This is a genomic window from Deferrivibrio sp. (assembly GCF_055117995.1).
Genome location: NZ_JBSQOT010000007.1, coordinates 1 through 57,671, shown reverse-complemented (window position 1 = coordinate 57,671; position 57,671 = coordinate 1). Strand labels below are relative to the sequence as shown.

Here is a 57,671-nt window from a genome sequence, read left to right as displayed (position 1 = left end):
CCGGGCATTGCACCAATATATGTTCGCCTGTGTCCTCTTATTTCTGCCTCGTCCCTTACTCCACCAAGAGAGATTCTCAAAAATTTTCTTCCCATAGCTCTTGCTATAGATTTCCCCAGGGAAGTTTTACCCACACCTGGAGGTCCTACAAAGCACAGAATAGGGCTTTTCATATCATTTTTAAGCTTTCTTACGGATAAAAAATCCAGGATTCTATCTTTTACCTCTTCAAGTCCATAATGATCCTCATCCAGTATGGCTTTGGCATTCTTTATATCCAGATTATCTTTTGAAGATTTTTTCCATGGCAGCTCAACAATCCATTCAAGATAAGACCTTACAACAGTAGCCTCTGCGGAATCAGAGTGCATTCTGGATAACCTTTTCAACTGCTTTAAAGCCTCTTCCTTAACATCCTTTGGCATTTTGAGCTTATTAATCTTTGTGTTCAGCTCTTCGATTTCACGGTTGAAGTCGTCATCTTCACCCAATTCCTTCCTTATGGCTTTTAATTGCTCTTTAAGAAAGTACTCTTTCTGACTTTTATCTATTTCACCTTTGGCTTCGCTTAGAATTTTCTGCTGAACTTCCAGTATAGAAATTTCCCTGTTCAAAAATTCGCTTACTTTTTTAAGTCTTTCAATTGTGTCAATAGTCTCCAGCACTTCCTGGGATTCGGTAATTTTAAGTCCAAGATTTGACACTATAAGGTCTGAAAGTTTTCCAGGCTCAGCAATTGAATCGATTATCGCAAGAAGGTCAGGAAGCATTGGTTTTCCAAGGCTTACAGCTTTATTAAGCTGATCTTTCACATGTCTTGTCAAAGCTTCGGTTTTTAATTCATCAGTTTCTTCTTTCTCTTCAATCTGCTCAACCTTTACTTTAAAATACGGCTCTTCCTGCAAAAATTCCTGGATTTTTCCTCTTTTAAGCCCCTGAACCAATATTTTTACTCTGCCATCAGGCAGTTTGAGCATCCTTAAAATAACCGCAATTGTCCCTACCGAATAAACTTCATCTTTACCGGGCTCCTCTTTCATGGGGTCCTTCTGTGAGGCAAGAAAAATCATCCTCTTATCAGCGAGGGAATCATCCACAGCCTTTATGCTGGACTCCCTCCCCACAAAAAGGGGAATTACCATGAATGGAAACACCACTACATCTCTTACAGGCAGTAACGGCAGTTCATCAGGTATTTTTATATCGTTTTCATTAAATTCCACAATCTCCTCCGATTACTAATAATTTTCATAGACATGTCTCTCAAGGCGAATGTGCAACACACCGTCCTTAAGCTTGGCAAAACCATTTTCGTAATTTACATCATAAGGCAACTCAATAATTTTCCTGAAAGGGAAAAACTCTCTTTCCATCAAAATATAATTTACCTTTTGATGATGTTTGTACATCTTTTTTACACCTTCAATAATAAGTTTTCTATCCACAAGGTAAACCTTAAAATCGTTTATGTCTACCCCTGGCATATCAGCATAAATGTCGATAAAATGCTTGTTTACAATAACATCCAGTTTTGGGCTAGCAGGAATTTCAAACTCCCTGTGCTTGTAAATCGAGTGTAAAATATCTTCAATCGCTTTATTCAGAGAACCATGAAGATAGTAGATACCTTTAAAATCTTTCATACTACTTTTTTATCTTCTCAATTATTTTTATAAAATCCTGTCTCAAGTCTTCTCTCTGCATTGTAAAATTAACAACAGCCTCAAGATAACCTATTTTGCTGCCACAGTCAAACCTTCTCCCTTCATATGCAAGTCCATATACTTCTTTTCTTTTTGCAACAGCATTTATTGCATCAGTAAGCTGTATCTCACCTAATGCTCCCCTTGAAGTTTTGTAAAGCTCATCAAGGATATCTCTTGTCAAAATATATCTTCCAACTATTGCAAAGTTCGAAGGAGGATTTTTTTTCGGCTTCTCAACCATACTTTTTAGCTTAAAAAGAGAACCACCCAAATCTCTTTCAATATCTACAACACCATATTTTGATGTATCCTCAATCGGTACTTCGTTAATAGCCAAAACCGGGCCATTGTTTTTTTCATATGCATCTTTTAATTGGGCAAGAACCGGTTTGGTGGCCAAAAAAAGGTCATCCGGCAAGATAACTGCAAATGGTTCGTCTCCTACCAAGTCTGCCGCACAATAAACTGCATGCCCAAGTCCAAGCTGCTCTTTTTGCCTCACGGAAACAATTCTACATTTACCAGCAAGACCTACAATTTCTTCAAGAGCATCTTTTTTCCCGGATTTTTCAAGGGCATTTTCCAGCTCAAAATATCTGTCATAGTAATCTTCAATGAGGTTTTTCGATTTGCTTGTAACAAGGATAATCTCTTCTATCCCTGCGCTGACTGCCTCATCTATGGCATAATCTATCGCTGGTCTGTCAACAAGTGTAATCATCTCTTTAGGCACAGCTTTGGTATATGGCAACATCCTTGTCCCAAAACCCGCCGCAGGTATAATAGCTTTTTTAATCATAAAAATTCCTCCTACCCAATTAATATCCCTGCATAACCTACCACTCTATTGTAATCACCGCTTCTTTTGGCACTTGTGGTATGTTCGATTAGTTTTGCAGATTTAAGTTCCATAAGTTTAGCAAGATAAAGCGCTATTGTCACGGGAAAAACACCACACATGGATATACGATTTTCAAAAACCGTATCATACAGCCCTTCAGGGTCAATATCCAGCACTTTATCTATAGCAAGCTTATCTTTTAAATTTGTGACATCCTCATTTTCAAAATGATTAAAATCAGTACTTACAACAACTGTTACATCTTCTTCAATAATCTTAAGCAAATCCCCGGCCACACTGAAACATTCGTGTTTGGTGAGATGCGATACTGTTATTGGAACTATGCTAATATCATGTCTGATTTTTTTTAAAATAGGTAAAATTACTTCTAAGCTATGTTCCTGTAAATGTGCCAAAACATCCCCCTTAAAAAGAGAGCTTGTATTAATCAGTATGTCCGCCTTTTGTTGATTAATATCAACATCTCCAAAGACTGTCTGCCAACTTCCCCCAGGGTAAACTGCCACTTTTTCTCCAAGCCCAGTATGGTTTGGACCAAGCAAAACAACTGTGCTTTTAATTTCTTCTATACTTTTAAGAGTCTTGATAGCTGTTTCACCTGAATAAATATATCCGGCATGAGGCACTATAGCTATTTTTGCATTATATTTTCCGGAGACACTGATACTGTCCAAAAATTCAGACACAGCTCCAGGAGAATCAGGATAAAAAGTCCCTTTAACTACAGCTTTCCTGTACATAAATACTGCCCCAGTCTTTCGTACCACTCATCAGGCATTTTAACAGAAATATTAAAGTAACTAAAATCGTTTAACAATATATATTTTTTTTCAAAATTTACAAGATAGCTGTTGTTATTAAAAAATAATGAATATTCATTTGTCTTTTTTTTTCCATTCTTCAGCAAAAAAGGCAGCCTGTTTTTAAACAAAATATTTGAATCTTTATCCCCCACCACATAAAGTTTGTTGCCACTTATAAACATTTCATACTTTAAGTCTTTTATAAAAAAAACAAAATAACTAAGCATCAAAGTCTTTAAAATATCTTCATCAAGTTCATAAATCTCAATATACTTTTTTGTAGCCTTTTTTATGCCAGAAATTGGGGTATAGGAAGTAATAACAATATCTTTGTCTGACAAATTTCCATTGAATTCAGCAATATTTGCAGGTTGCTCTGCTAAAATTTTCCCCTTGCCCAAAAGATAAAATTCTCTCAATCCACCTCTAAATGGCAGACTGCTTATATCAGAAGACTTTTCAAAAATCCACTTTTTGAATCTGTATGCCTGCCTGTCAGTAAATTCTTTTTCATTGCTACTTAAATCATAAAAAAAATATTTGCCGTCATAACATATTGATAATTTATTAGAATCTGAATTTATTCTTTCTTTGTTATAGCAAAGTAATACATTTCGGCCAAACTGGCTTACTTTTCTTGCCAAAATACTCATATTGGGGGAAGGGTTTAAAAAAATAAACCTATCAATATCTTTTAATTTCATTATAAAAAGCATCCCTTTGCACAGGATTAAAACCGGCAGACTTTATCATAAATACAAGTTCTTCAAGGGTCAGACCTTCCTTTGATTTTGCTCCAGCAGCATGGGTTATTTTTTCTTTTACAATAGTACCGTCAAGATCATCAGCTCCAAAGTTTAAGGCAACCTGGGCAGTCTTCTCCTCTAACATTACCCAGTAAGCCTTAATGTGAGGTACATTGTCCAAAACAATTCTACTTAAAGCAATCACCCTCAAATCTTCCACACCGGTAACAGGTAATCTATGAGACAAAAAAGTATTTTCAGGATGGAAAGACAATGGGATAAAGGCTGAAAATCCACCTGTCCTGCTCTGAAGCTTTTTTATTTTAATTAGATGTCCTAAAATATCCTCTTCTGTTTCAAGATGGCCATAAAGCATGGTAGCATTGGTTTTTAGTCCATTATTGTGAGCAGCCTCCATAATATAAATCCATCTTTCTGCATCAATCTTTTCAGGGCATATCTGATTTCTTATTTTTTCATCGAGAATTTCTGCTCCACCACCGGGCAGCATTTCAAGTCCTGCAAGCTTTAGTCTTTCCAAAACACTATCCACGCTTAAGCCGGAAATTTTTGAAAAATAGTCAATCTCAACAGCACTGAAAGCCTTGACTGTCAGCTCTGGATAGCTGCCTTTTATACACTTTATCATATCTTCATAAAACTCAAAAGGCTTTGAGGGGTGCAATCCGCCGACTATATGCACCTCAGAGCAATCTGAGGCTTTATCAGAAAGATACCTGGCAACATCTTCCACGCTCATTTCATATGAGCCTTCCTCACCCTCATCTTTTGCAAATGCACAAAATTTACAATGATTTACGCAAATGTTTGTGTAGTTTAGATGAACGTTTTTTACAAAAAAAACATCATCACCATAAAGACTTTTTTTTATATCAAAGGCCTCTTTGCCAAGCTCCAACAAATTTTTATCCAGTAACTTTTTCAATTTATCACCCTGAAACTATTTTAAAACTTTTTCATGGCGGACTTAAATGCCGCAACTATATCTTTGTCAAACTGAGTGCCTGTACATCTGTCAAGCTCCTCAAATGCGAGCTCTGGTTTCCTCCTTTGTCTGTAACTTCTGTCTGTCGTCATAGCATCATAGGAGTCTGCAACATGAAGTATTTTGGCTCCCAAAGGTATTTCATCAGCCACCAAACCATAAGGATAACCACTGCCATCAAGTTTTTCATGATGATAGAGAACATAATATGGCACATCCCCCAAAAATTCTATCGGAGATAATATGTCTTTTCCGTAAATCGGATGTTTCTTCATTTCTTCATACTCTTTATCATTTAGCCTGTCAGGCTTGATAATTATTTCGGTTGGAACACCAATTTTCCCGATATCATGCAAAAATCCGGCATAAACCATAGTCTCTTTGAACTCATCGCCAAGCCCCATCTCTTCAACAATCATCAGAGAATATTTTTTGACATTCTCAGAATGCCCCATGGTGTAGTGGTCTTTTGCATCAACTGCCTTTGAAAGCGCGGTAATTGTTTCAAGATAACCTTTGGACAAGTCCTCAAAACTATAGACGTTTAATAGGGCAAGAGAAAACTGGTCAACATATATACTGTGAACCTTGCAGTCAATGTCGCTGAAAGTATTTGAGCCATCCCTAAAAACACCCACTACCCCCCATAAACCTTCCCTGCTTGTCATGGGCAAAAGCAAAAGATTCACATCTTTACCATTTAACTTTAAGCAGCTTTCCAGATACTCAAGGTTTGAAAAGATAGTAAGACATTCCTTGTAATTAAAGTTGTCAAAAATATATCTTTTAGTCGTCTCATCAAGATTTACACTCTTAAAATATTCCCTTGTAAATATTCTAACGAAATACCCATTATCCTTGAGATTAATTTTTATAATATCATCCATTTTGTTAAACACTTCATCCACATGCAGAATGTTTGCGAAATATTTACTGGAATCATAAATGGAGATTATCTGATTTAACTCTACGACTTCCCTTTTAAGCTTTTTATTCTCAATAGCTTTTAACAGCTTATTTATAAGGTCATCCACCTTGAAGGGTTTGGTAATGTAGTCATAAGCACCAAACTTGACACTTTCCACCGCCGTATCAAGACTTGGAAAGCCTGTAATCAATATAACTTCAACAGGATAATTTTCTTTTATTTTTCTAAGAAGCGTCACACCGTCCATTTCAGGCATTTTTATATCTGTAAGTACCACATCAATATTGTTTTTCTGCAAGACTTCGAGAGCCTTAAATCCACTGTTTACCGAAAATACTTCAAAACCTTCTGTCCTTAAAATAATTTCGATACTCTCTCTAATGTAGTCTTCATCGTCAACTACAAGGACTTTGTAATTTTTCTCATTCATATCAGCTCTCCAAAGCATAGTTGCCAATAAGTTAAAAAGTTATAACATCAATTGTAAATTACAACAAGATAAAGAATAAAAAAAATAGAATATTTGGTCAACAATAAAAATTTTAGGTAAATGAAAAAGGGGCATTAAGCCCCTTTATTATCTCAATTTAGCATTGAATTTCTTTTCAATATCTTTGACAAGCTCTGCCAAAATGCTATTGGTCTCTTCATCTGTCAACGTTCTCTCTTTATGGGAAAAGTATATTCTAAATGCAAGACTAACCTTGCCTGCCCCTATTTTTTCGTCTTCAAAAAGATCGAAAACAAGACAGTTATCAATTAAGCTATTGTAAGAAAGGATATACTTTCTTATATCTTCGCTGAAGATGTTTTTATCCACAAGCAATGACAAATCTTTGTAAACAAAAGGATATACAGAAAAACTCCTGAATTTTGGAACCACATTGTTGGTCATATCGACAAGCTCGTCAAGCATTATTTCCGATATATATACGTTCTCGACAATATCAAGCTGCTCCATAATTTCAGGGTGAAGACAACCCACAAAACCTATCATCTTATCACCAAAATAAATGTCTGCAGATTTACCGGGGTGTAAAAAGCTCTTATTTGATCTTACAAAATTAACTTCTGCCCTGAAATAGTTAAAAATATTTTCAAGAATGCCTTTTAAACAGTAAAAAGTATCTGAAACTTTAATTTTGTCCCAATGAAGCCCAAAAAAATCACTGGTAACAGCCATTGCAAGATTAATTTTTTGCTCCGGCAAGTCATTTTCTTTTTCCACAAATGTGCTTGCAACTTCAAAGAATTTTAAAGACTTAAAACCCTGGTTCATATTGTTTTTAACATTCATTAGAAGTGATGGGAAAACAAATGTGCGCATTACTGCAAAATCTTCAGACAAAGGATTTAGTATTTTCACAAATTTGCCGTTGTTATCAAAAATTGAAAGGTATTTTTCCGGTACAAACGAATAATTTATTGCTTCAGTAAATCCCAATGCGGCAAGATTTTCTTTTATATTTCTCACAGCACTCAAAATAGGTTTTTTTACCCTTGAATCGGCAAGAATTTCCGGAGTTGATACAGGTATATTATTATAACCATACACCCTTGCTACTTCCTCCACTATATCCTGCCATATTTCAATATCAACCCTGTAAGATGGCGGAACAACAGTTATTTCATTACCACTGTCCGTTACAACAAAATTTAATCTATTTAATATATCAACCATCTCATTTTTGGATATCTCTATTCCAAGATAAGAATTTATCTTTTCCACATTAACAGTGAGCTGTCTTTCTTCATATTTTTTCGGATTATCGGACAAAGTATTTTTTAAAATTTTTCCACCAGAGAATTTAGCTATTAGGTATGCTGCATAATCAACCATTTTATAAGTATTTTTCATATCAATTCCTCTTTCATACCTGTAAGAGGAATCGGTCTGCATACCAAGTCTTCTGGCTGTAACCCTTATACTATCAGGCTTAAAGTAGGCACACTCAAGAAATACATCTGTCGTACTATCGTTTATCCCCGAGTATTCGCCACCCATCACACCTGCAACAGCTACCGCTTTCTTCTCATCTGCTATCACAAGCATTGACTCATCAAGTGTTTTCTCCTTGCCATCAAGGGTAACAATCCTTTCCCCTTTGAGTGCGTTTCTTACAATAATTCCGCCTTCAATCTCTTTCAAATCAAACGTATGCAGCGGCTGCCCATATTCAAGAAGTACATAGTTTGTTAAATCAACAATATTGTTGATAGGTCTGATGCCAGACTTTCTTAACCTATTCTGAATAAAAATGGGTGACTCTTTTACCGTAACACCTTTTATAATTCTTCCAAGATATACCGGGCAAATATCGCTGTTTATAACATTGACATATGAATACTTGTTAGCCTCTTCATCCGTTTCCTCAACATAAAATTCCCTATTTTTCAATGGGAGATTAAACAATGCCGCTATCTCCCTTGCAACACCTATTACACTTAAACAATCGGCTCTGTTTGGAGTAATAGATATTTCAAGAACATAATCTCCCAGCCCCAAAATCTTATTTGGATCGTCCCCTATATTGACTTCATCAGGAAGCACATAAATCCCATCGCTTTTTTCTTCAAGACCAAGCTCACTTAAAGATGCAATCATTCCAAAAGATTCCACACCCCTTATTTTTGCCTTTTTTATCTTGAAATCACCGGGGAGCACTGCGCCTATTTTGCAAAATACAACCTTTTGCCCTTTATCAACATTTTTTGCACCGCAAACGACCTGATACTCTTCTTTTCCGTCAGCAACCTTGCAAACGGATAATTTATCCGCATCAGGATGTTTTTGTTTTTCAATAACTTCTGCCACTACAATATGTTGGATTTCAGGGTAATATTCTACAGCTTCCACTTCAAGCCCGGACATAGTGAGTTTGTCTGCCACCTTGTAAGGGTCAAGACCGCTTGTATCTAAAAATTCATTTAGCCATTCAAAACTTACTTTCATATTTCACCCCTAAAACTGACCCAAAAACTTTACGTTATTTTCAAAAAACAATCTCAAATCGTTTATACCGTATTTAAGCATGGTTATCCTTTCAATCCCCATACCAAAAGCAAAACCTCTGTATTTTGTGAAGTCGTAATTTACAGACTTAAAAACATTGGGATGCACCATTCCACAACCAAGGATTTCAAGCCATCCTGTATTTTTACAAACTCTGCAGCCTTTGGAGCCACATATTACGCAACCCATATCTACTTCAGCGGATGGTTCAGTAAACGGGAAAAAGCTCGGTCTGAACCTAACAGGGACATCATCTCCGAAAAGCCTTTTTATAAAAAGTGTCAAAGTCCCTTTCAAATCTCCAAATGTAACCTTCTCATCTACAAGCAAACCTTCTACCTGATGAAACATAGGTGTATGAGTAACATCGTGATCGCACCTGTACACTTTACCGGGAGCGATAATTTTCACCGGAGGCTCTTGAGCAAGCATAGTTCTTATCTGTACCGGTGAAGTATGTGTCCTTAATAAAATTTCATCAGTTATATAAAATGTATCCTGCATATCTCTTGCAGGGTGAGCTTTTGGAATATTCAATGCCTCAAAATTATAAAAATCAGATTCTATCTCCGGGCCTGTTGCAACTTCAAACCCCATAGCCGTAAAAATGTCCACTATTTCGTTGTACACTCTTGTCAAAGGGTGTAAACTACCGAACTTAAAAGGGAAACCGGCTAAAGTTATATCTATGTTTTCAGAAGCAAGCTTCTGCTTTCTTCCCTCGTTTTTGAGAAAATTTTCTTTCTCTTCGTATTTTTCTTCAAACAACACTCTGAGCTCATGAATCTTCTTGCCAAATTCAACCCTTTTTTCCTGCTCTATATCCTTTAAGTTTTTGTTTAACTGTGAAATAATACCTTTTTTTCCCAAATATTTGACTTTCAGCTGATAAAGTTCATTCAAATTTGAAGCATTATCAATCTCAGCTATAATACTCTTAATATCCACTCCTAAATCCATAAAGCACCCCGAAATATTTTAAACAGAACGTTTATAGTATAAATTTAGATAAAAATAAAGGGGTGCGTTTGCACCCCACTAAGGTTTACGCAGAAACCTTTTTTACAAGTTGTTCAAATTCCTGTGGATTATTCACAGCCATTTCAGACAGTACCTTGCGGTCAATTTCAATATTTTTGTCTTTCAACAAACCTATGAATTTACTATAGCTCAATCCATACTGTCTAACAGCAGCATTGATTCTGATAATCCAGAGTCTTCTGAAATCTCTTTTCCTCTGTTTTCTACCTTTGTAGGATTCGGCTAACGCCCTTTCTCCTACCTCACGGCTTTTCTTGTAAACATTATTGGGAACTCCAACAAACCCCTTGCTTACCTCAAGCCATTTGTTCCTTCTTCTTCTGGTTTTAAAACCACCTTTTGCTCTTGGCACGTCTTCCTCCTTTTACCTGTTATGCATAGGGGAGCAGCTTCTTAACATTTGCTGCATCAGCCCCTGTCAGGATGTCAGGGCGGCGCAAAGCGCGCTTTCTTTTGGCGGATTTTGAGGTGAGGATATGCCTCAATCCGTTTCTCTTAAACTTGACTTTTCCACTGCCAGTCACTTTAAATCTTTTGGCAGCACCCCTGTGGGTTTTCACTTTAGGCATCTAAAACCTCCTAACTAATTAGCCTTTGGTCCCAAGACCATTGTCTGCTGACGACCCTGCATCTCTGGTTTTTTTTCTACAACACAGAGATCTTCTAAATCACTAACTAATTTATCAAGCAATTCAAGACCCTGGTCCATAAACATCATTTCCCGACCCCTATATCTGACCACGATCTTGACCTTGTTCCCTTCTTCCAAAAATCTCCTAATATGTTTCAATTTGACTCCGTAGTCATGCTCTTCGATTTTTGGTCTAAATTTAATTTCTTTTATATCAATCTGATGTTGCTTCTGTTTCTTCTTGGCTTCTTTCTCTTTTTTGCTTTTTTCAAATTTGAATTTGCTGTAATCCATTATTTTGCAGACAGGTGGCTTGGCCTGTGGAGCTATCTCCACCAAATCGTAACCTTCCTCTTCTGCAATTTCAAGCGCCTCTTTTAAAGAAACAATCCCCTTTTGACTACCATCCGGAAGGATTAACCTCACCTCCGATGCAGTAATTTCCTCGTTTACCCTTTCTTTATCAGTATCTTTAACTATAACTCACCTCCAAAGCACAGTCGCTTTCGAATTTTCAAGCTCCCTTAATACACTAATATAATCAGAAAAATCAAGATTATTTTTATTTTCTCCGTTTCTAAGTCTGACAGAAACAAGATTCTTTTCCATCTCCTCATTACCTATAATAATCATATGTGGCACCTTTTCAACCTGAGCTTCCCTTATTTTGTAACCAATTTTTTCATTTCTTAAGTCAAGTTCCACCCTGAATCCTTCTGCCCTCAACTTATCATGCAACTGTCTGCAATACTCATTTTGCGCATCACTTATGTTTAGTATTTTAATCTGCACTGGGGCAATCCAGAAAGGAAAAGCACCTGCATAATGCTCTATAAGGACGCCAAAAAACCTCTCCAGAGAGCCTAAAAGTGCCCTATGTACCATAAATGGTCTTTTGTGGCTACCATCCTTATCAACATATGACATATCAAAACGTTCTGGAAGGTTAAAATCAAACTGTATTGTAGTCATCTGCCACTCACGGCCAATTGCATCTTTTACCTTTAAATCTATCTTTGGGCCGTAAAACGCTCCACCACCCTCATCCACTTCAAATTCGATGCCGGATGTTTTGATTGCCTCCGTAAGTGAGTTAGTGGCAGTCTCCCACATACTTTCATCACCCACACTTTTTTCGGGGCGGGTTGCAATATATCCTTTTATATTCTCAAACCCAAAAGCCTTCCACATTTCAAGAGAAAATCTTAAAACTTCCCTAATTTCCGATTCAATCTGATCCTGAGCACAAACAATATGGGCGTCATCCTGAGTAAAACCCCTGACTCTCAAAAGTCCGTGAAGCACTCCTGAGCGCTCATATCGATAAACGGTACCAAGCTCTGCCCATCTTAAAGGCAAATCTCTGTATGACCTTGTTTTTGATTTATAAATCATTATATGAAAAGGGCAATTCATTGGCTTTATAAAGTAATCCTGACCTTCTATATCCATAGGCGAGTACATATTTTCATTATAAAAATCAAGATGTCCCGAAGTCTGCCATAGATTGGATTTACCAATATGTGGTGTATAAAGGAGTTCATATCCGTTTTCATAGTGTTTTTTGCGCCAGAAGTCCTCAATGGTAGCCCTCATCCTGCCACCTTTTGGCATCCAACATATAAGCCCTGAGCCTATTTCATCAAATGTTGAAAAAAGCTCAAGCTCTTTACCAAGCTTTCTGTGGTCTCTTTTTTTGGCTTCCTCCAATCGGTTCAAATAGTCTGCCAAATCTTCCTTTTTGAACCAGGATGTTCCGTAAATCCTCTGGAGCATTTTATTTTTTTCATCGCCTCTCCAATATGCTCCTGCCACATTCAACAGCTTGAAAAATTTTATTTTACCAGTACTTGAAAGGTGTGGCCCCCTGCAAAGATCTACAAAATCCCCTTGTTCGTAAAGGGAAACTTCATTTTCTTCCAGCTCTTTGATAATCTCTACTTTGTAATTTTCCCCCATTGACTCAAACAACTTGACAGCATCATCTTTACTTAATACTTTTCTCTTTATTTCAAGGTTTTCATTGCTTATCTTTTCCATCTCTTTTTCAATACTGGCCAAATCTTCAGGGGTAAATGGTCTGTCAATATCAAAATCGTAGTAAAAACCATCTTCAATATTAGGACCAATTGTCACCTTTGCTTGAGGAAACAATCTTTTGACAGCCTGTGCCATAAGGTGAGCCGTTGAATGTCTCAATATCCCAAGCGCCTCTTTATCTTTATTTGTAATTATTCTTACTTTTTCACCATCTTTGAGATTATAACTTAAATCTACCAGATTACCGTTCACTTCACCAGCCACAGCAATTTTGCCAAGATTTTTACTAATTTTTTCGGCAAGTTCAAGCACTGTTGCTTTATCACTAAGCTCAATAGAATTACCATCAGGTAAAAATATATTCATAAATACCTCGCTTTATCTTTAAGATATGGAGCCAAGGGGGATCGAACCCCTGACCTCATGAATGCCATTCATGCGCTCTCCCAGCTGAGCTATGGCCCCTAAAATGAATGTGTTTATATAACATTAAAAAAAATCAATCAACCTTTTTTTGAAAAATCTATGAAATATCAAACTTTAATTTGTTTACTTCCAGATTATGCAATATCTTTTTATACCTTATTGTTCTTTGAAGCAGTTCGTTTTGAATAAAATGTTCCAAAATAATATCCTGGACATTTTTTAACAGAAGGTTTCTATCAATATCTCTATCTGACAAATTAGATTCGTTGAATGTCCCCGTGTCAAGAAGATTAATCAAATTTACTTTGACAACTATATGGGGGCTACCGGCAACATTCTCCACATTACACTCAAGTCTGCTGTCATTATTAAACTTTCTGGCAACAGAATCAAAAATGGTATAGTAATCGTTATCAACAAATGGCTCAATATTTCCGTCCTCATCCACAAGCTTAAGCTGATAAAAGCTTTTATAAAAGACACCATCTATCTTTGAGTTTTTAAAAGCAGCAACCAATCTCATAGTTGACCCCTAAATTTTGTATTGACTACTCAAATAATAGTAATGTAAACTTTCAATAAATTCAATAAGAGGCTGCACATGTCTGAAGAAAATTTATTAAGGATTGAACTTTTCACTGAAACTTATGAAACTATTTGCAAAAAAGTGGAATCTATTTCTGAAAATGAAATTGACAAGTTAAACTACCTGGAAATAAAGAGCTTAGCAAATGAGCTTAAAAATTTTCATAAATTTTTCTGGAATCTTATGGAAACATATAACTTTCCTGATAAAGAAACCTATAGAACACTTACAGACAACTACCTGAAAGAGCTTGGAGAAATATGCTTTGAAGCAGAAATATATAATTTTAAAGACACTTTAAAACAAAAGGTAAAAGATATACTGACAAATTACCTGGACAACTGCCTTTTAAACATAGATAACACATTTTTGCCATTTTTAAACAATACTATTTTTTTAAAGAATTTGACCCTTGGTATAAAACTTCTCGATGCTCAGCATAGGTCATTATTTGTATTTATTGATAAATTTATTTCAAAAGTAATAGAAAATGCCACAAAAGATGATGTAGAAAAAGTAGTCCAGTATCTTGAGAAATATGCAGACAAACATTTCCATGATGAAGAAACTATTATGAAAAATTCAGGTTACAGTGAAGCGGAAAGTCATATCGCAGAACACAAAAAATTTAAAAACACTATCGCCCATATCAAATCACAAATAAATGGCAATAACAGTGAGTTAATTGAACAAATTTTCAAAGGGCTCAATGAATGGCTCATAAAACATATTCTGGGTTCAGATAAAAGTTTTGCTGCATTTTACCATGAAAAGTCAAAAAATTAAGTTTAACCATACTGTCAATTATAACGAAGTTGACCAGAACCTCACCCTCAGACTCGATTCGCTTTTTGGGTATCTTCAATTTGCTGCGGTAAATCATTCTGAGATGGTAGGAGCAGGAACGGAATTTCTAAAACAGTTAGGTTACACATGGGTGCTGGGGAAAATCCAGATAATTTTGGACCATATGCCAAGACTTGGTGATCCACTTGAAATCTTCACATGGTCTCTTGGAGCAAAAGGTTTTGTTGCCACCAGAGATTTTGAATTGTGCCATAACGGTTTAAAGTTTGCAAAAGCAACCTCGATATGGTACTTTATCGATATAAACAAGAGAAGACCATTAAAAGTGCCTGCTCACATCATCGAAAAATACAATTCCTTAAATTTGGAGCCAAATTTTCCTTTACTTCATAAGAAAAAGTTTGTATTTGATGGAAATGTTGATTTTCTCGACAATATATCATTAAGATACTCCGATTTTGACTCAAACCTTCACGTCAACAACACTGCCTACTTCAATTATCTTCAAACTGCGCTTTTTAATTTTAAAACAAAACTACCGTTTATTGAAACAATAGCCTGCCAGTTTATAAAAGAAATCCCAAACACATGTAAAAATGTTGAAGTGATAATTTCTGAAAACTCTGACTCTGGAAAATTCAAAATAAAGTCAGAAACCGACTTTTGTATAGGGGAATATAAATTCAGGGGCTTATAGTAAACCCCTTTTATTTTTTAAAGCCTTGAGAAGTCAAGTGTTGCAAAAAGGTCATCAAGAGTTTCTGCCCTTCTTATAAGTTCTACACTTTTATCCTCTTTAAGCAAAAGCTCCGCCGACCTTAATTTGCCGTTGTAGTTGAAACCCATAGCATGACCATGAGCACCTGTATCATGAATTACTATTATATCTCCTGGCTCTATCTTTGGAAGACTTCTATCTATAGCAAATTTATCGTTGTTCTCACATAGTGAACCAACTACATCATACACCATATCTTTTGGCAAGTCTTCTTTCCCCATTACTGTTATGTGGTGATATGCCCCATACATACCGGGTCTCATAAGATTTGCCATGCACGCATCCACACCTATATACTTCTTATAAATATCTTTTTTATGGATTGCCCTGGTCACAAGATATCCATAAGGCCCGGTTATCATCCTGCCATTTTCCATATAAAGCTTCAGCGGGTCAAGCTTTGTCCCTTTAACTTTTTTGTCAAACAAATCTTTTATTTTGCCCCCTACATACTCAAGGTCTACTGCATTCTGCTCTGGCCTGTAAGGAATGCCTATCCCTCCGCCCATATTTATAAATTCAAATTTTATCCCAACTTCATTGGATATTTCATGGGCTACATCAAGAAGCATATTTACTGTGTCAACAAAATATTCAGGGTCAAGCTCATTTGAAGCAACCATAGTATGAAGTCCAAATCTCTTCACACCTCTGGATTTACAAATTTTGTAACCTTCAAACAATTGCTCTTTTGTAAAACCGTATTTCGCCTCTTCAGGTTTACCAATAATTGCATTCCCCCCTTTCAGTGGGCCTGGATTATATCTAAAACATATCAATTCCGGCAGACCGCATGTTTTATCAAGAAACTCAATATGGGTAATATCATCAAGATTAATAATTGCTCCAAGCTCTTTTGCCTTCTTATACTCACATTCAGGAGTCTCGTTGGATGTAAACATTATATTTTCACCCACGATACCCACTTTTTCAGACAGCACAAGCTCGGCCATAGAGCTGCAGTCAGCACCAAACCCTTCTTCTTTTAACAATTTGAGAATATATGGATTAGGTGTGGCTTTTACAGCAAAATATTCCTTAAAGCCATCATTCCAGCTAAATGCCTTCTTTAACCTTCTTGCGTTTTCCCTTATACCTTTTTCATCATATATGTGAAAAGGGGTTGGATATTTTTCAATTATCCTTTCAATCTGCTCCTTTGTAAAAGGCAACTTTTTCTCTGCCATAAACCAATTTCCTCCTAAAAAATTTTGACTTTCTAACATATTTTTAAACTTTTTTCAACAGGGCTTTACCACCTACCCCAAAGCAACATCAAGGGTCATCATAACTGCAAAACCTACCATTGCACCTATTGTAGACAGGTCTATCTCATCACCAAATTGGGACTCAGGAATCAACTCTTCAACCACCACATATATCATTGCACCTGCTGCAAATGATAGTGCATAAGGCAAAATAGGCTTCATAAACACCACGGCCAAAGCTCCTATTACACCTGCAATAGGCTCCACAATCCCTGAAGCCTGCCCGTATATAAAACTTTTAAAGCGACTCAAACCCTCTCTTCTTAGAGGAACAGAAACAGCAGCTCCCTCAGGGAAATTCTGAATACCGATGCCGATTGCAAGTGCAATTGCTCCACCAATTGATGCCGAAGCAAGCCCATTTCCCACAGCACCAAAAGCTACACCTACTGCAAGCCCTTCAGGAATATTGTGAAGAGTTATTGCAAGCACAAGCAAAACGCTTCTCTGCCAAGAGGTCGATATCCCTTCACTTTCTTGGCTACTCATATGTAAATGCGGCAATAATTTATCCACAAGCCATAAAAATGCTCCTCCAGATAAAAATCCTATAACCGGAGGAATCCATATTATACCACCCTCTTCTTCCACCATGGCAATTGCAGGAGCAAGAAGTGACCAAAAACTTGCAGCAATCATAACACCGGAAGCAAAACCCAGCATCAAGTTTAATATTCTTTTATTGATAGTTTTAAAGAAAAAAACCATTGATGCCCCAAGAGCAGTTAAAAACCAGGTAAATAATGTGGCAATCAGAGCTTGCAATGTATGCGGCAAATTCAAAAAGTAATCAAACATAATTATTTATCACCCTCTTCTGGCACAATACAAATAAATTTTAGATTGCTTTTTTTATTTGCCATAAATTGATGGGCGGTATTATTTGGAATATAAGCAATGGAACCAGCCTCCACATCATACTCTTTACCGCTGAGATAAAGCGTCCCCTTACCCGCTACAACATAATTAATATGAGGCCAGGGGTGTGAATGCCTCGGAGTGTGTCCACCATTTTCTATCTCAAAGATTCTCATCACATATCCATCCCAGCCCTGCTTTGGTCCAACTAAAGACTGTTTTATAACAGACTTTATATTTTCGCCATCAAATCTAATCTTCTCTACATCCTTTTCATGGCCTACAAACATCGGTTCCTCCTTATTAATTATTGAAATAATAACTATTTTACCCTAACATTATATTATCTTTTTCAAAAAATAAAAGGGGGAAGTTATGAATTTCAAAGCAATGGTTGTCAGAGAAAATGATGGAAAATACGAAAGAAAAATCGAAGAGAGAAAAATTTCCGATTTGCCGGATAATGAAGTATTAATCAATGTAAAATACTCTTCTCTTAACTACAAAGACGCTTTATCTGCAATCGGAAATAAAGGGGTTACTAAAAATTATCCCCACACTCCGGGAATCGATGCCGCCGGAATAGTTTATAGTTCCAAATCAGATAAATTCAAAAAAGGTGATGAAGTTATAGTTACCGGCTATGACCTTGGAATGAACACCCCAGGCGGATTTGGAGAATATATCTCCGTGCCTTCTTCCTGGATTATCAAAAAACCTTCAACCTTATCTCTCAAGGACAGTATGGTTTTTGGCACAGCGGGTTTTACTGCTGCGCTTTCAATTCTTCAGCTTGAAAAATACGGGTTAAAGCCAGACATTGGTGAAGTCCTGGTAACAGGTGCTACCGGAGGGGTAGGCTCAATGGCAGTTTCTATGCTCGCCGAATCAGGATACAGAGTTGTTGCTGCCACAGGTAAACAGGAAAAAATCGACTTTTTGAAAAAATTAGGCGCATCAGAAGTCTTAAGCAGAAAAGAAGTTGATGATGAAAGTGGAAAACCTCTGCTCAAGCCAAGATGGTCAGGTGTGGTGGATACTGTTGGAGGCAATATTCTTACTACAGCCATAAAGTCATTGAAATACGGGTGTTCAGCAACTACATGCGGTCTCACAAAGTCTGCCGAATTAAATATGACTGTTTTTCCTTTTATTTTAAGGGGTGTAAACCTGTTAGGAATAGATTCCGTTGAACAACCGCTGGAAGTTAAGGAAAAAGTATGGAACAATATTGCAAACAGGTGGAATAAAGATTTCGTAAAAAATATATATGAAGAAGTTTCTCTTAACGAGTTATCAGAAAAAATAGACCTTATTTTGAAAGGTCAGATTTCCGGCAGAGTTGTTGTGAAAATTTAAAAAAGTAAAGGGGCTCTAAAGCCCCTTTTATTAAGCAGACTTAAGTGAATTTAATTTTTTTGCAAGTCTTGAAACCCTTCTTGCTGCCTGATTTTTATGGATAACACCTTTAGAAGAAATCTTTAATATTTCTTTAGAAACAGTTTTAAAACTTTCCTCAGCGACACTCAGGTCACCACTGTTTACAGCAGCTATAAACTTTTTTGTCAATGTTTTCATTTTTGATTTGTAAGCTTTGTTTCTGAGCCTTCTCTTCTCAGACTGTCTAATTCTTTTTTTAGCTGACAATGTATGTGCCATTTAACACCTCTTATTTTTATAAATTGAGCTGTATTTAATAACAAGCTTAAAAAATAAAGTCAAGATTTTTTTGAACTTCCTGCTTTTATGAAGTAAAAGGAAACCTTGACACTTCAACCCTATCTCTTAAAATAGAACAAAAACTATAGAAGGAGGATAGTATGGATGTAATCACCGCAATAAAGACAAGAAGGAGTATAAGAAGTTTTAAACCGACACCAGTTGAAAAAGAAAAGGTAAACGAGCTCTTAAAACTTGCCATGTGTGCTCCGTCCGCAGGTAACCAACAGCCATGGCACTTTATTGTTGTTGATGATACAGGTATAAAAAATAAAATCGCCGATATGCATCCTTACGCCAAAATGCTTTATGATGCACCATTGGGAATTATAGTACTTGCCGATACAACACTTGAAAAATACAAAGGATACTGGGTACAGGATTGCTCAGCTGCGATAATGAACATTTTAACAGGAGCACCTGCCTTAAATCTACAAACAGTGTGGTGTGGAATTTACCCAACAGAAGAAAGGGTCAAAGAATTTAAAGATTTTTTCGACCTTCCTGATAATATAATTCCACTTGGACTTGTAATTGTTGGGTATTCTGACAAAAAAGGGTTTGAGGTGGACAGATTCAAACCTGAAAGGATTCACTACAATAAATTCTAATAAAAAAGGGGCTTAAAGCCCCAGTATTTTATGTTGTAACTTGTCATGTTGTGCAGTGCGATAATATTTAACTGCAGAAAAACCAAAACCCATTAAATATCCTATTTTGTAACCAGGAGGTATTTGTAAAAAATCTTTTAATTCTGGCATTAAGTCAAAATAATATTTCCCTATTCCGCTCCAGACTGTCCCGATATTGAGACTGTGAGCGTATATTTCAAAATAACTAAGTGCGATAATTGTATCCACATAAGATATATTGTCCCCTTCAGGTATAGAAGTAATTATAATATGCGGAGCTCCTCTAAAGGTTATATCAATCCCTTTCTTTTTGTATTGATATAGCACATACTTTAAAAAACCGTATTTGCCCGGCAACCTGTTGTTTTCCAGATATTTTTCGAATCTGTCCATCATTAAATTAATCAGACTATCTGTTTCTTTTTTTGTGCCGGTAACAGTAAGCATTGTTTTTTTGCTGTTATGACCGCTTGGAGCATAACTGGTCACTTCGATTAACTTATTTATAGTCTCAAGGGGAAGTTCATCCTGTTTGAATTTTCTTATTGTTTTTCTGTATTTTATAAATTTTTCCAACTCATTTCCATCTATATTGATCTCCTGAGAGTTTATACTCTTCAGAGGATTTTTGCCAAATATCGACAATGCTCCTGTGGGGCAAACAGCAAGACAGTGCTGGCACATGAGACAGGCAGAATCATCTTTTACAAAAGGCAACCCATCAAATCCAATTATTTTTACAGGGCAATCTTCAACGCAGTTTTTACATGCAATACAAAGTTTTTCGTCAACTTTAAAATTTAGCTCCATATTTACACCATTGACTTCGGATCAAAAATTTTCTCAACCTCATCCTCAGGGAGAATATTCATACTTTTTACCACATCTTTTACTGTTTTTCTCTCATTGAATGCCTTATAAGCTATTTCAGCAGCCTTATCATAGCCCACTTTAGCAGCCAGAGGGGTAACAATTGCCATCGACCAATCTACCAATTCATTGCATCTCTCAATATTTGCCTTTATACCCTTTATGCAAAACTCACTTAAGTGACTGCAAATATTTGTCAGCAGTTTCAGAGAGTATATAAGATTATCTGCTATAAGGGGCATCATAACGTTCAAATCGAGCAAACTACTTGCCCCTGCTATTGTAATAGTCTGGCAATTTCCCATCACTTCAGCTGCTACCTGTATTGTGGCTTCAGGGATTACGGGATTAACCTTGCCTGGCATAATAGAGCTGCCAGGTTGCAAAGAAGGGAGAGTAATTTCAGCGATTCCGCACCTTGGCCCTGAACTTAATAGCCTCAAATCATTTGCTATTTTCATAAGACTGACTGAAAGGCAATTCATTGCACCTGCAAGGGAAACTACCCCATCCTTTGCTGCAATCCCTTCAAAAAGATTGTCAGCCTGTCTGAAATCGATTCCGGTATACTCTGATATCTCTTGAATGGCGTATTTTGCAAAATCTTTATGTGTATTTATACCTGTACCAAGTGCAGTACCACCCAAAGGTAATTCCAGTATCCATTTCTCCTGATCAAGAAATCTAATTACAGATTTTTCAATCTGAGAGGCATAACCTGAAAATTCCTGCCCCAGAGTCATTGGCACTGCATCCATTAGATGGGTCCTGCCTATTTTTATTACATTTTTAAACTCTTCAGCCTTTTCTTTAAGGGAATCTTTCAGTCCTTCAAGGGCAAATACAAGATTTTTCATCAACAGTGCCGCTGAAATATGTATTGCAGTGGGAATAACATCATTGCTTGACTGCCCCTTGTTGACATCGTCATTAGGATGACAAAGCCCTTTATCCCCAAGTTTGCCACCTAAAATCTCAATGGCCCTGTTAGCAATTACCTCGTTAACATTCATATTGGTGGATGTCCCTGAACCCGTCTGAAAAACATCAATGGGAAATTGTTCATCATGCTTGCCATCCACAATTTCAAGAGCAGCTTTTATAATTGCGTAAGCCTTCTCCTCATCTATTAGCTTTAATTTCAAATTTGCATTGGCTGCCGCCATCTTAATTATTGCAACAGCATTTATAAATTCTTTTGGCAATCTTTTTCCACTTATGTTGAAATTGGACATAGCCCTTGCAGTTTGTGCCCCCCAATATGCAGCTGCAGGCACTTTCATTTCTCCCATACTGTCTTTTTCTATTCTAAATTCTGACATCTTTACCCCCTTTCTTATTGCCTTTAAAATTTTTATAGCATATTATAACAGATATTAGCAAGCCCGGGGGTAAAAATGAGTGCAGAAAAATACTTCTCGATTTTAAAGACTGATCATAAATTTGTTGAACTTTCCCGAGAAGAGCTGACAGAGATACTATCATTTTGTGAAGTAGAAACCTATAAAAAAGGGGAAGATATTATAAGAGAAGGGGAACAAGGGGATAAACTCTATATAATTGTTGAAGGCGAAGTGGGTGTTTCGAAAATTATCTCCAACCAGGTGGTATTTTTTATCACAACACTAAAAACAGGTGAAGTCTTTGGTGAGATGGCAATCATCTCAGATTATCCAAGATCAGCAAACGCTTTTGCAAAAACTGACACAACACTCCTGTATTTATCAAAAGATGCGTTTAAAAAAATAAAGTCTGATAATCAGATGCTTTTCGGCAAACTCTCCTTCATCCTATCAAAAGTACTGGCTGAAAGACTTTATAAAATTGAAGAAAGGATTAAAAATATCCTAAAGGCAACTCTCACGCAGGAAATAATTTAACTTACTTACCACAAAGAGTTATTTCTACTGCATTATTTTCAACATAACTGTTAAACGCAGAAACAGCAATCTTGCAAATATCCTTTGAAGGGATTATGGCAAAATTTTCCACCACCTCAAAAAGCTTTCTTTTTTCATTCTCTTCAATAATATATACTATATACCCCGAAGCTCCGGTCACGCTGTCCCAGCTTACAATGTAATCACTTTCCCTTTTGATAACCTTGATATTTTTAATATCATCAAGTCTGAATTTTGAATAGGAGATGTAGTTTTTCCTGAAAATTGTACCCTTATTAAAATATTTGTCAAAAGGCACTATCTCTATTGAATTTGTATCTCTGTCCTCAAATACAATATCAACTGAATTTTGTTTTGATTTTTTAAGTAATTTTGAGTTTAAATAAATTTCATAGTAACCTATTTCATCGCTGAAATCGATTTCAAGGTGCAAATATTTTTCACTCATTATGCTTTCTTTTATATTTTTTACTCTCACCGGCTGGTTGTAAACAATTTTCTTTACAGCCTCTTTCGATGCTATTTCAAGATTTTCGTCAATATTATAAAGCTTATAGACATATCCCTCACCTTTTTTAACATTTGTATCATCAAATAAAGACTTCTGCTTTACAACAGCTACTCTTTTAAAATCCTGAACACAATCATCAACAATATCTGCTTTTTCTATTAAAAGGCTGTAATTACTATTGTTGTTAAATGTTACCCCTTTTTCTGTTAAACTTATAATGCTTTCAACTACCGGTACCGGGATTTTAAACGTATCAAGAGGTACAGGGTCAGTCTTTTTCCCGCAAGCTGATAACACAACAAAAAGTAGTGCAAAAAAAACAAGCCTAAATTTCACTTAAAAACTTTTCTCCCTGCTCAATCTGATATTCAACAGAAACCTTTGCAGTTCCACCGATAGCTTTTCTGCTGTTTACTGAAGCTTCAACGGTAATAAAGTTATATATATCATCATCTATCAAATCACAAAAGCCTTTTAATTCCTCAATCTTCAAATCTGATAAGTCAATTTTTTTATCAAGACAAAATGCAACTGCTTTGCCAACCACATGATGAGCATCTCTGAAAGGCAAACCTTTTCTTACAAGGTAATCAGCCAAATCGGTAGCAGTGGAAAAACCAAGCTTTGCAGATTTATACATTTTGTCCTTTTTAAGAGTCATTTTTTCTATCATTGGAGCAAATATTTTAAGGGATGCCTTCAAAGTATCAGCTGTGTCAAAAACGGGCTCCTTATCCTCCTGCATATCTTTATTGTAAGCAAGAGGCAGACCTTTCATTGTGGTAAAAAGGCTTACCATATTTCCATATACTCTTCCTGTCTTCCCCCTGATAAGCTCAGGAATATCCGGATTCTTTTTTTGAGGCATAATGCTGCTTCCGGTACAATAATCATCGCTTAGTTCAATAAATGCAAATTCTGAAGTTGAAAATATTATAAACTCTTCAGAAATCCTTGAAAGGTGCATCTGGCAAATAGATGCCGATGACAAAAATTCAAGAGCAAAATCCCTATCACTTACAGAGTCAAGACTATTTAGTGTTGGTGCAAAAAAACCAAGCTCATTTGCCGTAAAATCTCTGTCTATGTCAAATGTCGTACCTGCCAGCGCACCTGCACCAAGAGGACAAAATTCAAGCCTCTTTAGCAAATCTGTAAACCTCTGGTAGTCTCTCTTGAACATTTCAAAATAAGCCATAAGATAATGGGAAAAGAGAATTGGCTGGGCAGTCTGCAAATGAGTATATCCTGGCATAATTACGTCTATTTCCTGTCTGGCTTTTTCAAGAATAACTTTCATTAGAAGTTTTAAATAATTTTTAATTTCACCTATTTCACTTCTCAAATACATTCTAAAGTCAACGGCTACCTGGTCATTCCTGCTCCTTGCGGTATGAAGCTTTCCTGCAACAGGCCCCACAATCTCTTTTAATCTTTTTTCAACTGCCATATGAATATCTTCATCTTCTGTTTTAAAAATAAACTTCCCTTCTTTAATTTCAGTCAAAACGATTTCAAGCCCTTTTAAAATCTCCTCTGATTCCCTATCAGTAATAATTTTTTGTTTCGAAAGCATTTTTACATGTGCCATACTGCCTTTTATGTCAAATTCAGCAAACCTTTTATCAAAGTGTATAGAGGCATTAAACTCTTCCACAAATTTATCCGTAGGTAACGAAAATCTACCTGCCCAGGGTTTCTCACTCATAATTACACCTCAATATTATATTCCTTTATTTTATTATATAATGTTTTTCTTGAAATACCAAGGATTTTGGCAGCCTGAGACTTGTTATTGCCCGACTCTTTCAATGCCTTGAAAATTAGTTGTTTTTCATTCTCTTTTACATCAAGCACTGATTCATTTTGAACTTTTTCCCTAAAATCAGGCAACAAATCCCCTGTAAGTTTTTCAGAGCTACACAAAATAATACTTCTTTCAACTATATTCTCGAGCTCTCTAATATTTCCTGGAAAACTGTATGTTTTTAGCTTCTCAATATACTCAGCAGTATAACCTTTAATTATTTTTGAAAACTTCATCGAATATTTTTTTATAAAAAAATCTACAAGCATGGGAATTTCTGACTTGCGCTCCCTTAAAGGAGGCAAGTTTACAGGAAATACATTGAGCCTGAAAAACAGGTCTTCACGAAATTCCCCTTTTTTAACCATATCTTCGAGGTTTCTATTTGTAGCAGCAATAACTCTCACATCAGTTTTTAATGTTTTTACCCCACCAACCCTTTCAAACTCCCTTTCCTGCAAAACTCTCAAGAGCTTTGCCTGGGTAGAAATTGGCATCTCTCCAATTTCATCCAAAAATATAGTTCCACCATCTGCAAGCTCAAATTTACCTTTTTTCTGGTTGGTAGCGCCGGTAAAAGCACCTTTTTCATGCCCGAAAAGTTCGCTTTCTATGAGATTTTCATTTAGTGCTGCACAATTCACCGCTAAAAATTGCCTGTCAGCCCTTTTTGAATTTTTATGGATAGCCCTTGCTACAAGCTCTTTTCCTGTGCCCGATTCACCGTAAATAATCACTGATGCGTCAGTCGGCGAAACCATTTTTAAAAGATTCAAGATTTTCCCGAGTCCATCCTTACTGTAAACACCTTCAAACTCAAAATCTACCAATGCATCTTCACCACTTGATTCAACCTGGTTTAAACCTATATTCTCAAGACTTTTTAACAATAATTCTATATCAACGGGTTTTGTAATAAAATCAATGGCACCAAGCTTCATGCTCTCAACAGCTGTCCTCACATTGTTGAAAGCAGTTACCATTATGACAGGAGTATTTATTCCTTTTTCTTTTAATTTTGAAAGGGTTGTTATACCATCCATAATACTCATTTTAATATCAAGCAAAATTGCAAATAACTCATTTTCTTCAGCCATATATATGCCGTCAAGACCGCTTTCAGCCTCGATTACTTCATAACCGGCCTCTTCAAGATGTATCTTGAGCATAAGTCTGTGATTTTTTTCGTCATCAATAATCAGTATCTTTTTGCTCATGCTGACTTTCCCAAATTTACCGAAACTACGAAAGGATTTGTACTTTCAATTATAATCTCTCCATCGTGAAGCTCAATTATTTTTCTACAAATGGAAAGCCCAAGCCCGCTCCCCTTTGCCCTCGTGCTATAAAAAGGCTCAAATAACTTATTCTCATCAAAATCTTTATTAACTATTTTATTTATGATTTTAAAAGACTTTTTTGTATTGTCCAAAATTATCTTGATTTTTTCATTTGCAGGTGAAGCAGTAAGAGCATTCAGAAGAAGATTTATAACCACCTGTAATATTTTTTCACTGTCAACAGATTGAGAAAAAGTTTCCCCTTCAATTTCCACATTGATATTTTTATTTGAAATATCGTACCTTAAAATTTCCATTGCTTTTAAAAAAATACTCTTAATATCAACCACTTTCTTGTCAAGGACAACGGGTCTGCCAAAGCTTAAAAAATCATTGACAATTTTATTCAGCCGCTCAATCTCTTCCAGGGACTTAGAAAGATAATCTTTTATTTTATCATCCCCAACCTTTTTTGCGCTAAACTCAACCAGCCCCTTCATAGAGCTTAGAGGGTTTTTTATTTCATGAGCAAGGACATTTGCAAACTTTCCAAGCTCAGCCTCCTTTTCTATCTTCTTGAGTTTTTCTTGTGTATTTATATAGCTTTTAAAAATTTTAAACAGATAAAGAGCGATAAAAATAAGCAACACTTCAGTGGCAATTATAAAAAATATATTCAAGAAAATTTCTCTCTTAATGTTGTTGTAATTTGTCAGGTCCATTATTAAAAACGCATTGAAGACAATTTTCTCCCTGGGAAACTCATCAAACCTTCCCATCATGCCAAACCTTCTTCTTGCAGGATCAAAAATTATCTTATTTCTCAGAATCAGTTCATTTTCTGTTTCAAGTACACCGTTTTCAAGTGTTTTTAACTGCAAGTTGTCAACATCTTTGATGCTAAATATAATTTTTCCCTGCTCGTCGAAAATAATAAGATTTTTAACACTTTCATTTTTTGCAAGCTCCTCAGCAAGAAGCTCGAGGTTATGTCTTGAAAAACCCATATTCATCATAAAAATGCGGTTGCCACCCTCAAGGGTTTTCATTATCAGCTTGCCATAATTTACCATGTGAGCTTTGAAATGTCCCAAATTTCTCTTTTCAGTGTTAAATATTGAAACTATAAGAATCAAGTTTAAAATTATTGCAGAAATTATTAATAAACGAACCTTTTTAAATATCTTCATTTAGCCGTTAAAAAATCCCTTCATTTTTTCCCACAAGCTCTTTTCCGAGGAATATGTGCTCTCGTCAGACTCATTTTTGAAAGCCTCAAGAAGCTCCTTTTGTTTTTTATTCAACTTGGTGGGGATAACAACTTTTAAGTTTACAATCATATTCCCTATTCCATACCCCTGAACATCCTGTACACCTTTGCCCTTAAGCACAATCTGCTCATCCGGCTGAGTCCCTGGCTTAATTTTAATTGTTTCATGCCCGTCAATTGTTGGAATATCAAGAGTAGTTCCAAGAGCTGCATCTACAAATGATATGGGAACATCGAGAATTATATTTCTCCCTTTTCTTTTAAAATATTCGTGTTCTTTAACTTTTACATGGACAAACAGATCGCCGGCCGGGCCTCCATAAATTCCGTCATTTCCGCCTCCGGAAATTCTTAAGGTCATATTGTCTTCAATACCTGCCGGTATTTTGACATCAAGAGTTTTATACTCCCTTATTGCACCTTCACCTTTACACTCTTTACACCTTTCTTTAATAAACTCTCCTGTCCCACCACACTGTGGACATGTAGTGGAAAGTGTAAAAAATCCCTGTCTTTGAGTAATCTGCCCTGTACCTTTACATGTGTTACATGTCGTAACTCCGCCTGGCTCGGCACCTGTCCCGTCACAACGCTTACAATTTGATGTCTTTGGCACTTTTACCTTTTTTGATGTACCAAAACATGCCTCCTTAAACTCAATATCAACACTGACCTCTATATTTGAACCCTTACGGGGTCTTTTTCTCTGCCTGGAGCTTCTTGCATTGCCAAAAAAATCCCCAAAAACATCTCCAAAAAACTCTTCAAATATTGTTGAGCCAAAATCCTGGCCTGAAAACCCTGAAGACCCGTTTTCATCAAAAACCCTTCCAAACTGGTCATACTGAGCTCTTTTTTGAGGGTCACTCAAAACCTGATAAGCCTCGTTGACCTCTCTGAATTTTCCCTCAGCTTCTTTATTGTCAGGATTTCTGTCAGGGTGATATTGTAATGCAAGCTTCCGGTAAGCTTTTTTTATTTCCGTATCCGTTGCATTTTTTGCAACACCAAGTATAGCGTAATAATCCTTAGCCAATTAACCCCTCCGGCTTTTGATTGTATTTAAAGAATGTTAAGTTTGCTCATATATCACTTTTTTTAAAAAAATAAAAGGGGCAAAAAGCCCCCTTTTTATTTGTTGTCCTCTTTTACCTCTTCATAGTCAGCATCAACTACATTGTCATCCTTTTTCCCTTCTTGTGAAGCGCCTGAATCGGTGTTGTTCTCTCCACCATGAGCATGCTGCTGACCGGCATTTTTGTATATCTCCTCTGCAAGTTTATGTGAAGCATTTGCAAGTTTTTCAATTCCTGCTTTGATTTTTTCAACATCATCGCCTGACTGAACCTGCTTTAATTCTTCAAGCGCCTTTTCAATATTTTCTTTTGTAGCAGCATCTACTTTGTCACCGTGCTCTTTCAGTGATTTCTCAGTGGAGTATATCAATGTATCCGCCTGGTTTCTTATTTCAATAAGCTCTTTTTTCTTCTTGTCAGCTTCAGCGTTAAGCTCAGCATCTTTGACCATCTTTTCGATCTCTTCTTCACTAAGGCCGCTGCTTGGAGTAATTCTGATAGATTGCTCTTTTCCGGTACCAAGGTCTTTTGCATAAACACTTAATATACCATTGGCATCTATATCAAAAGTCACCTCAATTTGAGGAACGCCACGTGGCGCAGGTGCAATACCTACAAGGTCAAATCTACCGATTGACTTATTGTCTGCAGCCATTTCACGTTCTCCCTGAAGTACGTGAATGGTAACAGATGTCTGATTATCCTGAGCTGTGGTAAATACCTGACTCTTCTTGGTTGGAATAGTTGTATTTCTGTTTATAATTTTGGTCATTACTCCGCCCAAAGTTTCGATACCCAGTGAAAGTGGGGTAACATCAAGCAAAAGTACATCTTTAACGTCACCTCTTAATACCCCACCCTGTATTGCCGCACCAATTGCAACAACTTCATCAGGGTTGATACCTTTATGGGGCTCTTTACCGAAAAATTCTTTAACCTTCTGCTGTACAAGTGGCATCCTTGTCATACCACCCACAAGGATAACCTCGTCAATATCAGAAGCTGTAAGTCCAGCATCTTTCAGTGCTTTTTTACATGGCTCCAACGTACTTTCAACCAGGTCCATTACAAGACTTTCAAGTTTTGCCCTTGAAAGTTTTTTAACAAGGTGTTTTGGCCCTGTCTGGTCTGCAGTTATAAAAGGAAGGTTTATCTCCGTTTCAAGTGAAGTTGAAAGCTCGTGTTTTGCTTTTTCGGCAGCTTCTTTCAGACGCTGCAAAGCCATTTTATCATTTCTTAAATCAATCCCTGTTTCCTTTTTAAATTCATCAATGAGCCAATTTACAATTCTTATATCGAAGTCATCTCCACCAAGATAGGTATCACCGTTGGTAGACTTTACTTCAAATACACCATCACCAAGCTCAAGAATTGAAATATCAAAAGTACCACCACCAAGGTCGTATACAGCAATTTTTTCATCTTTCTTTTTGTCAAGCCCATAAGCAAGGGCAGCAGCAGTAGGCTCATTTATAATTCTGAGCACATTAAGACCTGCAATTTTACCAGCATCCTTTGTCGCCTGACGCTGAGCATCATTGAAATATGCAGGCACTGTAATAACAGCATCAGTTACTGTCTCACCAAGATATTCTTCTGCAGTTTTTTTCAGCTTTTGCAAAATCATTGCAGATATTTCCTGAGGAGCATATTTTTTCCCTTTAACTTCTACCCATGCATCATTATTGTCTGATGGTACAATTTTGTAAGGCAATATTTTTTTTGCCTTTTCCACCTGATCAGAGTCAAACTTTCTACCAATTAATCTTTTGATACTAAAAATAGTATTCTCAGGGTTTGTAATTGCCTGCCTTTTGGCAAGCATCCCTACCAATCTTTCACCACTATCGGTGAAAGCTACCACTGATGGTGTAGTGGTCATCCCTTCAGCATTTATAATTACCTTAGGTTGTCCACCTTCCATAACAGAAACAACTGAGTTTGTAGTACCTAAGTCGATACCAATTACTTTAGAACTAGCCATTTTAGTCCTCCTTTTCCTCTATATTTTCTACTTTATTTACCCTAACCTTTGTGGGCCTTATGACCCTGTCATGAAGAGTATAACCTTTTTGCATCACAAGGGTTATTGCATTATTCTTATGATTTTGGTCGCTATCAAGCATCATAGCATCATGCAAATTAGGGTTAAACTCATCACCAATATTTGTCTGAATTTCCTTTGCACCATATTTGGCCAAAGTATCCTTAAATTGCTTTAATGTAAGCTCTACCCCCTGTTTGAGAGCTTTAATCTCCTCTGACTCTTTTATATGGGCTAACGCCATCTCAAGATTGTCAATTATCGTCAAAAAATCCAAAATTATCTGCTGATTAGCATATTTCAACTTATCTTCAGTCTCCTTTGAAAGCCTTTTTCTAAAATTATCAAGCTCCGCAGCAAGCCTTAGCATTTGGTCCTTTGATTCCTGAACTTCTTTTTTCAGGGATTCATTCTCCATTTTTAGCATCAGCTTTTCAGTATCTTCACTTTCTTCGACTTTTGCCTCTTCAGATTCCTGAATATTTTCATTATTTTTATTCTCTTCGCTCATAATCTCTTCATCCTTCTTTCTCTTACTCATCTTCTCCTCCGATTTTATTCAAAAGCTTTGACATTATTTCCGCCGTATAATCCACCACAGGAATAATATCAGGATACCTCATCCTTTTTGGACCGATAACCCCAAGGGTACCAATCACTTTATCATCCCTTTTGTAAGGTTTTGTAACAAGGCTTAAATTAAGGTTTTCATCCGTTATTTCGGAGCCTATAAAAATTTTTATGGTAGGCTCCTGGATACACTTTTCAATTATTTCGTAAATAAGTGTTTTTTCCTCAAAAAAATCAAGCAGATTTTTTAGACTGTCAGAGTCTTTAAACTCAGGCAGTCCAAGTATATTTTTAGTGCCATAAATTACAAGCTCCCCGCCAAAGTCATGATTTAGCAAATAGTCGCTTGTTATCTGCTTTGCTTTTCTTGCGACCTCGTCAAATTCTTCTTTTTTTGACGCCATATCGCTATAAAGGGAATTTTTTATATCCATCAAACTCTTATTATGAAAACTCATATTCAGATAATTGGAAACCCTTTGCAAATCTTGATCTGTATATTCCGGTCCCATATTCATAATAAGGTTATGTACAATACCTGACTTTGTAACAACAATGCAGAGTACGCTTTCCCTGTTCAACCTTAAAAATTCTATATGCTTCAAATACATACTGTTAATCTTAGGAGAAACCACAAATCCAACGGAATGAGAAACCTCTCCCAATTTGCGACTTATCTCTTTAAAGAGAAATTCCATATTAATTGGATTTACTTTCTCAATATCTTTTATTTTATTTATAAGCTCCTTATTAAATGTAACAAACTGGTCGACATAATACCTGAAACCTTTATCGGTAGGTATCCTGCCAGAAGAAACATGTGTCTGTTCAAGAAAACCTTTCTCTTCAAGGTCGCTCATAATATTTCTTATAGATGCAGGGCTAAGATTTAGATCGCTGTTTTTTGATATAAACCTTGAGCCAACAGGAATACTGCTGTTAATATACTCATCAACAATAATCTTTAAAACTTTAGCTTCCCTGTCTGTTAACATCAAAGCCACCCCATCTATTAGCACTCTCAATAAGCGAGTGCTAACGTCAAAATATAAACACTATCAATTTTTGTCAAGGAGAAAATTTTCAAAAATAATCATTTTTTCAAACAAAATATGAGTATTATCAATGATAATCTAAGTAGGATACTGAATTGTTTTTTTGCGATTTAAATGGTCGGGGCGAGAGGATTTGAACCTCCGACCCTCGGTTCCCAAGACCGATGCGCTACCAACCTGCGCTACGCCCCGAATTGACGAGGAGTGTTTATAAAACAAAAACTCTTATTCGTCAACTACTTTTTTTAAAAACTGTAAATTTCATTTAAAACTCTGTAACTCCTCGGAAATATCCCTGATTTTGCCAGTTGTTTCAAGCAATGTTTTCTCCTTAATTTGTGGATGAAGAGAAGTATATTCGTCCTTTTGTATTTTATAAATTATTCCGAGAGCAATTTTATCCTTTTCCCATACCTTTTTTAAAGCGTTCTCAAAGCTTGTACAGTCATAAGATTCGTCAAGTTTGTAAATTCTCTCATCATAATATTCATAACTGTATTTTTTCCCGAAAGTAACACACGGCTGCAGAATATCTATATATGCAAACCCCTTGAAATTAATCCCTTCTTTTATAAGCTCCTTCAAGTGTTCAACCTCACCGGAATACCCTCTTGCAACAAAAGCAGCACCTGCATTTAAAGCTACCGCCAGCGGATTAAGTGGCTCATCAATTACACCAGAAGGGGTAGATTTACTCTTTAAGCCTTTATCAGTAGTAGGTGATGCCTGTCCTGTAGTAAGGCCATAAATATGATTATCATGAACAAGATAAGTAATATCAAGATTTCGTCTTATTGCGTGTATAAAGTGCCCGGCACCCATTCCATAGCCGTCTCCATCCCCGCCATTTACAATCACAGTCAATTTGTGATTTGAAAGCTTTACACCTGTTGCAACAGGTAGCGTCCTGCCGTGCAGAGTATGAAAACCATAAGTGCGTAAATGATTTAACATCTTTCCTGAGCAACCTATCCCGGAAACATTTACTACATCCTTGCCATTCAGCTCAAGGTCTGCCAGAGCACCTTTTATTGCATTCCATATAGCAAAATTGCCACAACCCGGGCACCAGACAGGTATTTTACCAGAATTAAATTCCATTGCTTTCATAATTATCTCCCCCTCTCAACAAAATCTAAAATCTCTTCAACAAAAAAAGGCCTTCCATCGTATTTTAAAAACTTATCCTCAATAACAATACCTGTTTTTTCAGCAATGATTGAGGCAAGCTGCCCGGTAAAATTTGTCTCAATAGCAACTAACTTTTTACCTTTAAAAATATTTTTCACATCTTCCCAATTAATCGGGTTGACAGCCGAAAAATGTATAAAATTAAACTTTTCGGTAAATTTCAATGCTTCCATCAAAGGTAATTTGGTCGACCCCCAACAAACAAAAGTAATTTCAGCATTTTCATTACCATAGAGTTTCGGTAATGGCAGTTCATCTTTTATATAATTTTCTTTCCTAAACCTTCTTTCCTGGTTTTTTATTCTTGTTTTGGAATCAGTTGCAACAAATCCAAAATCATCATGTTCGTTACCCGGAGCCTTAAACAAACCACCTGGCGTACCTGGATTTACTCTCATTGCAACTCCATTTTTAAATTCCTTATATCTTGGGAAAAAATCCATTGGTTTGCTTTCATCCCCTTCAAAAATATAGCCCCTGTCAATTTCCAAACCATCATACTCAAGGTTGTCCACGCAAAAATGGGATTCGGATAAAAATTTATCCGTCAATACAAAAACAGGCACTTGATATTTATCGGCAAGGTTAAAAGCCTCAAATGTCATAACAAACAGCTCCTTTAAATCGCCCGGAGTTAGCACAATCCTTACAAATTCGTCCTGCGAAATATTCATTACAAATTTCAGGTCAGACTGCTCTGTCCAGGTAGGCATCCCCGTAGCAGGCCCAGGTCTTTGACTTAGGGCTATTACAAGCGGTGTCTCAATCATTGCAGCAAGCCCAACCCCTTCTGTCATAAGGCTTAAGCCACCCCCTGAAGTCCCGGTCATCGCCCTCACTCCCGCGTATGAAGCACCAATTGCCATTATAATACCGGCAATCTCATCTTCAGTGTGTTTTACAATTATCCCATATTTTTCTGCAACACCTGCAAGATAGTGAAGTATGGAAGATGCAGGTGTCATAGGATATGTACTATAAAATCCAACCCCTGCCTTTATTGCACCTGTAGCTATTGCTTCATTGCCTGTCATAACAAGATAATCCTTAACCTTGTCATCAGGCTTGAAATTATTTTGAATAACATTTTCACAGTACTGCATCCCTTTTTTCGCAGCTTCAATATTCATATTTACAACTTTTGCGGGAAAACTTTCTTCAAACAGTTTAAAAACAATATTTTCATCTACCCCTAAAAGCTTTGCAGATGCTCCAAGAGCTATTGAATTTTTGACTATATCGGGAAAATCGTTTTCTTTTAATATATTTTTAATAGGAATATGTATCTTTTTGCAAACAATATCTTCGCTTAACTTTATGCTGTCAAAATCCGCAATGACAGTCATATTTTCGGTAATATCCTCATTGTCAAATACTACTTTATCAAGGGCGACAAGAATATCACACCTCTTATAGACTGAAAAAACACTTTCATTTGAAAATGTTATGTGATAACAATTATACCCGCCCCTGATAATGGATGGGTATTCGGGATACCCTTGCACCGAATATCCGCTCCTTTTTAAGGCTTTTGCAAACATTGGTCCTGCACTCATTATTCCAAATCCCGCAGGTCCACCAATTTTCCAGGTCAATACAGTCATAAAAGCTCCTTATTTTTTTAAACTTACTCTATATTTTTTATACATAAAATCCGGCACATATGATGATTTGGCAACTCTTAATGCCATTTTCCCCAAATCCTGTTCAAAATTTAAATATTTATACTTTTTAGGCAATCTTTTAGCAAAGTCGTTGTAGATAAATTGATACGCCCCCTTAAACTTTCTTTTTCCTTTAGCAAAATGCAAAACAAAAGTCTCGCTATCTATCTCTTCGCCTAAAATAAAACCAGCAGGCTCATTTTCCGCATAATAAATTATACCACAAATTACAAGTTCATCCATTAAATTTAGAGCTTCCTTACACTGGTAGTAATCGGTTTTATTTGGGTCTTCTCCTATTTCTTCAAGCCAGGTATCCAAAATATCAATTGCATCAACCAGATTATCTTTTAACAGTGGCTTTGACTCATAACTGTAATTGGTAATAAACTGTTTCAACAGATTTCTCTTCTTATGCAGCTTTCTCCCTTTAAAAGTTGATATTTTTTCAACGGTATAAATATAATCAGTATCCCCATCCCTGAAATGATATTCAAAATCATCATCAAAATAATCAAGCCATTTTTCATCAATCGGAAAAATAAAATCATAGCCCCTTGCAATTTCCTTTAAATAAAGTCTATCAAGTTTAAAAATTTCTACTGTGGGCATAAGATACTTTTTATTGTCGTAGCTAACACCTTCAATAAAAATCTCTTTATCATAAATAACGTTGTATTTATGATTATTGCGAAAAAGAAAAAGGTTAGCAAAGCTGTACTCAGAAATTTTAGTTTCAACCTGCTTAAGTTTTTCAAAAAGTATTTCCTTGTGTCTTAATTCAAGCACTTCAGATTTCATTATATAACCACCTTTTTTTGAAATAATATCTTCCAATTAAATAACACTGAGCAAAAATAGATATATTCATACTCCACCATATACCTGATGAGCCGTAATTTAGAAAAATTCCTAAAACAAAAGCAAGAGGAATTCTTATAAGCCATAAACTGCTTATCACTCTTACCATAACACTTTTTGTATCCCCTACTCCGTTTAATCCTCCTCCAAGTATAACACCAAATGCCATAAATGGCTCGCTTATCATGCTGATATATAAATAATTGACACTCTCTTTCACCACATTTTCATTGTTTGATAGGAAATTTGCAATAGGCCATGCAAAAACAATAACAATAACTGTAATTAAAGTAATAATTACACTCCCCATTAGTGCCGTATAGTAGCCTGATTTAAAAGCATCTTCCATGTTTTTTTCTCCCATATAATTACCAACCACCACAGCATTTGCCATATTAAATGCAAAAGCAGGCAGAAAAATAGCAGCCTCAATCCTTGCCCCATTTGTAAAGGCCGCCATTACATCGATACTCTTTTCCGGAATCATACCTATAATCAAAAATAGCACCGTACTGCCAAGTTGCCAGCTTACCTGAAGCAGGCCTGATGGCCAACCAATTTTGAAAACCCTTTTTATAAAATTTATATCAATTTTCTTTAGCACCAAAAATATTCTGATATGATAGAGGTTTAAAATGGCAGCAACCACAACACTTACTACAGTTGAAAGGGCAATCCCCTTAAATCCCAGAGGGGTGTGAAACACAAAAAAGAAATTTAATGATACATTCAAGACTGCTGCCAATAACATCGATAAAAGTGAAATTTTTATTCTTGAAGTAGCTCGCAATATCCCGTTTGTGTTTACCAGAAAATAATGAAACATAAGCCCGAAAGCATATATATTGATAAGGGGGACAGCAAACTTTTTTATCTCATCAGGGATATTTAAAAAATTTATAATATTATCCGACAAAAATATCCCTGCCAAACTTAACAATATGCCAAAAGACCCGGTTGCTGCCAATATTGAAAATATTGCTACGGAAAGCTCATTGCTATCTTTGGCAGTATACAGTCTTGACACCACAGACACACTGCCCACGGTAATTGCATTTGCCACCACAACAAATATAAAATAAATCTGTGAAACAAGTCCTATCGTGGCCTGGACTTCTTTGCCTATAATACCTGCAATATATACATCGGTAAGGCTTATAAAAAACTCAAAAATCATGATAAGAATCATAGGCCAGCTTACTGACCAGCTTTTAACCAACAAATTTAGTATGTTTTTATCATTCACCTTAAAAAAACCCTTAACAAATTCTCTTCTTTATATTACACTCTTTCAAGTAATAAAAAACATTTTTATTAAGAGGTAAAGATGCTTTACAGTTTGACATTGTTTGCTTACCTTTCAAGTTTCCTGCTTATCCTTTTACATTTTTTCCATAACAGCAGAAAACTATACATTTTTTCACAAATATCAATGTTTATTTCTGTGATGTTAAACTTTTTAACCATAATACTCAGATGGGTATCGCTAAAACAATTCCCTGCATCAACTCTTTTTGATATTCTCAGTATGACAATGTTTTTTCTCGGTACCGGATATGTTATTTTATTTGTAAAATATAAAAGGCCATTTTTATCGCTATTGATTCTTCCATTTATAATAGCTGCCGGTGTAGGAGGCTTTTTATCTGAAAATATTGTCTACAAGAAACAACACTTATCTACATTCTGGATATACATCCATCTTCCTCTTACAATAGGAGGTACTGCATTTTTTCTTATTTCAGCACTATGCGGGATTCTTTATTTTATGCAGGAAAGACAACTTAAAAACAAAAACTTTGGCCTGATTTTCAAAAATTTTCCACCTCTTGAAACAATAAACAACCTTAATAATTTCTCGATATTTACAGGCTTTGTGCTCTTTTCCGGCGGAATTATCTCAGGGATAATATGGGGGCTGATCGAGTGGAATGGCACATTAATCCTCTCATCAAAACTAATATTTTCATTTATCACCTGGATAATATTTTTTATAATAATAATCATAAAAAAAATTAGAGGGCTTACGCCAAAACAAGCAGCATCATTAAGTATTATTGGAATTATTTTGATACTGTTGACATATCACGGTGTAGCCAATTTTTTATTAAGGTGAAATATGCAACTTGCAGTAGTTGGTTTAAATCACAATACAGCGTCTGTTGATTTGAGGGAATGTCTGGCAGTACCCCAGGAAAAACTTGAGCAGATTTACACAAATATCCTTGCAAATGAAAGGATTTATGAAGCACTTATTTTATCAACCTGCAACAGGGTCGAATACTACCTCGTAACAGATGATTTTTTATGCAATATTGAAAGCGTGCTTAAAATCGTGGCTGAGGAAAGCAACATAGAAATCGGTGAGCTTAAAAATCACACATACACTTATTGCGGAAAGGATGCGATTAAACATTTATTTAAAGTCGCCTGCGGGCTTGATTCCCTGGTGCTGGGTGAGCCGCAAATTTTTGGTCAGGTAAAAGATGCATTCAATTTTGCAAAAATTTATGGAAAGGTTGACAGATTTTTAAAAAAACTGGAAGAATCTACCATAAAAATTGCCAAAAAGGTGCGCACCGAGACAGGTATTGCAGAAAATCCGGTTTCTGTAAGTTATGCCGCAGTTGAACTTGCCAAAAAGATTTTCGGTAGTCTAAAAAACAAATCAGCCCTCATAATAGGTGCTGGTGAAATGTGTGAGCTTGCAGCAAAACATCTTTCTTCAACAGATATCAACTCAATAGTAATCACTAACAGGACATTTGAAAAAGCTGAAAATCTTGCCAGAGAAGTTTCAGGTATTGCAAAACCTTTTGAAAATCTTAAAGAATACCTTATGGATGCTGATATTGTAATAAGTTCAACCGGTGCTCCTAATTTCATCGTAAGCTATGAAGATGTCAAATCGATTATGATTAAAAGAAAATATTCACCAATGTTTTTTATAGATATTGCTGTCCCAAGGGATATTGACCCTAAAATCAATGAAATTGAAAATACATATGTTTACGATATTGATGATTTGAAAAGTGTTGTTGAAGCCAATAAAAAAGCAAGAGAAAAAGAAGCTGTAAAAGCGCTACAAATGGTGGATGCAGCTGTTGAAGATTTTCTATACTGGATAAAATCATTAAAAATAGTACCTGCGATAAAAGGGCTTCGCAGCTATTTTGAACAAATACGGGAGACCGAAATCAAAAGACTTATGGAAAAATACAAAGGGAGCATTGATGAGCAGCTATTAAATTATGCATTGACATCTTACCTGAACAAAGCCCTGCATACCCCCCTTACGAATCTTAAAAATTTAGGGGTAAGCGGTGATAAATACACTTTAGCTGAGGCAGTGGAAATATTATTTAATTTAAAAGGAGAATAAATGAGAAAGCTAATAATAGGTACAAGAGGGAGTAAACTTGCCCTGTGGCAATCAAATTACATAAAAAGCCTTATTGAAGAAAAACACAAAGATATACGGGTTGAGCTTAAAATCATAAAAACTCAGGGGGATAAAATATTGGATACCCCTCTTGCCAAGATTGGCGGAAAAGGTCTGTTTGTAAAAGAAATCGAAAATGCTTTGCTCGATGGTAGTGCAGATATTGCTGTACACAGCATGAAAGATGTTCCTATGGAGTTACCTGAAGGTCTTACTCTGTTTGCAACCCCAAAAAGGGAAGAACCAAACGACGCCTTTTTGTCAGTAAAGTATAACAATATTAGAGAATTACCGAAAGGTGCAGTTGTAGGAACAAGCAGTTTGAGAAGAAAGCTGCAGCTTTTAAAACTCAGAAGTGACCTTACGATAAAAGACTTAAGAGGAAATGTTGACACAAGAATAAATAAAATGCTTAACGGTGAGTTTGACGCTATAATTCTTGCAAAAGCCGGTCTTAAGAGACTCCAACTCACGGAATACATAAAAGAAACAATTTCCATAAGCGATATCTTGCCAGCTGTATGTCAGGGGACAATTGGCATAGAGCTTCGAGGTGATGACAAGGCGACACAGGAAATAGTTTCTTTTATAAATGATGATATTACAATGATAAGGACAAAATGCGAAAGAGCCTTTCTAAAAAAATTGCAAGGGGGGTGTCAGGTACCCATAGCAGGTTTTTCTACAATTGAAGAAAACAAAATCCACCTGAAAGCCCTTTTATCCTCACTTGACGGCAAAAAACACTTATTTGAAGAAGGGGATGACACCATTGAAAACGCAGAAAATTTAGGCGAAAAAATTGCCGAAAAGATATTGAATAATGGCGGAAAAGAAATTTTGAAGGAAGTTTACTCATAGATATGGCTTTTAGAAACATTTTGATTACAAGACAGCCAGAGCAGTCTGTTGATTTTATAAACCTTTTGTCACGTAATCTTTTTTATCCATTTTTGTTGCCTATGATTGAAACTTCGGGGCTGAATTTCAATGTCAGGAAAAAGGTTTATGACTTCATAATATTTTCAAGCATAAATGCCGTAAAATATTTTATGGATAAATCCGATGCCAGGGCAATAAAATATATAGCAGTTGGCAGCAAAACGGCGGAATTTCTAAAAAATTACGGTATCGACGCAATCGTCCCTCAAGGTGAATTTTCAGCGGACGGACTGATAAATTATTTTGAAAATATAGATGTAAAGGATAAAAATATTTTGATTCCGGTACCTGAGACCCATTCAGATAAATTAAAAAATCACCTTATCACATATGGCGCCCTGGTGGAAACTGTAGCTATCTATAAAACCAGTAAAATTAAATATGAAAGTGGTTATGTGAAAAATTTTATTGCTGAAAACAAAATTGACACGGTTGTTTTTGCATCTCCGTCTGCAGCAGAGAGTTTCTTTATGAACTTTCACGAGGATAGTTTTATCAATAAATTAAATTTTATATCAATAGGGAAAACAACTTATAATTTTTTAAAAAACAGTCTAAATATAGACTCATACTACCCCGAAGAATATACCATATATGGGGTTGTGTTGCTTTTACAAGAATTAAGGAGGACAAAATGAGCTTTCCTGTTATCAGACCAAGAAGACTAAGAAAAAATGAACTTATAAGAAGCCTTGTAAGGGAAACAAAATTAACACTTGACGATTTGATATATCCGCTCTTTGTTACCGAATATGATGGGGTCAAAAAGGAAATACCTTCAATGCCCGGAATATATCAAATGGATATAGAAAATACCGTTAAAGAATGCATTGAGCTTGAGAGGCTTGGCATAAAAGCGATTATCCTCTTTGGGATACCTAAACATAAAGATGAATTAGGAAGCGAGGCTTACAACGAAAATGGAATAATCCAAAATGCCATCAGGGCAATAAAACAAAATACCAAAAATCTGTACATCATTACTGATGTATGTATGTGCGAATATACAAGTCACGGGCACTGCGGAATTATAAAAGACAATGACGTCAACAATGACGAAACACTCAAATACCTTGCCCTTGAAGCCCTTAGCCATGCAAAAGCCGGTGCTGACATGGTTGCACCAAGCGATATGATGGATGGCAGAATTATGGCAATAAGGGATATCCTTGACTCTAACAGTTTTGAAAATATTCCAATAATGAGCTATTCTGCAAAATTTGCTTCAGCTTATTATGGACCTTTCAGAGATGCGGCAGAAAGTACTCCTAATTTTGGTGATAGAAGAAGCTATCAGATGGACCCTGCAAACAGGTTGGAAGCCATAAGGGAATCAGAGCTCGACCTTTTGGAGGGTGCAGATATCCTTATGGTAAAACCTGCCCTTGCTTATCTTGATATTATCAGAGAAACAAAAGATACCTACAATGTACCTTTGGCAGCATATAACGTAAGTGGAGAATATTCCATGATTATGGGGGCAATTGAAAGAGGATGGTTTGATAAAGACAGAATTATTTTGGAAACTCTAACATCTATAAAAAGAGCCGGAGCTGACCTTATATTAACTTATTTTGCAAAAGAGGTTGCCAAAATTCTATGAGTCTAAATAGTAACATCGCTTTTAGATGGCTATGGTGTGAGCTTGCGCCTATTGATATTTCTGTAGAAAATGAGCTTGATAATTTGCTTTGCATAGACAGGCAAAAAATACTTGCTGTAAAAAACATCCAATCATTTGTAAATAATGGACCTTTCTTGAATATGCTCCTGTGGGGGGAAAAAGGGTGTGGAAAATCTTCACTGATAAAATCAATTGTTAAAAAATTTGAGAAAAGTGGCCTTAAAATAATTGAATTTCTTGATGAAGAAATAATTTCTATTTTTAAATTATACGAAATAATAAGACAAAATTATCATTTCAAGTTTATTGTTTACTTTGACGATATCTCGTTTGACGATGACGATGCACTTTTTAGAAGATTTAAATCAGTAATCGAAGGTAGCCTTGAAGAACCTCCTTCTAATGTTATGTTTGTTGCCACATCAAACAGAAGACACCTGATAGCTGAAAGGGCATATGAAAGCAGCGACATTTATTCACGAGATGATTTAAACGAAAAATCGTCTCTTTTTGCAAGATTTGGATTAACAATCGGGTTTTACCCTCTCAAGAAAAGTGAATACCTTGAAATAGTGAAACTTTACTTTGATAAATATGGTGTGCCTTCGGATAATGAGTTTGAGCAAGAAGCAGAAAATTTTGCAATCGAAAGGGGCGGCAGAAGCGGAAGAATTGCAAAGCAGTTTGCTATTTATAAAATGATATCCAGCCAGGAAGTTTGAAATTCATATTGAAGACATCAGCTCGTTTAACCATGAATAGCTGTTAAATTTTGCCTCACTAAATGTATTATAATCGATGTTAAGTTCATTAAGCACCATTAACAAATTGTCATAAACTTCAAATTCATCATATTCCAGCGCTTTTAAAATCTTGCCAAAAATTCCTTCATAATGAAGCAGTGCCATTTCAATCTCATCATCAAGCCCAAGCATTCTTATGAGCTCACTTTTTGGTTTATTAAAAAGAACATCCACAAGAGAAAAAAGGCCTATCAAAAACGCCGTATCTTTTTTTTCCTCATCGTTTTTAAATACTTTTGATGCAACAAATTCCATCATTTTTGCTCTGACAACGGCCGACTGAAATAAAGGTGAATTGACTGCATTTTTACCCTTATGGGCAAAACTTAAAAGCATAAGCCAGCTTTGCAATTTCCTCATACCTATAAGACTTATTGCATGCCTTATTGATTTTATTCGTGATCTGAAAAAAAATGCCGCCGAATTTACAAATTTAAGAAAATTATAACTTAACACCGGATTTGTCTGAAAAATATCAACAATCTTCTTTATACTTTCATTTTTATTTATCATATTTATTACTTTTATTACTGTAAGTTTGGAGGGGTCAACGGTATCTGTTTCAAGAATTGTGGGTCTTGCAAAGAAAAAACCCTGAAAAAGGTGAAATCCCGCTGCCTTACACTTTTCATACTCCTCAAAAGTCTCCACCTTTTCAGCAAGAAGCTTTGCGGGGAGTTTGTTTAATATTTTAAGCTTCACCGAAAGATTGTCATGTTTTACCCTTGGATATTCAACTTTGATATAGTTTACCTTATCAAGAAGTTTGCCAAAATTATCAAGATAATCTGCATCAAAAACAAAGTCATCAAGAGCAAACTTATAGCCTGAAGCTTTAAGCTCACACACTCTGCTAACCAGGTAATCATCCACAACAGTATTTTCCAGAATTTCAAGAACAAATTTATCTTTCGGAATAAGCTCAACAAACTCACTGAGCAAAAAATCCCTGTTGACATTGATAAATCCTGTGGCATTGTTCAAAAGACTTTCTACACCAAAGCGCTCAAATATATTTATAAGTGTCATCGCTATAGACTGAAATGCATCTTCTATCATAGCAATATTGTTGTATTTATCATCCCTGAAGAGCATCTCATACCCGTAAATACTTTGACTTGAATCTACAATTGGCTGCCTGCCTATAAATATCTTTTCCATAATTTTTAGATGACACTCCGCATCAAAAAAAGATTCCGTAACCTTAAATCATATTCAATTAAAGATTAGCACATTTAAAACTTAAAAACAAATTAAAATAAATTTTACCATTTTTGAGCATCTGCTCTTATTTATTTTTTAAATTTCATATATTTGAATTTTTAAATATAGGGCATATGCCTATAAATCTTGTATGATTTTTTTATTGACATATGACCGAAAACTTGGTATTCAAACATAAGTTCATTAAAGGAGGCATGAATGTCAAGACCCCCTAAACCAAGACTTGTAAGACACCGCCCAAGATTTTTCAGATTTGGGCCTTTATGCAATGATTGCCCTGAAGTGCCGACAATCGAGATGACTATCGACCAATTGGAAGCCATGAGGCTTGCAGACCTTGAATGCCTTTCCCAGGAAGACGCAGCTGAATCAATGAAAGTTTCAAGACAAACGTTTGGCAGAATAATTGAACAGGCAAGAAAATTAGTTACTGACGCACTGACAAATGGTAAAATAATAAAAATTGCCTGCGACGAATATATAGAATTCCACAGCCGTGAATTAAAATGTATTAATTGTGGTCACGAATGGGAAGATAATTCCGGATTCATCCCTGAAAATATCTCTTGCCCACAGTGTAATTCAAAGGAAATTATCAAAAGAAAGCGTTGCGGACAGGGTTGTGAATGTCCTTTAAAGGTACAGACTCCATTCATATAACCAAATAAACATCTGCGCAAAATATTATTGTCATATGCTTTTAATTATACTTTAAGAGTCGATTTATCTTGTTTTATCAAAATTTTGAGCATTTGCTATAAAGCCTTCATATATATAACAAAAAAAGTATTGACAGTTATTGTCATAACTTTTATTTCAAACATAAGCTAAAATAAGTTTTATCACTAAACAACAGGGAGGCAACAATGTCTTTATCAAAAGCCAAACTAAGTAGGAGAAAGTTTCTTACTTTAAGTGGTGCTGCTCTGGCTACTGCCACGGCTGCTTCCAGCCTATCTTCTCTCAAGGCAGTTGCTTCAAGCAACACCAAAGAAAATCCGGTAAACACAAAAGGGAGAAAGTTTGTTTACAGCTCATGTGCCATCTGTGTTAACAAATGTGGTCTTGTAGCAGAAGTTAACAATGGTGTCATAAGAAAACTCAACCCTAACCCACACTTTTTCAAAAGCAGGGCCATGCTATGTGCAAGAGGAAATGCTGGCGCAAAAGTCCCTTATGACCCTGACAGACTGAAAAAACCTCTTATAAGAGTTGGCGAAAGAGGTTCAGGTCAGTTTAAGGAAGTAAGCTGGGAAGAAGCTTACAATTACATTGCTGAAAATGTTTTAAAAATCATCAAAAAATATGAAAACCGCTCAGCGATAGGTTTTGCTTCTACCGAAGGATTCCAAGAAGAGTTTTTCATTCATCTTGCAAATATTGTCGGTTCAACCAACACTGTAAGACACCCAACCCTATGTCTTGCTTCAAATATTCAAGGTTATTCTTCAGTATATGGCACTTACCCAGATGCAGATATACTAAATGCTGACTTTGTTGTGTTGGCAGGTTCAAACAGAGCTGAAGCAATAATAACTCCTGATACAATTGATATGGCCAAAAACCATAAAAAACAGACCCTTGTGTGCATTGATCCGAGAGTTACAAAAACATCAGCTATAGCAGACAAATGGTACCCTATCAAACCCGGCACAGACCTTGCCCTTGTGCTTGCAATGATAAATATCATTATTTCAGAAAATCTTTATGACAAGGATTTTGTCGAAAAGTACACATATGGTTTTGATGAGCTTGCAAAACATGTAAAACAGTATACCGCTGAGTGGGCTGAAAAAGAAACAGAGATACCGGCAAGTGAAATTTATTGGCTTGCAAGAGAATTCGCAAAAAATGCTCCTCAGTCCGTATGGTACCCTGGAAGAAGAAGTTCTTTTTATGCCAATGACGTATATTACAGAAGAGCATGTGCAATCCTGAACGCAATTGTCGGAGCTTTTGACAGAAAAGGCGGTCTTGTCCCTAAATCAGGCATAAAGCTGAAAAAACATGACTTTGAATTTCCTCTTTATGACTTTACAAAGGAAAGAATTGATAATGGCACTTTACCATTTCTCGAGGAAAAACTTCCTGAAGAGTTTAAAACAGCAGGTAGTTTGCCAACAGATTCTTGTGCATATCTTTCTGAAAAAGATGGAAGCTGGATAGTTTACAGAGATGCAGCCCTTGCCGGCAATCCTTATCCATTAAAAGGGATGTTTATTTATAAACAAAATCCTGTTGAATCTGTACCAAACAGAAAGAAGACTCTTGAGTTTTTAAAACAGATGGATTTTGTATGCACAATTGATGTGGCAATGAGTGATACCGCTTTTTATTCAGACGTAGTACTACCTGAATCAACTTACCTTGAAAGGTGGGATCCAGCTGAAAATTTAAGTGGTGTAGTACCTATAGTAGTAGCAAGACAGCCGGTAATTGAGCCCCTTTTTGATACAAAATCAATGCACCAGATTGCAGTAGATTTGGCCAAAAAGTTCTATGATATGCCAGAATTCTGGGAAGATTCCACCGATGAGGACAGGGCATATTTAGCCAAATATATAAAAGCTATGGATGTTCCAATGGAACACATAATAGAGGAATCCCTATCTGGCTATCCTGGCGCATACGAAATGTTGAAGGAAAAAGGCGTATTTTATCTGTCCACAGAGCCAGAATATGGAAAAATGCTTGCTGAAGGAGCAAGATTTAAAACAAGAACAGGCAAAATTGAACTTTACAATGTAAAATACGCTGAAAAAGGGCTTGACCCACTTCCTGTCTACAAAAAACCATCCGTAGGTAAACCTGGGCAATTCAGATTTGTAGTTGGTCGCCATGGCCAATTTACTCATGCTTCAACACAGAACAATATCTATCTTCTGGAAGCATATGGGGATTACGAAAACGCATTATGGATAAATTCAAAAGTTGCTCTGGAAAGAGGTTTGAGAGCTGGTGATAAGGTAAAGGTAGTAAGCAAAGCTGGTGAGCAAATTGTAAAAGTTATGCCTACTGAATTTATCAGACCTGACATAGTATATTATGTACACGGATTTGGACGTATTTCAAAGGGATTAAGCCTTATTTATAATAAGGGTGCATCTGAAGCTGCTATTCTGTATGACTATGCAGAAACAATCTCAGGAAACGCATGTATGCACGAAACCTTTGTAGATATTCAAAAAGTATAATAGAGGTGCAAAATGAGCAATAAAAAATACGCAATTGTCCTTGATGACACAAAATGTATAGACTGTAAGGCATGTACACTGGCTTGCAAGATGGAAAACCATGTACCAACAGGGCTTTATAACTACAGAATCTGGGTGGCTGAAAAGCCCGTAAGGGGACATTTTCCTAATATTAAAAGAAGTTTTCAGCCTTCCCAGTGCCAGCAGTGCGATAATCCACCATGCGTGCATGTCTGCCCTACAAAAGCTTCTTACCAGACAGAGGATGGTGTAGTACTTGTAGATCATAATAAATGTATTCTTTGCAAGTATTGTATGACTGCATGCCCATATGACGCAAGATATGTAAATGAAGAAATAAAGGCTATCGACAAATGCACTTTCTGTTATCACAGACTACCCGAAGGCAGGGAGCCTGCCTGTGTGGAAACCTGCCCACCAAAGGTAAGGGTATTTGGTGACCTTAACGATCCAAACAGTGAAGTGTCAAAACTTTTGGTTGAACATGAAACCTTCAACTTAAAGCCAGAAAAAGGCACTAAGCCAAAGTTATACTACATAAGATAATAAGGGAGGATAATTATGACTACCCGTACAGAAACTATAGGCATTAATATTTTTGAAGGAAATAAAAGGATTTCCAATGTGTGGCTTGGATTTTTTCTCCTTGTTTCTCTTCTTGGAGCATTCGGAGTAGGCAATATTTTGCTTCACGGACATGAGGAGACGCTTGGAGTAACAAGAACTGTGCCATGGGGGATACTCATTTCTACATATGTATTTTTTGTTGTTTCCAGTACAGGTCTCTGTTTGATTTCATCAATGGGACACGTATTTGGAATTGAAAAATATGAAGTAATAGGCAAAAGGGCAATTATTCTTGCGATATTCACACTTCTTTGTGGTTTTGGCGTAATCGGAATGGAACTTGGGCACCCATTCAGAATGCTGATTTACAACGTAATTTCACCTAACTTTCATTCAGCAATCTGGTGGATGGGTACGCTTTATGGTGTTTACCTTGTGTTTATCGCTATTGAGTTCTACTTCCTGATGAAACACAACCATAAAGGTGCATTTTATGCAGGACTTGGCGGATTCTTGGCAGGTATTTCAGCTCACTCTAACTTAGGTGCTGTTTTCGGCCTTCTTGAGGCAAGGCCTTTCTGGCATGGCCCATATTTACCTATATACTTTATCCTGTCAGCACTTATATCAGGATGCGCCCTGATTATTATTATCCTTAATGTAGCTCACAAAGGGCCAGCTAATATGCCTGTAAAAGAGCAGCAGGCACTTCTTGGTATCTCAAAAATATTCGGACTTCTTATTGGAATATTGATATTCTTTGATATTTGGAAGTTAATAAGCTCAATTTACGGTGCTCCACCTGAAAAATATGAAACCGTAATGCAGTTATTAACTGGTCAGTTATCTACAAATTTCTGGCTGTTTGAGACTGTATTCGGACTCTTAATACCTTTTGGAATTATCCTATTCACAAAAGGAAACAACATAAAAGCATCACTTGTAGCAGCTGTATCAGCAGTGATTGGTATCTTTTTCATGAGATATGACCTTGTAATTGCCGGACAGCTTTATCCAATGAGAGCTGCTACACCCGGAGCAGGCGTCCAAGGTGCAACAGCAAGTGGTTTTGTCACTTACACTCCATCTTTCACTGAAATTGCAATAGTAATAGGAGCAATATCTTTCTGCTGTTTCCTTTACCTTGCAGCAGAAAAGTTTCTTAACCTTAATGAATAATATTTAAAGGGGAGCTAACTGCTCCCCTCTTCTTTATCCTCAACAATTTCAACATTTCCACCTTCAATTACAAGTTTTTTACCTTCCACTATAAATTCAGACAGCTTCCTTCTGGCCTTTTCCACTACCCTTGAAAAGGTTGGTCTCGATATATTCATCAGTTTTGCAGCATCTTCATGACTGAACCCTTCAAAGTCAGCCAATCTTATTGCCTCGTATTCATCCAGAGTAAGCCCAATCTTCTTAAGTCTTGCTGATGGCACTCCACTTGGCTTAAACTCATGCTTTGATGGTAACGATCTGACCACCCTTAATTTATCTGTTCTGGCCATTGCAGCTCCTTTTAGTGATGCTCTTCTGTTTCCAGGTTTAAAAATTTCTCGGCCATAAAGTAGAGAAATAGAAACAGTCCCCAACCAAGTGCAAATATCATCCACTCGCCTGCTGAAGGGGAATATTGAACAAGGCCATTTACAGCTTCAACCCCTGACCCTTCAAGAGCTTTCCTCATTGGAGGCAGCTGTCCAGCTACAATAAAGTCATATCTGGTAAAAAATAGCCCAATCATAAAGATTATTCCTGCTACTCCAAGGGCTCTTGTGTTTCTTGCCTTTGTAAACGCAATTATCAAGAAAGGAATAACAACTGCAAGCCCAAGCTCACCAATCCAGAAATTTTTACTAAGTGGCCCTTTAATAAGTGCCATAGCTGACAAATATGCATCACCTGGCTGAGTATAAATTGAAGATAAAATCTTCCAAAGATATAAGAATGCCATTAAAGCAATCCCCATACCCATAATTTTGCCAAGTGCATTCATTGTGCCATTTAATTTTTCGGGAATATTCCAACCATAAATAATGTTGTGAATTACCATTAAAAGTGCTGCTCCGGCAGTAATTCCTGAAATTACGAGAAATGTTGAAAAATATACTCCATGATAAAACGGTCTTGCATTTAATGAACCAAAAACATATCCAAGGTTGCTTGTCGCAAATACACCAACCAAAAGAGCAAAAAAGCCAACTACTTTTGCTGTCTCATGATCTTTAGCTGTCTGGTTTGGTTTGAAAACAAGATAAAGCTCAATTGCAAGAATTACAAGCTCTATACCATAAAATACTCCCATCCAGACGATAGGTGCTGAAAGATTAGGGCTCAATATCATATAAATCATAAGCCTTATAGGGTGACCAATTTCCATTCCAATCTGAGTAAAACCTGCAAGCAAGATTACAAACGCCATTACTACAATTCTCTTACTTACTTTAGAATATTTCTCAAAACCAAAGGCATGACCAAGACCACCGATAAACGCTAATCCAGTAGAAGTAATTACAAAATATGCATAAGTGGATATCAATAGTCCCCAAGGAACTTCCCTTGTAACGCCATAAACTGCTTCATGACCTTTAAATAGCACTTGCAAAGTAGCATAACCACCTATAGCAAGCAAAATTAGTCCTATTATTATGAAAGGGATAGGCGCTTTGCTTGGATTTATCTGTATTAAACTATTACCTGTTTTTTCTACATGAGTTGACATTTTTTCCTCCTTACTTAATTATATAATAGAGTCTTGGATTGGTATTTCTGTCTTCTTTAAGACGGTAATACCTATTAGTGTCCAAAAGCTTGCTTACCTGGCTGTTTGGATCATTTAAGTCACCAAACACCCTAACTTTTGTAGGACATGTTTCCACACAGGCAGGCTCTCTGCCTTCAGGTAGTCTGTGATAACAGAAAGTACATTTATCAATCGCCTTATGATGTTCATGAACAAATCTTGCATTATATGGACAGGCAGTCATACACGCTTTACACAATATACATTTGTCATAATCAACCAAAACTACCCCTTCAGGCGACTTGTATGTTGCTCTTGTAGGGCAAACACTTTCACAAGGGGTATTTTGACAGTGCTGGCACTGAGAAGGCTCATAATCCTGATGTAAATCAGGAAACTTACCCTGAAGTTCAAGCGCGGTTACCCATATTCTATAAGCTCCCTCTTCATGTGGCACATGATTCTCAGCTCTACAGGCCACAGTACAGGCCTTGCAATTTATGCATTTTTTTGTATCTAAAACAATTGCATATCTTTTCTCATTCATTTCCTGCTCCTTAAGCCTTTTTAATCTCTACAAAAGTTTCATGCATAGCTGCATTACCGGAGATAGGTTCAATTTTATCTTCCAGTATTGCTGCCTGAGAAGCACCTTTTTTATAAACAAGTGAAAGACCTTTTGATATTCTCCCAAAGCCATGTGCATAAAATACGCAGTCAGGTCTTATTTTCTCTGTCACATAAGCTTTTACAATCTGCTCACCAACCTTGCTTTTCACTTTTACATAGTCACCACTTTTAATACCAAGCCTTATAGCCTCTTTAGTGTTTATCCAGAGTGAGTTTTCTTTCTGAATCATATGTAAATATTCGTTGTTCTGTGTACCTGCGTGGGTATTCCATGCATGTCTGCCGAGAATAAATCTGTATTTCCCTGGCTCAGGCTGGGAAGGTCTTCTGTAAACTGGCAACGGATCAAGCCCCTTTTCTTCATATTTAAGATTATAAAGCTCTATTTTGCCTGACTTTGTCTTAAATCTTGTCCCTTCTTTTCTCATCTTGCCATATACCGGTTTATCTGAAAGATAGAATACTCCCTCTTTTTTAATTTGGTCAAAAGCACCAGGGTATTTAGAAAGCTGATATTTTACAAACTCTTCCGTTGGCTTATTCAAAATTTCTTCTACAAGCGTAGCCTTGAAGTCTTCCACATCAGCACTGTCTGCATCATCCCAAAGGGATGGAATTTTAAGCATTTCATTTACAATCCCTGCAGCTATTTCATGCATTGACTTTGTATTAAAAAGAGGCTCAATTACAGGCTGCCTGAATGTAACAATAGGCCAGATACCAGAAAGTGAATGACATGGGTCCCATCTTTCAAGATATGTTGACTCAGGAAGCACAAGATCTGAATACCAGGCTGTCTCTGACATCTGTATTTCAATAGTGCAGATAAAATCCATCTGCTCAAAAAGTTTTAAAGTTTTTTCCCTGTTTGGTGCAGATTCCACAAGGTTTTGCTTGTATGCAATAATTGCTTTTATCGGATAAGGTTCCCCGCGAAGCGCAGCTTCCCTGAAAGCAAGCCAGCTACCATCTTTTTCCCCCAGAAAAGTACAGGAATCAGTTGGAAGCCCTGCAGCAGTCCTTTCATCTTCAGGCAAAAGCTCTTTTATCCCTTTAAAACTTACATCAAGTCTCCCTTTTGACATATCAAAAAATGGGAATATTGGATCATGTTTTGCAAGGGGGATACTACTTTTTGGAACTATACCACCAGGTACATCAAAGCTGCCAACTATTGCTGTCAAAATAGCACATGCACGCCTTAGATAAACATCATTTACATACCAGGAAGTTCTTCTTCCCGGATAGACAAGACTTCTTGGTGCATATTTTGCAAATTCATGAGCTGTCCATCTTATTTCACTTGCAGATATTTCACACTCTTTTTCAGCCCATTCAGGTGTATAGGGTTTTATATGCTCTTTTAATTTGTCAAAACCAAAAGTAAATTTATCTACAAACTCTTTATCGTATAGTCCCTCTTCAACGATTACATTTGTAACTGCAAGTATAAATGCAAGGTCTGTGCCTGGCTTAACCGGATACCATTTGTCTGCCTTGCTTGCAGTTACAGTGAATCTTGGATCAAGATAAACTATCTTCTGACCTTTTGGTCTATTCTTTTGAAAATCAATCGAATCCGGAGTTACTAACGCTTCACCTCTGTTAGCACCAAGCATTATGACAAATTCTGCTTGAGTCAAATCAGCATCAGGGTAAGTACCAAACACTGAAGACCAACCCTGAATAACAGAGGAAAGGCAAAGAGTCGGGTGCCTTACAGTATTTGCAGAGCCATATGATTGAACAAGAAAATGAAAAAACTCTTCTTGAAAACCTTCAGTGGAATAAAAGGCAACAGCAGACCTGTTTTCATACTTTCTTTTAATTTCATCAAGATTTTTTGCAACAATCTTAAATGCCTCGTCCCAGCTTATCTCTTTAAATTGACCTTCACCTCTTTTGCCAACTCTTAACAAAGGAGCTTTAAGCCTATCAGGATTATAAGGCTCTTCCACACCAGCATTTCCTCTTGCACATAGCATCGCCCTGCTTTTAAAAAACTTTGGATTGGGATTGAGCTTCCTGATTTTTCCATTGACTACCTCAGCAATCAGCCCGCACTTGTTTACACACATAGCACATGATGATGGAACAAATTTGCGGCCCAACTCACCTAATTTTCCCTTGGCCTCATCGTTTGCTACAGCCTTGATTGAACTAAGGCCACCTGCCATTGAGGCAGCAGCAAGGGTAACTCCAGAAGCAGCCAAAAATTTTCTTCTGCTTAACTTTAGCCTGGTAAAACTCATAAAATAAGCCTCCCTATGATTTATTAGCTTATGCCACTTAAAAACCACACAATATTGCTATATCAATATATTCTAAATTGCATACAATATACAATTTTTATGAGCATATGCAAGTCAAAATCCAGCATAATTTACTAACCCTCTAAGCCTAAAGCTTAATTTTTTTAGATCACCTCTGAATTCCGGGTAAAACCCCACGTAAAAACCATGCGACTCAAGCAGCTCTTTTGCATCATCACCAAGAAAATAATTTAAAAACTCAGTGACTTCCGGGTCATTTTCATACCCTTTCTTAACAGCAATACTGAAATATATGCAGTCCCCGCTTAATCTTTTTAGGCTCCCATCTTCTTGAGGAATCTCTACGTAAGTATTGTTGTAAATAGCTTTATAACAGTCGTTAGATAAGCTTGCCATATCAGGTAACTCAATGTAGTTAAGACCATTTTCAATAGCGATAGTCCTATAAGTTATAAAATAATCAACATCCCCTCGATGTGACGCTTCGACAATCTCCCTGACGTTTGAATATTTAAGCGACTTGTTATACAAAGTAGCATATAAATTTGGCTGCAAGTAACTTCTCTGTGAGAGTTTTAAGGCAAGCAGTTGTCTTACATTGCAAATCTTGGTAAAGTCGCTAACAAGCCCAAACTTTACCTCTGATTTTCTGAGATAAGAAGGCCAATTTTCTCTGTTAATTTCTGTCGAATACTTGCTTTTTTGGGTATAAGCCAGTACCATTCTGTCAGTTGCAAAGGTTATGAAAAATGCGTATTCTGATGCAGATTTATTTGACATATGCTCATCAATATACTTCATAGGTATAATATCAATTGCTGTTTCGGAAATCTTTTTCACATTATCTTTTGCAGAAACCGTGCAATCATCATCAAAAACGATAACACTATTATCTTTATCTTCAGATTCAAACTGTTTTTTGATGTTCTTCATAGACTGGATAAATACTTCTGGCACATTGATTTTTATTTCACACCTTGCCGAATTTACTACTATAAATTCACTTAAAGCAAATACCAGCACTAACAATACGACTCTCATATCATACCTCCACCATATATTTACTCTAAGACCCGGCCAGGACTTGTTGCTGTATACAATGTTACTGTCTTATGCTCATTTATAAGAAAACAATATACAAGTTTATGAGCATATGCAAGTATTTTTTTTAGCTTTTGTTCAGATTAAAATCTCTGGTTTTTATATACAAATGACAATAACTTTTTTTACATATAACAACAATTAGTTATAAAATATACTAAAACAATAAAGTTTTAATTCAGTTCTAAAAAAATTTTTAATTTCATTTTGGATTAAATTGACATATGCTCATTATTTTACTATTATTCTCTTTACATTCTGTCATTACATCAATATTTTGCAGTTTATAAAAAATTTATTAAAGAATATTTTGATTGCATTGCAAGACATTTGACATTTATAAAAATTATTGAAAAAAATATGGACACCGATACATCAGTATGTATCTGTTAAACGAGAATACGCTACTAAAAAAATGGGGGGGCATTTTGCCCCCCCCCGACAAAATTATTATTGCGATAAAAGTGTCAACTCAAAAAGCAGATTCTTTTATTTAGAAAGCATCCCATCTTTGAGACCACTATCAGCAGGCTTTTCACCTATGTATACCTTCATAACGGCATTCACCAACTCTTTATCAGTAAACTCAGCAAGCTTTGATGAATTTTTTACTACCATTACAGTATCACCGCTCAACACGAGGTCAATCTCATCCCCTTTCATGACATCAAAATTAAACACATCTATAAATTGTTTAAATCTCTCCATATTCGAAACACCATTATTTTTAAATCCATCCTCAAAAGCTTCTTTCATCTTGGAAGAATCAACTTTCTTATACAAAAAATGCATTTTAATCACTTTTGAGTCCATATCATAAATCTCAGCAGGACTTTGGGACTTCTTCTCCAGATACAGGGCTCCAATGTATACTTTGATAAAAAACTTTTTCCTTAATCCATAGCCATTCAAAACAAGCTCTTTGCCATTCAGGACATAATTGTCAGGGATATTAACATCCTCAACAACCACCGCAAAAATAGATAAAGGAAGCAGTAACATAACTACCATAAGCATAAAAATTCTTTTCATAATTAACCCCCAAATTTATTTTTCATTATTTCTATCACTTTGGACTTATATTCAAGTATATCATTTCTAAGGGAAGCAAGCCTGGCAATTTTGGCATCAATTTTAGAAATATGAGAATCAAGAATTTCCACAAGCTTTGGCATAATATTGTCAGGCGTTTGATGTATTTTATAAATATCTGCCAATTCCTGCATCTCTTTCAAACTTATCCCAAGCTCCTTTAATTTCAAAATAAATTTTAACCTTTTTATATCATCCTTATCATAAACTCTTATACCACCATCAAGCCTTTTGGGGTGACTCATCAGTCCAATTTCCTCATAATACCTTATAGTCCTGGTAGTAACACCCAACATCGTGGCAACTTCCCCTATCTGGTAATATCCCTTATTATCAATCTTCATAAACCTCACCCATACTTTACCTTAACGTTAATTACAATCAATCACACTATTATATTTAATTTTACAACTTGTCAAGAAAATATAACTATATTTTTCACACAGTAATTCGCTACACATTTTCAGTAATACTTTAAATATCATAATATTGCAAAACATACAGTGCACGTCCCTGAATTTTTGTTCAATCAATTCAATATAGCGTTATATTATACTTGACATTTACGTTAAAAAGATTTATCTGATTTTATGTGCTAATATTAAATAAGGGGGAATTTATGCAAAATAAATTTATCAAAACAGACACCAAAAATAAAACATCAATACTCACCATCTCAAGACCTGAAGCTCTCAATGCACTAAACCTGGAAGTATTAAATGAGATAGAATGCTCCCTATATGAAATCAGTCTAAACAGAGATATTTGTGCAGTAGTTATAACCGGAGATGGGGAAAAAGCATTTGTAGCAGGCGCCGATATAAAAGAAATGGCTAACATGTCACCCATTGAAGCAGCAAAATTTGCACAAAAAGGGCACGATATCCTCAGGCTTATAAGAAAAATGCCTCAACCAGTGATTGCTGCAGTAAACGGCTATGCATTGGGTGGCGGTTTTGAAATGGCCCTTGCCTGTGATATTATTTATGCCAGCCAAAATGCTAAATTTGGCTTTCCTGAAGTAACCCTCGGAATTATTCCAGGTTTTGGTGGTACACAAAATCTATCAAGGCTTGTTGGAGAAAAAATAGCCAACGAATTAATCTTTACAGGCAATATGATACCGGCTGAAAAAGCAAAAAGCCTTAGCATAATCAATGAAGTATTTGACAGCAAAGCTCAGCTGCTTGAAATGGCTTTAAAAACTGCAGAGAAAATATCTTCAAACTCACCGATTGCAGTTGCATTGGCAAAAGATGCAATCTTAAATGGGATTAATCTGCCACTCAATGAAGCCTACCATTATGAAAGCAAAGTTTTTGGCAATCTATTTTCTACACAGGATCAAAAAGAAGGCATGACAGCATTTATAGAAAAAAGAAAAGCAAATTTTAAAGGAATTTAGGAGGAAATATTATGGATTTTGAATTAACCCAAGACCACAAAGTATTAAGAGACACTGTAAAGGACTTTGTAAATAATGAAATCAGACCAATTGCGACAGAGATTGACAAAAACCACGAAATCCCTTCTGACTTGATGAAAAAAATTGGCGAAATGGGATTCCTTGGTACATATATACCTGAAGAATACGGTGGTGCCGGACTTGATTACTTTTCTTATATTATAGTTGTGGAAGAAGTATCAAAAGCTTGCGGCTCAACAGGTGTAATGATTTCAGCTCACACCTCACTTGCATGTGACCCAATTTATCAGTTTGGAAACGAAGAGCAAAAGAAAGAATTTTTACCTAAGCTTGCAAGCGGCGAAAAAATCGGCTGTATTCTTCTTACTGAGCCCGAAGCAGGTAGTGATGTAGCTAATATCTCTACTACATACAAAGAGGACGGTGATAACTACATCATAAATGGCAGCAAAATTTTTATTACAAACGGTGGATTTAAAGGGATTGGGGTAGTTTTTGCGACAAAAGATAAGAGCTTGCAACACAAAGGTATTTCAGCTTTTATTGTTGATCTTGAGTCTGAAGGGGTTGAAATTCTTAAAAATGAAGAAAAATTAGGTATCAGAGGAAGTTATACAACTGCCTTTGCCCTTGATA

The 57,671-nt window shown here is 36.2% G+C and carries 57 protein-coding genes and 2 tRNA genes (1 of these 59 running past the window's edge); 17 read left to right on the top strand and 42 right to left on the bottom strand.

Annotated features, from left to right (window positions below; all coding sequences use genetic code 11):
• From lon to ACTCAF_RS03545, 15 genes are all read right to left on the bottom strand, one after another.
• Nucleotides 1-1,223, bottom strand: partial view of an endopeptidase La gene (lon, locus tag ACTCAF_RS03615; RefSeq protein ID WP_463061934.1) — the 5' portion only. 1,102 nt of this gene lie to the left of the window's left edge; only the first 1,223 of its 2,325 coding nucleotides appear in the window; it begins with the start codon at nt 1,221-1,223; the stop codon falls past the left edge of the window.
• 15 nt (nt 1,224-1,238) lie between these two features.
• Entirely contained in the window at nt 1,239-1,643 is a 405-nt protein-coding gene (locus ACTCAF_RS03610) for an Hsp20/alpha crystallin family protein (protein ID WP_463061933.1), read from the bottom strand.
• A 1-nt stretch (nt 1,644) separates the two neighbouring features.
• Entirely contained in the window at nt 1,645-2,505 is an 861-nt protein-coding gene (galU, locus tag ACTCAF_RS03605; RefSeq protein WP_463061932.1) for a UTP--glucose-1-phosphate uridylyltransferase GalU, read from the bottom strand.
• Nucleotides 2,506-2,516: 11 nt separating this feature from the next.
• Nucleotides 2,517-3,308, bottom strand: a complete 792-nt coding sequence (gene amrB / locus ACTCAF_RS03600) for an AmmeMemoRadiSam system protein B (protein WP_463061931.1) — start codon at nt 3,306-3,308, stop codon at nt 2,517-2,519.
• Nucleotides 3,290-4,024, bottom strand: coding sequence for a hypothetical protein (locus tag ACTCAF_RS03595; RefSeq protein ID WP_463061930.1), 735 nt, complete (start codon nt 4,022-4,024; stop codon nt 3,290-3,292). The genes amrB and ACTCAF_RS03595 overlap by 19 nt, the downstream gene beginning before the upstream one ends.
• 31 nt (nt 4,025-4,055) lie before the next feature.
• The gene (gene mqnE, locus ACTCAF_RS03590) at nt 4,056-5,063 is read right to left on the bottom strand and encodes an aminofutalosine synthase MqnE (RefSeq protein ID WP_463061929.1); all 1,008 of its coding nucleotides are present in this window, start codon (nt 5,061-5,063) and stop codon (nt 4,056-4,058) included.
• A 20-nt stretch (nt 5,064-5,083) separates the two neighbouring features.
• Entirely contained in the window at nt 5,084-6,481 is a 1,398-nt protein-coding gene (locus tag ACTCAF_RS03585; RefSeq protein ID WP_463061928.1) for an HD domain-containing phosphohydrolase, read from the bottom strand.
• 147 nt (nt 6,482-6,628) lie between these two features.
• Nucleotides 6,629-9,004, bottom strand: a complete 2,376-nt coding sequence (gene pheT / locus ACTCAF_RS03580) for a phenylalanine--tRNA ligase subunit beta (RefSeq protein WP_463061927.1) — start codon at nt 9,002-9,004, stop codon at nt 6,629-6,631.
• Nucleotides 9,005-9,013: 9 nt separating this feature from the next.
• On the bottom strand, nt 9,014-10,024 hold the full coding sequence (pheS, locus tag ACTCAF_RS03575; protein WP_463061926.1) for a phenylalanine--tRNA ligase subunit alpha: 1,011 nt from the start codon (nt 10,022-10,024) through the stop codon (nt 9,014-9,016).
• An 85-nt stretch (nt 10,025-10,109) separates the two neighbouring features.
• Nucleotides 10,110-10,457 (bottom strand): 50S ribosomal protein L20, encoded by a 348-nt coding sequence (gene rplT / locus ACTCAF_RS03570; protein ID WP_463061925.1) that lies wholly within the window; start codon nt 10,455-10,457, stop codon nt 10,110-10,112.
• Nucleotides 10,458-10,476: 19 nt separating this feature from the next.
• On the bottom strand, nt 10,477-10,674 hold the full coding sequence (gene rpmI, locus ACTCAF_RS03565) for a 50S ribosomal protein L35 (protein WP_463061924.1): 198 nt from the start codon (nt 10,672-10,674) through the stop codon (nt 10,477-10,479).
• Nucleotides 10,675-10,688: 14 nt separating this feature from the next.
• Nucleotides 10,689-11,216 carry a translation initiation factor IF-3 gene (gene infC / locus ACTCAF_RS03560; protein WP_463061946.1) on the bottom strand — a complete coding sequence of 176 codons (528 nt, stop codon included), beginning with the start codon at nt 11,214-11,216 and terminating at the stop codon, nt 10,689-10,691.
• A 3-nt stretch (nt 11,217-11,219) separates the two neighbouring features.
• Nucleotides 11,220-13,142: a threonine--tRNA ligase gene (gene thrS / locus ACTCAF_RS03555; protein ID WP_463061923.1), complete on the bottom strand. Its 1,923-nt coding sequence runs from the start codon at nt 13,140-13,142 to the stop codon at nt 11,220-11,222.
• 26 nt (nt 13,143-13,168) lie between these two features.
• A tRNA-Ala gene (locus ACTCAF_RS03550) sits at nt 13,169-13,241 on the bottom strand.
• A 58-nt stretch (nt 13,242-13,299) separates the two neighbouring features.
• On the bottom strand, nt 13,300-13,725 hold the full coding sequence (locus ACTCAF_RS03545) for a hypothetical protein (RefSeq protein WP_463061922.1): 426 nt from the start codon (nt 13,723-13,725) through the stop codon (nt 13,300-13,302).
• A 78-nt stretch (nt 13,726-13,803) separates the two neighbouring features.
• On the opposite strand from ACTCAF_RS03545, the gene ACTCAF_RS03540 reads away from it, so the two are divergent.
• Together ACTCAF_RS03540 and ACTCAF_RS03535 are read left to right on the top strand one after the other, a co-directional pair.
• Nucleotides 13,804-14,574, top strand: a complete 771-nt coding sequence (locus ACTCAF_RS03540; RefSeq protein WP_463061921.1) for a bacteriohemerythrin — start codon at nt 13,804-13,806, stop codon at nt 14,572-14,574.
• Complete coding sequence (locus ACTCAF_RS03535) at nt 14,555-15,292, top strand: acyl-[acyl-carrier-protein] thioesterase (protein ID WP_463061920.1); 738 nt, start codon at nt 14,555-14,557, stop codon at nt 15,290-15,292. Before ACTCAF_RS03540 ends, ACTCAF_RS03535 begins: the two co-directional genes overlap by 20 nt.
• Before the next feature lie 17 nt (nt 15,293-15,309).
• Here ACTCAF_RS03535 and lysA read toward each other — a convergent pair whose 3' ends face one another.
• The 3 genes from lysA to ACTCAF_RS03520 form a co-directional block, all read right to left on the bottom strand.
• Nucleotides 15,310-16,560 (bottom strand): diaminopimelate decarboxylase, encoded by a 1,251-nt coding sequence (gene lysA / locus ACTCAF_RS03530; protein ID WP_463061919.1) that lies wholly within the window; start codon nt 16,558-16,560, stop codon nt 15,310-15,312.
• 72 nt (nt 16,561-16,632) lie between these two features.
• Nucleotides 16,633-17,439: a ZIP family metal transporter gene (locus ACTCAF_RS03525; protein ID WP_463061918.1), complete on the bottom strand. Its 807-nt coding sequence runs from the start codon at nt 17,437-17,439 to the stop codon at nt 16,633-16,635.
• A 2-nt stretch (nt 17,440-17,441) separates the two neighbouring features.
• Nucleotides 17,442-17,789 (bottom strand): cupin domain-containing protein, encoded by a 348-nt coding sequence (locus ACTCAF_RS03520; protein WP_463061917.1) that lies wholly within the window; start codon nt 17,787-17,789, stop codon nt 17,442-17,444.
• Nucleotides 17,790-17,874: 85 nt separating this feature from the next.
• Here ACTCAF_RS03520 and ACTCAF_RS03515 point away from each other — a divergent pair, with 85 nt between their 5' ends.
• Nucleotides 17,875-18,858: a YhdH/YhfP family quinone oxidoreductase gene (locus ACTCAF_RS03515; protein ID WP_463061916.1), complete on the top strand. Its 984-nt coding sequence runs from the start codon at nt 17,875-17,877 to the stop codon at nt 18,856-18,858.
• A gap of 30 nt (nt 18,859-18,888) precedes the next feature.
• Here ACTCAF_RS03515 and rpsT read toward each other — a convergent pair whose 3' ends face one another.
• Nucleotides 18,889-19,158 carry a 30S ribosomal protein S20 gene (gene rpsT, locus ACTCAF_RS03510; protein ID WP_463061915.1) on the bottom strand — a complete coding sequence of 90 codons (270 nt, stop codon included), beginning with the start codon at nt 19,156-19,158 and terminating at the stop codon, nt 18,889-18,891.
• Between the two features lie 161 nt (nt 19,159-19,319).
• Here rpsT and ACTCAF_RS03505 point away from each other — a divergent pair, with 161 nt between their 5' ends.
• Entirely contained in the window at nt 19,320-19,829 is a 510-nt protein-coding gene (locus ACTCAF_RS03505) for a nitroreductase family protein (RefSeq protein WP_463061914.1), read from the top strand.
• Nucleotides 19,830-19,841: 12 nt separating this feature from the next.
• Here the strand turns inward: ACTCAF_RS03505 and ACTCAF_RS03500 are convergent, their stop codons facing one another.
• Nucleotides 19,842-20,660, bottom strand: a complete 819-nt coding sequence (locus ACTCAF_RS03500) for a nitroreductase family protein (RefSeq protein ID WP_463061913.1) — start codon at nt 20,658-20,660, stop codon at nt 19,842-19,844.
• 2 nt (nt 20,661-20,662) lie between these two features.
• Nucleotides 20,663-22,042, bottom strand: a complete 1,380-nt coding sequence (locus ACTCAF_RS03495) for a class II fumarate hydratase (protein ID WP_463061912.1) — start codon at nt 22,040-22,042, stop codon at nt 20,663-20,665.
• Nucleotides 22,043-22,117: 75 nt separating this feature from the next.
• Here ACTCAF_RS03495 and ACTCAF_RS03490 point away from each other — a divergent pair, with 75 nt between their 5' ends.
• On the top strand, nt 22,118-22,600 hold the full coding sequence (locus ACTCAF_RS03490; RefSeq protein ID WP_463061911.1) for a cyclic nucleotide-binding domain-containing protein: 483 nt from the start codon (nt 22,118-22,120) through the stop codon (nt 22,598-22,600).
• A 1-nt stretch (nt 22,601) separates the two neighbouring features.
• Here ACTCAF_RS03490 and ACTCAF_RS03485 read toward each other — a convergent pair whose 3' ends face one another.
• The 13 genes from ACTCAF_RS03485 to ACTCAF_RS03425 all read right to left on the bottom strand — a co-directional run bounded on the left by ACTCAF_RS03485 (nt 22,602) and on the right by ACTCAF_RS03425 (nt 37,196).
• Nucleotides 22,602-23,468 carry a hypothetical protein gene (locus tag ACTCAF_RS03485; protein ID WP_463061910.1) on the bottom strand — a complete coding sequence of 289 codons (867 nt, stop codon included), beginning with the start codon at nt 23,466-23,468 and terminating at the stop codon, nt 22,602-22,604.
• Nucleotides 23,458-24,840, bottom strand: coding sequence for an argininosuccinate lyase (argH, locus tag ACTCAF_RS03480; RefSeq protein ID WP_463061909.1), 1,383 nt, complete (start codon nt 24,838-24,840; stop codon nt 23,458-23,460). Before argH ends, ACTCAF_RS03485 begins: the two co-directional genes overlap by 11 nt.
• Nucleotides 24,841-24,842: 2 nt before the next feature.
• Nucleotides 24,843-26,156, bottom strand: a complete 1,314-nt coding sequence (locus tag ACTCAF_RS03475) for a sigma-54-dependent transcriptional regulator (protein ID WP_463061908.1) — start codon at nt 26,154-26,156, stop codon at nt 24,843-24,845.
• Nucleotides 26,153-27,409 carry a sensor histidine kinase gene (locus ACTCAF_RS03470; protein WP_463061907.1) on the bottom strand — a complete coding sequence of 419 codons (1,257 nt, stop codon included), beginning with the start codon at nt 27,407-27,409 and terminating at the stop codon, nt 26,153-26,155. Before ACTCAF_RS03470 ends, ACTCAF_RS03475 begins: the two co-directional genes overlap by 4 nt.
• Nucleotides 27,410-28,525, bottom strand: coding sequence for a molecular chaperone DnaJ (dnaJ, locus tag ACTCAF_RS03465; protein ID WP_463061906.1), 1,116 nt, complete (start codon nt 28,523-28,525; stop codon nt 27,410-27,412). It lies immediately after the preceding gene.
• Nucleotides 28,526-28,620: 95 nt separating this feature from the next.
• Nucleotides 28,621-30,549 (bottom strand): molecular chaperone DnaK, encoded by a 1,929-nt coding sequence (gene dnaK, locus ACTCAF_RS03460; protein ID WP_463061905.1) that lies wholly within the window; start codon nt 30,547-30,549, stop codon nt 28,621-28,623.
• A gap of 1 nt (nt 30,550) precedes the next feature.
• Nucleotides 30,551-31,150: a nucleotide exchange factor GrpE gene (gene grpE / locus ACTCAF_RS03455; protein WP_463061904.1), complete on the bottom strand. Its 600-nt coding sequence runs from the start codon at nt 31,148-31,150 to the stop codon at nt 30,551-30,553.
• Nucleotides 31,143-32,174 (bottom strand): heat-inducible transcriptional repressor HrcA, encoded by a 1,032-nt coding sequence (gene hrcA / locus ACTCAF_RS03450; protein WP_463061903.1) that lies wholly within the window; start codon nt 32,172-32,174, stop codon nt 31,143-31,145. Before hrcA ends, grpE begins: the two co-directional genes overlap by 8 nt.
• Nucleotides 32,175-32,349: 175 nt before the next feature.
• A tRNA-Pro gene (locus ACTCAF_RS03445) sits at nt 32,350-32,426 on the bottom strand.
• Nucleotides 32,427-32,495: 69 nt separating this feature from the next.
• Entirely contained in the window at nt 32,496-33,344 is an 849-nt protein-coding gene (locus ACTCAF_RS03440; protein WP_463061902.1) for a thiamine pyrophosphate-dependent enzyme, read from the bottom strand.
• A gap of 2 nt (nt 33,345-33,346) precedes the next feature.
• A complete protein-coding gene (locus tag ACTCAF_RS03435) occupies nt 33,347-35,029 on the bottom strand; it encodes a 2-oxoacid:acceptor oxidoreductase subunit alpha (protein ID WP_463061901.1) in 1,683 nt (560 codons plus the stop codon).
• A 9-nt stretch (nt 35,030-35,038) separates the two neighbouring features.
• Nucleotides 35,039-35,890: a DUF2156 domain-containing protein gene (locus ACTCAF_RS03430; RefSeq protein WP_463061900.1), complete on the bottom strand. Its 852-nt coding sequence runs from the start codon at nt 35,888-35,890 to the stop codon at nt 35,039-35,041.
• Nucleotides 35,880-37,196, bottom strand: a complete 1,317-nt coding sequence (locus ACTCAF_RS03425) for an MATE family efflux transporter (RefSeq protein WP_463061899.1) — start codon at nt 37,194-37,196, stop codon at nt 35,880-35,882. Before ACTCAF_RS03425 ends, ACTCAF_RS03430 begins: the two co-directional genes overlap by 11 nt.
• Nucleotides 37,197-37,277: 81 nt before the next feature.
• Between ACTCAF_RS03425 and ccsA the strand changes: the two genes are divergently transcribed.
• The 6 genes from ccsA to ACTCAF_RS03395 are packed head-to-tail and all read left to right on the top strand — an operon-like array spanning nt 37,278 to nt 42,680.
• On the top strand, nt 37,278-38,066 hold the full coding sequence (ccsA, locus tag ACTCAF_RS03420; RefSeq protein ID WP_463061898.1) for a cytochrome c biogenesis protein CcsA: 789 nt from the start codon (nt 37,278-37,280) through the stop codon (nt 38,064-38,066).
• Nucleotides 38,067-38,069: 3 nt separating this feature from the next.
• Nucleotides 38,070-39,332, top strand: a complete 1,263-nt coding sequence (hemA, locus tag ACTCAF_RS03415) for a glutamyl-tRNA reductase (RefSeq protein ID WP_463061897.1) — start codon at nt 38,070-38,072, stop codon at nt 39,330-39,332.
• On the top strand, nt 39,333-40,253 hold the full coding sequence (gene hemC, locus ACTCAF_RS03410; RefSeq protein ID WP_463061896.1) for a hydroxymethylbilane synthase: 921 nt from the start codon (nt 39,333-39,335) through the stop codon (nt 40,251-40,253).
• A 2-nt stretch (nt 40,254-40,255) separates the two neighbouring features.
• Complete coding sequence (locus tag ACTCAF_RS03405) at nt 40,256-40,972, top strand: uroporphyrinogen-III synthase (protein ID WP_463061895.1); 717 nt, start codon at nt 40,256-40,258, stop codon at nt 40,970-40,972.
• The gene (gene hemB, locus ACTCAF_RS03400) at nt 40,969-41,937 is read left to right on the top strand and encodes a porphobilinogen synthase (protein WP_463061894.1); all 969 of its coding nucleotides are present in this window, start codon (nt 40,969-40,971) and stop codon (nt 41,935-41,937) included. The genes ACTCAF_RS03405 and hemB overlap by 4 nt, the downstream gene beginning before the upstream one ends.
• Nucleotides 41,934-42,680 carry a DUF815 domain-containing protein gene (locus ACTCAF_RS03395; RefSeq protein WP_463061893.1) on the top strand — a complete coding sequence of 249 codons (747 nt, stop codon included), beginning with the start codon at nt 41,934-41,936 and terminating at the stop codon, nt 42,678-42,680. The genes hemB and ACTCAF_RS03395 overlap by 4 nt, the downstream gene beginning before the upstream one ends.
• Nucleotides 42,681-42,683: 3 nt before the next feature.
• On the opposite strand, the gene ACTCAF_RS03390 is transcribed toward ACTCAF_RS03395, so the two are convergent.
• Entirely contained in the window at nt 42,684-43,922 is a 1,239-nt protein-coding gene (locus tag ACTCAF_RS03390) for an EAL and HDOD domain-containing protein (protein WP_463061892.1), read from the bottom strand.
• Between the two features lie 261 nt (nt 43,923-44,183).
• Between ACTCAF_RS03390 and ACTCAF_RS03385 the strand changes: the two genes are divergently transcribed.
• From ACTCAF_RS03385 to nrfD (ACTCAF_RS03370), 4 genes are all read left to right on the top strand, one after another.
• Nucleotides 44,184-44,645, top strand: coding sequence for a DUF134 domain-containing protein (locus ACTCAF_RS03385; RefSeq protein WP_463061891.1), 462 nt, complete (start codon nt 44,184-44,186; stop codon nt 44,643-44,645).
• Nucleotides 44,646-44,851: 206 nt separating this feature from the next.
• Nucleotides 44,852-47,179: a molybdopterin-containing oxidoreductase family protein gene (locus ACTCAF_RS03380; RefSeq protein WP_463061890.1), complete on the top strand. Its 2,328-nt coding sequence runs from the start codon at nt 44,852-44,854 to the stop codon at nt 47,177-47,179.
• Between the two features lie 12 nt (nt 47,180-47,191).
• Nucleotides 47,192-47,746: a 4Fe-4S dicluster domain-containing protein gene (locus ACTCAF_RS03375; RefSeq protein WP_463061889.1), complete on the top strand. Its 555-nt coding sequence runs from the start codon at nt 47,192-47,194 to the stop codon at nt 47,744-47,746.
• Nucleotides 47,747-47,761: 15 nt separating this feature from the next.
• Nucleotides 47,762-48,946 (top strand): NrfD/PsrC family molybdoenzyme membrane anchor subunit, encoded by a 1,185-nt coding sequence (gene nrfD, locus ACTCAF_RS03370; protein WP_463061888.1) that lies wholly within the window; start codon nt 47,762-47,764, stop codon nt 48,944-48,946.
• 14 nt (nt 48,947-48,960) lie between these two features.
• Here the strand turns inward: nrfD (ACTCAF_RS03370) and ACTCAF_RS03365 are convergent, their stop codons facing one another.
• The 7 genes from ACTCAF_RS03365 to ACTCAF_RS03335 all read right to left on the bottom strand — a co-directional run bounded on the left by ACTCAF_RS03365 (nt 48,961) and on the right by ACTCAF_RS03335 (nt 55,953).
• The gene (locus ACTCAF_RS03365) at nt 48,961-49,278 is read right to left on the bottom strand and encodes a DUF134 domain-containing protein (RefSeq protein WP_463061887.1); all 318 of its coding nucleotides are present in this window, start codon (nt 49,276-49,278) and stop codon (nt 48,961-48,963) included.
• 11 nt (nt 49,279-49,289) lie between these two features.
• Complete coding sequence (gene nrfD, locus ACTCAF_RS03360; protein ID WP_463061886.1) at nt 49,290-50,492, bottom strand: NrfD/PsrC family molybdoenzyme membrane anchor subunit; 1,203 nt, start codon at nt 50,490-50,492, stop codon at nt 49,290-49,292.
• A 10-nt stretch (nt 50,493-50,502) separates the two neighbouring features.
• Complete coding sequence (locus tag ACTCAF_RS03355; RefSeq protein ID WP_463061885.1) at nt 50,503-51,060, bottom strand: 4Fe-4S dicluster domain-containing protein; 558 nt, start codon at nt 51,058-51,060, stop codon at nt 50,503-50,505.
• A 10-nt stretch (nt 51,061-51,070) separates the two neighbouring features.
• A complete protein-coding gene (locus ACTCAF_RS03350) occupies nt 51,071-53,395 on the bottom strand; it encodes a molybdopterin-dependent oxidoreductase (RefSeq protein WP_463061884.1) in 2,325 nt (774 codons plus the stop codon).
• Nucleotides 53,396-53,509: 114 nt separating this feature from the next.
• Nucleotides 53,510-54,457, bottom strand: a complete 948-nt coding sequence (locus ACTCAF_RS03345; protein WP_463061883.1) for a substrate-binding domain-containing protein — start codon at nt 54,455-54,457, stop codon at nt 53,510-53,512.
• Between the two features lie 549 nt (nt 54,458-55,006).
• Complete coding sequence (locus tag ACTCAF_RS03340; protein WP_463061882.1) at nt 55,007-55,549, bottom strand: chalcone isomerase family protein; 543 nt, start codon at nt 55,547-55,549, stop codon at nt 55,007-55,009.
• Between the two features lie 2 nt (nt 55,550-55,551).
• The gene (locus ACTCAF_RS03335) at nt 55,552-55,953 is read right to left on the bottom strand and encodes a MerR family transcriptional regulator (protein WP_463061881.1); all 402 of its coding nucleotides are present in this window, start codon (nt 55,951-55,953) and stop codon (nt 55,552-55,554) included.
• A 275-nt stretch (nt 55,954-56,228) separates the two neighbouring features.
• On the opposite strand from ACTCAF_RS03335, the gene ACTCAF_RS03330 reads away from it, so the two are divergent.
• The gene (locus ACTCAF_RS03330; RefSeq protein ID WP_463061880.1) at nt 56,229-57,014 is read left to right on the top strand and encodes an enoyl-CoA hydratase/isomerase family protein; all 786 of its coding nucleotides are present in this window, start codon (nt 56,229-56,231) and stop codon (nt 57,012-57,014) included.
• A gap of 11 nt (nt 57,015-57,025) precedes the next feature.
• A partial coding sequence (locus ACTCAF_RS03325) for an acyl-CoA dehydrogenase family protein (protein WP_463061879.1) occupies nt 57,026-57,671 on the top strand: 646 nt, incomplete at its 3' end.

What these genes read in the sequence shown, in the direction of transcription:
- ACTCAF_RS03545 (WP_463061922.1), bottom strand. Translation starts at nt 13,725, where the DNA reads ATGAGATTGGTTGCTGCTTTTAAAAACTCAAAGATAGATGGTGTCTTT.
- ACTCAF_RS03380 (WP_463061890.1), top strand. Translation starts at nt 44,852, where the DNA reads ATGTCTTTATCAAAAGCCAAACTAAGTAGGAGAAAGTTTCTTACTTTA.
- ACTCAF_RS03470 (WP_463061907.1), bottom strand. Translation starts at nt 27,409, where the DNA reads ATGAAGATATTTAAAAAGGTTCGTTTATTAATAATTTCTGCAATAATT.
- ACTCAF_RS03515 (WP_463061916.1), top strand. Translation starts at nt 17,875, where the DNA reads ATGAATTTCAAAGCAATGGTTGTCAGAGAAAATGATGGAAAATACGAA.
- thrS (WP_463061923.1), bottom strand. Translation starts at nt 13,142, where the DNA reads ATGAATATATTTTTACCTGATGGTAATTCTATTGAGCTTAGTGATAAA.
- ACTCAF_RS03435 (WP_463061901.1), bottom strand. Translation starts at nt 35,029, where the DNA reads ATGACTGTATTGACCTGGAAAATTGGTGGACCTGCGGGATTTGGAATA.
- hemC (WP_463061896.1), top strand. Translation starts at nt 39,333, where the DNA reads ATGAGAAAGCTAATAATAGGTACAAGAGGGAGTAAACTTGCCCTGTGG.
- ACTCAF_RS03495 (WP_463061912.1), bottom strand. Translation starts at nt 22,042, where the DNA reads ATGTCAGAATTTAGAATAGAAAAAGACAGTATGGGAGAAATGAAAGTG.
- hrcA (WP_463061903.1), bottom strand. Translation starts at nt 32,174, where the DNA reads ATGTTAACAGACAGGGAAGCTAAAGTTTTAAAGATTATTGTTGATGAG.
- grpE (WP_463061904.1), bottom strand. Translation starts at nt 31,150, where the DNA reads ATGAGTAAGAGAAAGAAGGATGAAGAGATTATGAGCGAAGAGAATAAA.
- ACTCAF_RS03500 (WP_463061913.1), bottom strand. Translation starts at nt 20,660, where the DNA reads ATGGAGCTAAATTTTAAAGTTGACGAAAAACTTTGTATTGCATGTAAA.
- galU (WP_463061932.1), bottom strand. Translation starts at nt 2,505, where the DNA reads ATGATTAAAAAAGCTATTATACCTGCGGCGGGTTTTGGGACAAGGATG.
- ACTCAF_RS03355 (WP_463061885.1), bottom strand. Translation starts at nt 51,060, where the DNA reads ATGAATGAGAAAAGATATGCAATTGTTTTAGATACAAAAAAATGCATA.
- hemA (WP_463061897.1), top strand. Translation starts at nt 38,070, where the DNA reads ATGCAACTTGCAGTAGTTGGTTTAAATCACAATACAGCGTCTGTTGAT.
- ACTCAF_RS03440 (WP_463061902.1), bottom strand. Translation starts at nt 33,344, where the DNA reads ATGAAAGCAATGGAATTTAATTCTGGTAAAATACCTGTCTGGTGCCCG.
- ACTCAF_RS03610 (WP_463061933.1), bottom strand. Translation starts at nt 1,643, where the DNA reads ATGAAAGATTTTAAAGGTATCTACTATCTTCATGGTTCTCTGAATAAA.
- argH (WP_463061909.1), bottom strand. Translation starts at nt 24,840, where the DNA reads ATGAGTGAGAAACCCTGGGCAGGTAGATTTTCGTTACCTACGGATAAA.
- nrfD (WP_463061886.1), bottom strand. Translation starts at nt 50,492, where the DNA reads ATGTCAACTCATGTAGAAAAAACAGGTAATAGTTTAATACAGATAAAT.
- amrB (WP_463061931.1), bottom strand. Translation starts at nt 3,308, where the DNA reads ATGTACAGGAAAGCTGTAGTTAAAGGGACTTTTTATCCTGATTCTCCT.
- ACTCAF_RS03335 (WP_463061881.1), bottom strand. Translation starts at nt 55,953, where the DNA reads ATGAAGATTGATAATAAGGGATATTACCAGATAGGGGAAGTTGCCACG.
- dnaK (WP_463061905.1), bottom strand. Translation starts at nt 30,549, where the DNA reads ATGGCTAGTTCTAAAGTAATTGGTATCGACTTAGGTACTACAAACTCA.
- rpsT (WP_463061915.1), bottom strand. Translation starts at nt 19,158, where the DNA reads ATGGCACATACATTGTCAGCTAAAAAAAGAATTAGACAGTCTGAGAAG.
- ACTCAF_RS03345 (WP_463061883.1), bottom strand. Translation starts at nt 54,457, where the DNA reads ATGAGAGTCGTATTGTTAGTGCTGGTATTTGCTTTAAGTGAATTTATA.
- ACTCAF_RS03430 (WP_463061900.1), bottom strand. Translation starts at nt 35,890, where the DNA reads ATGAAATCTGAAGTGCTTGAATTAAGACACAAGGAAATACTTTTTGAA.
- ACTCAF_RS03535 (WP_463061920.1), top strand. Translation starts at nt 14,555, where the DNA reads ATGAAAAGTCAAAAAATTAAGTTTAACCATACTGTCAATTATAACGAA.
- ACTCAF_RS03505 (WP_463061914.1), top strand. Translation starts at nt 19,320, where the DNA reads ATGGATGTAATCACCGCAATAAAGACAAGAAGGAGTATAAGAAGTTTT.
- hemB (WP_463061894.1), top strand. Translation starts at nt 40,969, where the DNA reads ATGAGCTTTCCTGTTATCAGACCAAGAAGACTAAGAAAAAATGAACTT.
- ACTCAF_RS03350 (WP_463061884.1), bottom strand. Translation starts at nt 53,395, where the DNA reads ATGAGTTTTACCAGGCTAAAGTTAAGCAGAAGAAAATTTTTGGCTGCT.
- ACTCAF_RS03490 (WP_463061911.1), top strand. Translation starts at nt 22,118, where the DNA reads ATGAGTGCAGAAAAATACTTCTCGATTTTAAAGACTGATCATAAATTT.
- ACTCAF_RS03520 (WP_463061917.1), bottom strand. Translation starts at nt 17,789, where the DNA reads ATGTTTGTAGGCCATGAAAAGGATGTAGAGAAGATTAGATTTGATGGC.
- nrfD (WP_463061888.1), top strand. Translation starts at nt 47,762, where the DNA reads ATGACTACCCGTACAGAAACTATAGGCATTAATATTTTTGAAGGAAAT.
- ACTCAF_RS03540 (WP_463061921.1), top strand. Translation starts at nt 13,804, where the DNA reads ATGTCTGAAGAAAATTTATTAAGGATTGAACTTTTCACTGAAACTTAT.
- ACTCAF_RS03385 (WP_463061891.1), top strand. Translation starts at nt 44,184, where the DNA reads ATGTCAAGACCCCCTAAACCAAGACTTGTAAGACACCGCCCAAGATTT.
- ACTCAF_RS03595 (WP_463061930.1), bottom strand. Translation starts at nt 4,024, where the DNA reads ATGAGTATTTTGGCAAGAAAAGTAAGCCAGTTTGGCCGAAATGTATTA.
- rpmI (WP_463061924.1), bottom strand. Translation starts at nt 10,674, where the DNA reads ATGCCTAAAGTGAAAACCCACAGGGGTGCTGCCAAAAGATTTAAAGTG.
- ACTCAF_RS03405 (WP_463061895.1), top strand. Translation starts at nt 40,256, where the DNA reads ATGGCTTTTAGAAACATTTTGATTACAAGACAGCCAGAGCAGTCTGTT.
- ACTCAF_RS03365 (WP_463061887.1), bottom strand. Translation starts at nt 49,278, where the DNA reads ATGGCCAGAACAGATAAATTAAGGGTGGTCAGATCGTTACCATCAAAG.
- ACTCAF_RS03395 (WP_463061893.1), top strand. Translation starts at nt 41,934, where the DNA reads ATGAGTCTAAATAGTAACATCGCTTTTAGATGGCTATGGTGTGAGCTT.
- ACTCAF_RS03375 (WP_463061889.1), top strand. Translation starts at nt 47,192, where the DNA reads ATGAGCAATAAAAAATACGCAATTGTCCTTGATGACACAAAATGTATA.
- ACTCAF_RS03390 (WP_463061892.1), bottom strand. Translation starts at nt 43,922, where the DNA reads ATGGAAAAGATATTTATAGGCAGGCAGCCAATTGTAGATTCAAGTCAA.
- pheS (WP_463061926.1), bottom strand. Translation starts at nt 10,024, where the DNA reads ATGGATTTAGGAGTGGATATTAAGAGTATTATAGCTGAGATTGATAAT.
- ACTCAF_RS03475 (WP_463061908.1), bottom strand. Translation starts at nt 26,156, where the DNA reads ATGAGCAAAAAGATACTGATTATTGATGACGAAAAAAATCACAGACTT.
- lysA (WP_463061919.1), bottom strand. Translation starts at nt 16,560, where the DNA reads ATGGCAGAGAAAAAGTTGCCTTTTACAAAGGAGCAGATTGAAAGGATA.
- pheT (WP_463061927.1), bottom strand. Translation starts at nt 9,004, where the DNA reads ATGAAAGTAAGTTTTGAATGGCTAAATGAATTTTTAGATACAAGCGGT.
- ACTCAF_RS03330 (WP_463061880.1), top strand. Translation starts at nt 56,229, where the DNA reads ATGCAAAATAAATTTATCAAAACAGACACCAAAAATAAAACATCAATA.
- ACTCAF_RS03525 (WP_463061918.1), bottom strand. Translation starts at nt 17,439, where the DNA reads ATGTTTGATTACTTTTTGAATTTGCCGCATACATTGCAAGCTCTGATT.
- ACTCAF_RS03585 (WP_463061928.1), bottom strand. Translation starts at nt 6,481, where the DNA reads ATGAATGAGAAAAATTACAAAGTCCTTGTAGTTGACGATGAAGACTAC.
- ccsA (WP_463061898.1), top strand. Translation starts at nt 37,278, where the DNA reads ATGCTTTACAGTTTGACATTGTTTGCTTACCTTTCAAGTTTCCTGCTT.
- ACTCAF_RS03340 (WP_463061882.1), bottom strand. Translation starts at nt 55,549, where the DNA reads ATGAAAAGAATTTTTATGCTTATGGTAGTTATGTTACTGCTTCCTTTA.